Below are 57,671 nucleotides of genomic sequence, written 5' to 3'. Positions count from 1 at the left end.
GCGGTCCGACCTTCTCGACCCTCGAAGTGGAGATCTACCGGCAGACCTCCGAGATCTTCGACCTCGCCACGGCCGCCGTGCTGACGATCATCCAGTTCGCCGCGGTGGGCGCGGTCCTCGCGCTGCACGCGTGGACCGTACGGCGGCGGGAGGCGACCCTGCGGCTGGTGGACGCGTCGGTCACCGCGCGCCGGCCGCGCGGGACGGGCCAGTGGGCGCTGCTGGGCGGCGTCCTCGGCTCGATCGTCGTGCTGCTCCTGCTGCCGCTCGCGGTGCTGGTGCAGCGGTCCCTGGACGCGCCGGACTTCGGCTTCTACCGGGCGCTGACCCGGGACGACGGCGGGCTCTTCCTGGTCCCGCCGGTCGAGGCGATCGGCAACTCGCTGCGGTACGCCGCCGCCGCGACGGTCATCGCGGTGCTGATCGGCGGGCTGGCCGCGGTCGCGTTGACGCGACGGGACGCGGGTCGTTTCGTGCGGGGGTTCGACGCGCTGTTGATGCTGCCGCTCGGGGTGTCCGCGGTGACCGTCGGGTTCGGGTTCCTGATCGCGCTGGACGAGCCCCCGCTGGACCTGCGGTCCTCGTGGATCCTGGTGCCGCTGGCCCAGGCGCTGGTCGGGGTCCCGTTCGTGGTGCGGACCATGTTGCCCGTGCTGCGGGCGACGGACACACGGCTGCGGGAGGCGGCTGCCGTGCTCGGGGCCTCGCCGTGGCGGGCCTGGCGCGAGGTGGATCTGCCGATGGTGCGGCGGGCGTTGCTGATCGCCGCGGGGTTCGCCTTCGCGGTGTCGCTGGGGGAGTTCGGGGCGACGGTGTTCATCGCGCGGCCCGACAACCCGACGCTGCCGGTCGCCGTGGCCCGGCTGCTGGGCCGAGCCGGTGAGGTCAACTACGGGCAGGCGATGGCCCTTTCGACGATTCTGATGATCGTGTGCGCGGTGGCGCTGCTGGTCCTGGAACGGCTGCGCACCGACGACCGGACCGGGGAGTTCTAGATGCTGTTGAGCCTTGAGGACGCGACCGTACGGTTCGGTGGGCGGGCCGTGCTGGACGGGGTCGGTCTCGGTGTCGCCGAGCACGAGATCGTCTGTGTGCTCGGGCCCAGCGGCAGCGGCAAGTCGACGCTGCTGCGGGCGGTGGCCGGGCTGCAACTCCTGGACGGCGGCCGGGTGTCGCTCGACGGCCGCGACCAGGCGGGGGTGCCCGCGCACAAGCGGGACGTCGGTCTCATGTTCCAGGACCACCAGCTGTTCCCGCAGCGGGACGTGGGCCGCAACGTGGCGTTCGGGCTGCGGATGCACGGCGTGGCGAGGGGGCAACAGGACGAGCGGGTACGGGAGTTGCTGGAGCTGGTCGGGCTGCCGGGGGCCGGGCGGCGGGCTGTCGCCTCGCTCTCCGGAGGCGAGCAGCAGCGGGTGGCGCTGGCCCGGGCGCTCGCCCCGCGTCCCCGGCTGCTGATGCTGGACGAGCCGCTCGGCCAGCTGGACCGGTCGCTGCGGGAGCGGCTGGTCGTCGAACTGCGGGAGCTGTTCGGGCGGTTGGGGACGACCGTGCTGGCGGTGACGCATGATCAGGGAGAGGCCTTCGCGCTCGCCGACCGGGTGGTGGTGATGCGGGACGGGCGGATCGCGCAGTCCGGTACGCCGCTGGAGGTGTGGGAGCGACCGGCGGACGAGTTCGTGGCGCGGTTCCTGGGCTTCGAGAACGTGGTCGAGGCCGTGGTGGGTGGTGAGGCCGCCAACACGCCGTGGGGGAAGGTGCCGGTGCCCGCGAGTGCCTCGCAGGGGGAGCGACGGGTGCTGGTGCGGCCGGCCGGGGTGCGGCTCGTGGCCGCGGACGCGGGGCTGCGGTGTGCGGTGGCCGCGCGCACCTTCAAGGGCACGCATGTCGCCGTACGGCTGCGCCCTCAGGACGGCGGGCCCGATCTGGAGGCGGCGTGCGGGCTGCGGGGAGCGCCGGGAGTGGGGGACGTGGTGGGCGTGGAGTTCGACGTGGCCGAGGTTGTCGTGCTGGGCTGACCCTGCCCGGCGCTACGGCGTTGGGGGGCACAAGGCTGTGGCCCGCCCCGTGAAGGGCGGGCCACAGCGTGTCTGTACGACGCGGGCGACGTCAGCGGCCGCTGTTCGCCCCACGGCGACGGAAGCCGAAGAAGACGGCGCCGCCGCCGACGGCGACCAGGGCGATCGCGACACCGGCGATGATGCCGGTGTTGGAGTTCGCGCCGGTCTCGGCGAGGTTGGAGTCACCGGCCGCGGGAGACGGGGCGTTGCTCACGGTGCCCGCCGGCTCGGTGCTCTCGGCCTGCGAGGGCGTCGAGCTCGGGGTGGGGCTGTCGGTGTCCTCGGCCGGGGTCGACGCGGAGTCCGACGGTGTCTGGGTGGGCGTCTGAGTGGGCGTCTTGGTGGGCGTCGGGGTGTCCTCGGTCTTGCAGGCCGTGGCCGGGGTGGTCAGGTTGGGCTTGATGTCCTCGTCGACCTGGTTGCCGGCCTTGACGTGGATCCGGTAGACGGCGTTCGGCTGCCAGTCCTCCTCGAAGGTGATGGTGGCACCCTCGCTCTTGCCCTTGACCTCCTGCACGCCGACCTTCTTCGCGTCCGCGCCGTTCTCCTCCAGGAAGACGGAGACGACGGCCGGGACACCGGTGGGGTCCACGTCGGTGACGGTGATGACACCCTTCGTGCCGTCACATTTCGCCTCGGCGGAGAACTCGCTGATGTTGCAGGCCAGCGCGCTGCCGGCGGCACTGAGCGCCAGCGCGGCGGAGGCGGAGGCGACACCGAGGATGCGCGCGGTGCGTACGGCGGTACGACGGGATATGGACACTGCCACGTTTGTCCTTCACAGGATGCGTAAATGCGGGGGGTGGAGGGGGCGGTGAGGTGATGTCAGCATCACACCTCCACCCCCTGGAGACTCACAGGTCTATAAGCGCTGCATAAGTAGTGTCAACGCATACGGAGGATACAGGGGTTGGCTTTGCCGTCTTATTAACCGCCGAGACGTTTCAGCGCCCCCGGGGCCTCCTCGATCCGGTCAACCAGCGCGATTCGGTCTTCCATCGACCGCTCCCGCGCGAGCGCCCGCAACAGCGGCCACGTGGGAAGTCTCTCCGTCCAGTGGGCCCGGTCCACGAGCACCATCGGCGTGGGCTCGCCCCGCGACTCGTAGTAGTTGGGCGTCGCGTTGTCGAAGATCTCCTGTACGGTCCCGGCGGCGCCCGGCAGGAACACCACACCCGCGGTGGAGCGGGCCAACAGGCCGTCCTCACGGGTGGCGTTGGCGAAGTACTTGGCGATGTGCCCGGCGAAGGCGTTCGGCGGCTCGTGGCCGTAGAACCAGGTCGGGATGCCGACGGAGGGGCCGCCCTTCGGCCAGCGGCCACGCACCTCGAAGGCGGCCCTCGCCCAGTCGGTGATCGAGGGCGTGAAACCGGGCGTCTTGCCGAGCGTGCGGAGCGAGTCGGTCAGCATCTCGGCGCCGTACGGGGCGGCGTACGCGCCGAGGTTCGCCGCCTCCATCGCGCCCGGGCCGCCGCCGGTGGCGACGGTGAACCCGGCGCGGGACAGCTCCCGGCCGAGCCGTGCGGCACCGGCGTACTCCTCCGTCCCGCGCGCCATCGCGTGACCGCCCATCACACCCACCACCCGTGCCCCGCGCAGGAGTTCGTCGAGGGCGTCGGAGACGGCGTCGTCGTGGATCGCGCGCAGCATCGAGGCGAAGATGTCGCCGTCGGCCTTGGTCTGCTGGAACCAGGCGTACGCGCGGGCGTCCGGTGTGGCCTCGTAGCCGTCCGCCAGGAAGGCGAAGAGTTCGTCGGGGGAGTAGACCAGGCCCCGGTACGGGTCGAAGGGCAGGTCGGGGACGGGCGGGAAGACCATGGCCCCGTCCGCGCGGACCTTGACGGCGGCCTCCTCGCGCATCCGGCAGCCGAGGAAGACCGCGCCCGACGTGTCCGTGCCGAGGAGTTCGCGTGTACGGTCCGTCAGATCGACGGCCTGGACGCGGAATCCGGCGAGCGTGCCGCGCGCCGAGACGGTGGCGTCGAACTCTTCGAGCGTCTCTATCTCACGGTCGTTGTGGTGGGCCGCATGGGCGGGCATCGTCTGCACCCGCTCATGCTAGGGCCCAGGGCTCAGGGCGCGGCGGGGTCTCAGCCCGCGATGGCAGCAGGGTCCATCCAGACGACCTCCCAGGTGTGGCCGTCCGGGTCGTCGAAGGAACGCCCGTACATGAAGCCGTGGTCCTGCGTCTCGCCCGCCGGGGAGCCGCCCGCCGCGAGCGCCTTCTCGACGAGTTCGTCGACCTTCTCGCGGCTCTCGGCGCTCAGCGCGATCAGCACCTCGCTGGTCCTGGTCGCGTCGGCGATCTCCTTCTTGGTGAAGGTCGCGTAGAACGACTTGGTGAGCAGCATGGCGACGATGGTGTCGCTGATCACGACGGAGGCCGCGTTCTCGTCGCTGAACTGCGGGTTGATCGTGTAGCCCAGCTCGGTGAAGAACTTCTTCGAGGCGTCCAGGTCGTTCACCGGCAGGTTGACGAAGATCATCTGCTGGTAGGTCGAGGTCATCGGTCTCTCCCATCGCGTGTGTGCCGTTCGGTGGGTAGACGGCGCGTCCCACCGGAACTCATCGGCCGCCGGAGATTTTTTTCGTACGGAATCGCGTGCGGGTTCGCGTACGGGCTCAGCAGGGGGCTTCTTGTCAGTCTTCCTGCGGTTTTCGTGCCTGCTGCCGCGTCAGCGGGCCAGGGGAAGCGCCGCGAGTTCGGCCACGACCAGGGTGAGCGGGCCGAACAGGGCCAGCAGCGCGGCGGCGCGCAGGGCGGCGGCGCTGCGCAGTGTGGTGCTGGGCGCGCCGAGCCGCAGCAGGGCGGCCGTGGTGTCGGCACGGGCCTGCTTGGCCTCCACGGCGGCGGTCGCGAGGGTCGCCACGGTGCAGCCGGTCACCAGGATCAGGCCGAGGACGGTCAGCGGGCCGACGGAGGGGTCCGCCGTGTCGTACAGCGCGGTCATGGCGTACGTCCCCGACAAGACCGCGCAGACCACGCCGAGGGGGCGGCCGATGCGGGTGGCCTCCGCCATGAGGACGCGACCGGCGAGCAGGCGGAGGGCGCCCGGGCGGGCGGTCTGGAGGAGGCGGCCGCAGAGGTGGGTGAGTCCGGGGCCGGCCAGGGCCAGACCGAGGGCGGTGAGGACCCAGCCGACGAGGACACCGGCGGGTCCCGCTGTGCTGAGGCCGCCGGGCATGGTGAGGGAGGAGGTGGGGGCCGGGGCGGGGGCGGCGCGGTTGGCGTAGGCCTCCACGGCCAGGCCGGCGGCGAGGATCGCGATGCCCCAGGGGAGGCCGCGGGGGGCGACCTGGGGGGACGAGGCGAGGCTCCCACCGGGGCTGTGATCAGGGCTCAGGTCCGCGGTGTCGGTGTCCGGGGTGGCTGTGTCGGGGGTGGTGGTCACCGCGCTGCCGATGTTGGGGGTGCCGGTGTCCGGGGCGGTGGCCACCGCGCTCCGACCTCCCGTGTCGCCCGCCTCTTGAGGGCGTCGGCTGTCCGGCTCCCGGCGGGCCCCCGCTCGGGCGCCGAAACGGCCGTACGCTCCGAGGGTCGCCCGTGCCGCGTGGGTGCCGTACGTCCCGAGGCGGCCGAACGACCGGACCCCCGCGAGGGCCGCCGCCTGACGGCCCTCCCGTGGCCGCGACGTCAGGCCCACCGCCAGCGACGCGGACACCGGGACCAGGGCCAGCAAGGTCAGAGCGCCCGGGAGCGGCAAGGGCGCGCCCGCCGCCAGGAACTCCGCTGCCGCCCGGTCGAACGGCATGCCGGTCAGGTCGCCCCGGAGGTGGAGGAAGACCAGCAGGGCGAGCATGGAGCCCAGCGCGCAGGACAGGGCCGTCGTGGTGGCCGAGACGGCCATCAGGCGGACGGGGCCCAGACCGATCGCCGACAGGCCGGTGCGTGGCCTGGCGGCCGGGTCGGTGCGGGCCACGGTGACCGCGAGGTACACGGTCGTGGCCAGGGGCGTCGCGCACCAGGCCAGCCGGAGCAGTGAGCCCGCCGGGTCGTCCGGGTGGCCCATCGCGTAGCCGAGGGTGCAGAGCAGGAGGAAGCCCGTGCCGCCCGCCGCCGCCGCCACCAGGAGGCGGCGGAACTGGACGGCGGGGTGGGCGCCGCGGGTCAGACGGAGAGCGAGCACGTGGCCCGGCCTTCCGTCTCGGGGACCGGGGGCAGGTGCACGGTCTTCACGCGCCGTCCGTCCAGCAGCGGCACCGTGCGGTCGGCGAGGGCGGCCGTCTGCGGGTCGTGGGTCGCGAGTACCACGGTGATGCCGTGCGAGCGGGCCGCCGTGGTGAGGGTGCGCAGGACGTGGGTGCGGTCCACGCTGTACAGCGGGGCCGTCGGTTCGTCGGCGAACAGCACCGTGGGGGCGGGCGCGAGGGCCCGCGCGACGCACACCCGCTGGCGCTCGGACTGGCACAGTTCGTGCGGGCGCTTGCGGGTGCTGTCGCCGACGTCCAGGCGCTCCAGCCACTCCAGCGCCGCCGTCTTGGCACGGCGCCGGCTGGTGCCGCGCAGCATCAGGGGAAGGGCCGCGTTCTCCCAGACGGTGAGCTCGGGGACCAGCACCGGGGTGGGGTCGATCCAGCCGAAGCGGTCGCGCCGCAGCCGCTCGCGGGCCATCGGGCCCATGGTGTGGACGGGCGCGCTGTTGAACCAGACCTCGCCGCGCTGCGCCGGGACCAGCCCGGACAGGCATCCCAGCAGGGTCGTCTTGCCGCTGCCGCGCGGGCCGGTGACGGCGAGGATCTCGCTCTCCCGGACGCCCAGCGAGACACCGGCCAGCGCGGGGGAGCCGTCCTGGTGCGTGAAGTGCAGGGACCGTGCCCAGAGCACGTCGTTGTCCGGCGGGGCCTCCATGGGCGTACACCTCGTTCAGATCAGAAAAGCCGTGCGTGGTTCGCGAAATCCCCCGTGCGGGGGAACGAAGGCAGGGCCGATCGGTCACTCGCACGGTAGGCAGTCGCCAAGGGCTGGCCGCACAGCAAGCGGCCCCGGACGCCCGTTTCTCACTCGAACGGGCGGCACCGGGGCCGTATTTGATCTTCCTTAACGAAGATCCCTCCGGAAGATCAGAGCGAAGACCGGAGCGAAGACGGAGTGGGGATCAGAGCTTCGTCCACGCCTCCGTCAGCGTCGCACGCAGGATCTGCTCGATCTCGTCGAACGTCTCCTGGTCGGAGATCAGCGGCGGGGCGAGCTGGACGACCGGGTCGCCGCGGTCGTCGGCCCTGCAGTACAGGCCGTTGTCGAAGAGGGCCTTGGAGAGGAAGCCGTACAGGACGCGCTCGGTCTCCTCCTCGTCGAACGACTCCTTGGTGTGCTTGTCCTTCACCAGCTCGATGCCGTAGAAGAAGCCGTTGCCGCGGACGTCGCCGACGATCGGCAGGTCGTGCAGCTTCTCCAGGGTCGAGCGGAAGGCGCCCTCGTTGTCGAGGACGTGCTGGTTGAGGTTCTCGCGCTCGAACAGGTCGAGGTTGGCGATGCCCACGGCCGCGGAGACCGGGTGCCCTCCGAAGGTGTAGCCGTGCAGGAAGGTGTTGTCGCCCCGGTAGAACGGCTCGGCCAGGCGGTCGGAGATGATGCACGCGCCGATGGGGGAGTAGCCCGAGGTCATGCCCTTGGCGCAGGTGATCATGTCCGGCACGTAGTCGAACTTGTCACAGGCGAACATCGTGCCCAGGCGGCCGAAGGCGCAGATGACCTCGTCCGACACCAGCAGCACGTCGTACTTGTCGCAGATCTCGCGCACCCGCTGGAAGTAGCCGGGCGGCGGCGGGAAGCAGCCGCCGGCGTTCTGCACCGGCTCCAGGAAGACCGCCGCGACGGTGTCCGGGCCCTCCATGAGGATCTGCTGCTCGATCTGGTCGGCGGCCCAGCGGCCGAAGGCCACCGGGTCGTCGCCGAAGAGCGGGGCGCGGTAGATGTTGGTGTTCGGGACCTTGTGCGCGCCCGGGACCAGCGGCTCGAAGGGGGCCTTCAGGGCCGGCAGGCCGGTGATGGACAGGGCGCCCTGCGGGGTGCCGTGGTAGGCGACCGCGCGCGATATGACCTTGTGCTTGGTGGGCTTGCCGGTCAGCTTGAAGTACTGCTTGGCGAGCTTCCAGGCGGTCTCGACGGCCTCGCCGCCGCCGGTGGTGAAGAAGACCTTGTTGAGGTCGCCCGGCGCGTGGTCCGCCAGACGCTCCGCGAGCTCCACGGCCTTGGGGTGGGCGTACGACCAGACCGGGAAGAACGCCAGCTCCTGCGCCTGCTTGAAGGCGGCCTCGGCGAGCTCCACGCGGCCGTGTCCGGCCTGGACCACGAACAGACCCGCGAGGCCGTCGAGGTAGCGCTTGCCCTTGTCGTCGTAGATGTGGGTGCCCTCGCCCCGGACGATCGTCGGTACGGGGGAGTTCTCGTACGAGGACATGCGGGTGAAGTGCATCCACAGGTGGTCGTACGCGGTCCGGCTGAGGTCCTTGGGGCTGTCGGTGCTCACGATTATCGGGTTCCCCACATGTAGGTCTGCTTCTTGAGCTTGAGGTAGACGAAGCTCTCGGTGGAGCGCACTCCGGGGATGGCTCGCATGTGCTTGTTGATGACCTCCAGCAGGTGGTCGTCGTCCTCGCAGACGATCTCCACCATGAGGTCGAAGGAGCCCGCGGTCATCACCACGTACTCGCATTCGGACATGGCGCTGAGGGCATCGGCCACCGACTCCACGTCACCTTCGACGCGGACGCCGACCATCGCCTGGCGGCGGAAGCCCACGGTGAGCGGGTCCGTGACGGCGACGATCTGCATCACGCCCTGGTCGAGCAGCTTCTGGACGCGCTGGCGCACGGCCGCCTCGGAGAGGCCGACGGCCTTGCCGATGGCGGCGTACGGCCGGCGGCCGTCCTCCTGGAGCTGTTCGATGATGCCGAGGGAGACGGCATCGAGGTGCGGGGTGCCGCTGGTCCTCGACTCGCGGGAGGACTCACTGTTCTCCCGGTTCTCCCGCGAGTCTCTGGGGTGTGCGCTTCGACTGGCCACGAGCTCACTGTGCACGACGTCTCGACAGTTCCGCAAGGCCAATGCGATGAAATTCGTTGTTCACGCGATCGATACCTGCGGATTTCGCAGCGATGGCGCGATCGGGGGTGTTGAAAACGTGGACCTGCCGATTAGGGTGGGTGTCTCAGTGAGTGGACAGTTCAACCTTGACAGGAGGCCGGCAGTGAGCACCGAGCTGCGTCGTCTGCGCAACCACATCGACGGAGAGTTCAAGGACGCCGCCGATGGACGGACCACCGAGGTGGTCAACCCCGTGACGGGCGAGGCGTACGCGACCGCGCCGCTGTCCGGACCGGCGGACGTGGACGCCGCGATGGCGGCCGCCGCGGCGGCCTTCCCGGGCTGGCGTGACACGACCCCCGCCGAGCGCCAGAAGGCACTCCTGAAGATCGCGGACGCGTTCGAGGAGCGGGCCGAGGAACTCATCGCGGCCGAGGTGGAGAACACGGGCAAGCCGATCGGGCTGACCCGCTCCGAGGAGATCCCCCCGATGGTCGACCAGATCCGCTTCTTCGCAGGCGCGGCCCGGATGCTGGAGGGGCGCAGCGCCGGCGAGTACATGGAGGGGCTGACCTCGATCGTCCGCCGTGAGCCGGTCGGCGTCTGCGCGCAGGTCGCGCCGTGGAACTACCCGATGATGATGGCCGTGTGGAAGTTCGCGCCGGCGATCGCGGCGGGCAACACGGTCGTGCTCAAGCCCTCGGACACCACTCCGGCGTCCACGGTCCTGATCGCCGACATCATCGGCTCGATCCTGCCCAAGGGTGTCTTCAACGTCATCTGCGGCGACCGTGACACGGGCCGGCTGATGGTGGAGCACCCGACCCCGGCGATGGCCTCCATCACCGGCTCCGTGCGCGCGGGCATGTCGGTCGCCGAGTCGGCGTCCAAGGACCTCAAGCGCGTCCACCTGGAGCTGGGCGGCAAGGCGCCGGTCGTCGTCTTCGAGGACACCGACATCGCCAAGGCCGTCGAGGACATCTCCGTGGCCGGCTTCTTCAACGCCGGCCAGGACTGTACGGCCGCCACCCGCGTCCTCGTCCACGAGGGCGTGCACGACGAGTTCGTGGCCGAGCTGGCGAAGACGGCCGCGAAGACCAAGACCGGCCAGCCCGATGACGAGGACGTGCTGTTCGGTCCGCTCAACAACCCGAACCAGCTCAAGCAGGTCTCCGGCTTCATCGAGCGGCTGCCCGCGCACGCCAAGGTCGAGGCGGGCGGCCACCGGGTCGGCGACAAGGGCTACTTCTACGCCCCGACCGTCGTCTCGGGCCTCAGGCAGGACGACGAGATCATCCAGCGGGAGGTCTTCGGCCCGGTCATCACCGTCCAGTCCTTCTCCGACGAGGACCAGGCGGTGGAGTGGGCCAACGGCGTCGAGTACGCCCTCGCCTCCTCCGTGTGGACCAAGGACCACGGCCGCGCGATGCGGATGTCCAAGAAGCTCGACTTCGGCTGTGTGTGGATCAACACCCACATCCCGCTGGTCGCGGAGATGCCGCACGGCGGCTTCAAGAAGTCCGGCTACGGCAAGGACCTCTCCGGCTACGGCTTCGACGACTACACCCGGATCAAGCACGTGATGACCTCGCTGGAGGCGTAGGCGCTCCGCGGGGGCGGGGGACAACGACGGCGCGGATGTGGGCGGTTGCCCGCTCCGCGCCGGTCCTTTTGGCTCGTCGTTCGGCCCCTCGCCCCTCGCCGACCGGGCTTTGCCATCTCTTTACAACCCGCCCCGTCGCTCCCTCGTCTCTCCCGTCGATCCGCAACCCCGCTCACCGAGCCTTCGGGTGGGCGGACCGACGAGAGAGAGCGATTCATGCGCCGAACTGTCCTCAGTGTCATGGCACTTGCGTGCACCGCCGTACTCGCGGGCATCGGGCCCGCGTTCGCCGACGAGCTGAGCGCGAGCCCGGTTCCGTCCGCCGCCGCGGATGAGAGCACCGCCCCGCGCCCGGTCCCGTCCGCCCCCGCCGACGAGATCCGGGAGGCGAGCAAGGTTCCGAGCGCCGAAGAGAGCGAGATGCGTTCCAGGGACCAGGTCTCGGTCGTCCCGAGCGGGGCGCCCGACACCGGCGTCGCGCCCGGGTCGAGCCAGTCCTCGTCCACCGGCGGGCTGATCGGCGGGGGCGCCGCCGCGGTGGGCGTGCTCGGCGGCGCGGCGTTCGTCGTCGTACGGCGTCGGCGGGCGATGGGGGCATGACCTCGCTCTCCAGGCGCGCGTTCGTCACCGCGGCGGCGGCCTCACTGCTCGTGAGCTGCGGTGGCGGCGGTGGCGGGAACGGCGGCGGGGGCGAGCGGGACGGCGGGAGTGGGCAGAACGGGCAGGGTACGGCGGCCCGTTCCGGCTCCACGTCGTCGCCCTCGCGGTCCTCCACCGACCCGGTGCGGCCCCTGGGACGGTCCGTCCCGAGCGGGCTGCGCATCCCGGCCATCGGGGTCGACACCCCGGTGATGCGGTTGGGGCTGGCCCCGGACGGCACCGTGCAGGTCCCCCCGATCACGGCGCACGACCAGGCCGGTTGGTACCGGCACTCGCCGACGCCCGGCCAGGTGGGGCCGTCCGTGATCCTCGGTCATGTGACGGTCGGTTCCTACGGGGACGGGGTCTTCCACGACCTGAAGCGGCTGCGGCAGGGCGACCGGATCGAGGCGCGCCTGGAGAACGGCACGACCGCGGTGTTCGCGGTGGACTCCGTACGGACGGTCGCCAAGGCCCACTTCCCGGCGGACGAGGTCTACGGCGACGTGAACCGCCCGGAGTTGCGGCTGATCACGTGCGGCGGCGCCCGCAGCGGGGGCGGCTACCTCGACAACGTCATCGTCTTCGCCACGATGAGCTCCGCCGGCCACTGATCGGCACGCGTCGCACCCCCGCACGCCACAGGCCCTATCGCCCCACGGAGAGCACGGAGAGCGTTGAAACGGTCCCGCGAGAAGGCAGCGTCCGAGCTGTTCGCCGCCCTCTACCCGCGTCTGGCCGGCTGGTGCCGGCGGCTGGTCGACGACGACGAGACGGCCCACGAGATCGCCTCCGAGGCCTTCACCCGGCTCTGGGGTCGCTGGACCGCCGTGACGGAACCCCGCGGGTTCCTCTACGTCACGGCGGCCAACCTGGTCCGGGACCACTGGCGCAAACTGGAGCGGGAGCGCGGAGCCGTGCGCAGGGCGACCGTCGAGGCCGCCCTGCGCCCGCCGCCCCAGCAGACCGATCCTTCGGTGCGCCTGCTCGTGCAGGCGTTACCGGAACGGCTGCGGGTCCCGATCCTGCTGCACTATTACGCCGACATGCCGATCCGGCAGGTGTCCGCGCTGACCGGGCGCAAGGAAGGGACCGTCAAGGCCGACCTGCACGCGGCCCGCGAACTGCTCCGTGCCCATCTGGGGAGAAGCCTTGATCACACACCCTGACGACGGGCCCGAGTTCGAGCCCGACGACCCCCTCGCCGTCATCCTGCGCCCCTCCTCCGACTACCTCGGCCCGCCCGCCGGCCGGTACGAGACGATCCGCCGCCGGGCCGGTCGCCGCCGTCTGCTGCGCGCCGCCGCGGTCGGGGTCGGCGCGTCCTGCGCCGTCGCCGCCCTGGTCGCGCTGCCGCTGCACCTGACGGCCCATGAGGCCCCCGCGCCCCCGACGGTCCCGATGGCCCCGCCCGTGCGCAGTCCCACGACCGGGCCGCCCGCCTCGGCGACGCCCGGGCCCGAAGGTCCCCGGCCCACCCCGGAGATCAGCTCCGTCCCTTCCGATCCGGGCGGGGGGTCCGGTCGTGATCCGTCGGCATCGAGGAACGCACCCTCGAAGACAGCGACGATCGAGCCCTCGATGAGGCCCTCGATCGAGCCGCCGGTGTCGTCGGCGGTCGAGCCCTCGGCCGCCCGGTCGACGGATCGGACCGAGGAGGCGGCCACGCCCGGCCCGAGAAGGTTTTGAACACGTTCAATTAAAGGCGTACGCTGCTGCCATGAGCGACAGAGCCGCCCTTCTCCGGGGCATCCGCGCATGGCTGGCCCTCTTCGTCGTCTGCCTCGTGCTCAGCGGTGCCACCGCCTTCCCCCTGGTCCACGAACTGCGCTGGACCGAGGACCTGTTGCGGGCACTGTCGGTGCCGGAGCACGCCCCGGCACTCATGGACTGGATCGAGCACGTGCGGCGGGGACTCGACACCGCCGACGCCGAGTACCCCTTCGTTCTCTACGGCACGGACTGGCTGGCCTTCGCCCACCTCGTCATCGCGGTGGCCTTCTACGGTCCCTACCGTGACCCGGTCCGCAACATCTGGGTCGTCGAGTTCGGGATGATCGCCTGCGCCGGCATCATCCCGCTCGCCCTGATCTGCGGACCGGTCCGGGGGATCCCGTTCTGGTGGACCGTGATCGACATGGCGTTCGGCGTCTTCGGGGTGATCCCGCTGTACGTCGTACGGAAGAGGATCAAGCGCCTGGAGACGCTCACCGTCAACGCCGGTCTCGTCCCCGCTACTTGAGCGCGGCGCGCGCGATCCGCTCGGTCACCGGGTTCATGTCCTCGCTCTTCACGTCGGTTCCCCCGACGGTGACGACCAGCGTGCGCGACAGGTTCCGGGTCGCGGCGATCACCGTGCCGTAGCCGTACCGGGCGCCCGACTTGAGCCAGTAGACCCGTCCCTCGAACTCGAAGCGCTGCAGACCGGCGCTCATGTCGGCGCCCTCGATGCCCTTCGGGACCGTGAACATATCCCTCAGTTGCGGCCGCGGCACCAGGTCGCCGCGGAACAGACGGTTCAGCAGCCGCTCCAGGTCGGCGGTGGTGGAGATCATGTCCCCGGCCGCCCACCGGTCGGCCTGGTTCCACTCGGTCACATCGACGAGGTCCGTCGTGCCGTCGGCCCGCTTCACCGCCTGGTAGCCGCGGTTGTGCGGGCCGCGGATCACCGGGTCCGTGCCGGGAAAGTACGTGTCCCGCATCCCGGCGGGCAGCAGGACGCGCCGGGTGGCCTCGGACGCGTACGAGTGCCCCGTCACCTTTTCGATCAGCAGGCCGAGGACGGTGTAGTTGATGTTCAGGTAGTGCTGCTGCTTGCCGGGGTAGAACTCCGGGCCTTTGGCGACCGCAGACGCTACGACCGCCTGGGGCGTCAGGGTGTCAAGGCGGTGCGCGTACACCTCCTCGAAGGTGTTCCCGAGGCCGTCGCCGGGCTGGATGCCGCTGGTGTGGTTCAGCAGCTGCCGTACGGTGATCGGCTTGAACTCCCGGGTGAGCAGGCCCGGGAGGTAGCGCTGAATGGGCGCGTCCAGGCGGATCCTGCCCTCCGCCGCGAGTTGCAGGACGACCGCCGCCGTCACGACCTTCGTCGTCGAACCGGCCCGGAACCGGGCGTCCGGGTCCGCCGCCGTGTCGCTCTCCAGGTCGTGCGCGCCCGCGCTGGCGCGCCAGGTGCCGTCTCTGCCGCCGACCCGGACGAGGGCGAAGGTCGCGTCCTTGTCCGGAAGCCCGCCGAGTGCCGCGCGCAGGGCGACGGTGTCCAGGTAGCCGGTCGTGGTGGCGTGCACGGCGGCCGGGGCGGCCGGGGCGGTCGCGGTCGCGGCGAAGGCGGGGGCCGCCAGCGGGGTCGCGCCGAGGGCGAGGACGAGGGACGCGGCGAGGAGGGTCGTACGACGGGGGGGCGCGCATGCGGCTGCTCCAGAGGCCTGCGGGTTTGTGGTGGTGCTCATCCTCCGGGCGTACGGCGGCCACCGGATCGTCGGTGAGGAGGGCGCCCGTCCCTGATGCGACCCCGATCAAGTGCCGTACAGAACAGAGGGGTGGTCAGGGCAGCCACCTAAGGGCAGCCAAGAACTGTTATCCCGGCCGCCTTCACGCCGTCTCCGCACTGTGATGCCGGACATAGGACTTCCTCGGCCCGCCTGAGAGGGTGCGTGCCAGAAGAAAACCGACCTCAACCGTCACAGCGGTCACCGAAAGGGCATCGTGGACACGCGGCACTGGAGCTCCACCGTCGTGGCGGCGCAGGCCGGCGACCGGCAGGCGCTGGACGAGCTGGTCGCGGGCTGGCTGCCGCTGGTCTACAACATCGTCGGCCGGGCGCTGAACGGCCATGCCGACGTGGACGACGTCGTGCAGGAGACCATGCTGCGGGCCGTCGACAACCTCGGCTCGCTGCGCGACCCGGACAGCTTCCGCTCCTGGCTGGTGGCGATCGCCATGCGGCAGATCCGGGACCGGGCCCGCCGCCGGGCGCCCGCCCGGCTGGACGAGTCGGCACCGCACGAGGCCGCCGACTTCGCCGAACTCACCGTGCTGCGGCTCCAGTTGGAGGGGGAGCGGCGCGAGGTCGCGGAGGCGGCGCGCTGGCTCGACGACGAGGACCGGCAGCTGCTGTCCCTGTGGTGGCTGGAGGTCGCCGGTGAACTCACCCGGCGTGAGCTGGCGGAGGCCGCCGGTGTCAGCCGGCAGCACGCCGCCGTGCGTGTCCAGCGGATGAAGGAGCGCCTGGAGGTGTCGCGGGGCATCGTCCGGGCCCTCGACGGCGCCTGCCCGGACCTGCGCGACCTGACCGCCCGCTGGCCGGGCCGCCCCGACTCCGTCTGGCGCAAGCGGCTGGCCCGGCACATCCGCGGCTGCGGGTACTGCGGTGACGCCCGCGCGTCCGTCGTACCGGCGGAGCGCCTGCTGGTCGGGATCGCGCTGGTCCCGCTCCCGGTGGGGTTCACGCTCTCCCTCGCCTTCGGCGGCAAGACGGCCGTGGCCGCCACGGCCGCCGGTACCTCCGTCGGCTGGTCCGCCAAGGTGCTGAGCGCGCTCGCCAAGCCGGTGGTCGCCGTGACCGCGGGCGCGACCCTCGCCGCGGGCGGCGCGTACGTCGTCACCCGCCCCCCGGACCCCGCCCCGCCCCCGCGCGCCGCCGTCACCGCCCCGAGCCGGACGGCCGCCCCCGCCCCACCACCCCCGTCGGCCTCCCCGACGCCCACCGCCCCCACGCCCGCCGCCCCCACGCCCGCCGCCCCCACGCCCACGCCATCGGCGGCCAGGCCGAAGAGAGCCGACCTGTACGGCACCGTCGTCGACGCCGTCGACCGGGCACCTGACCCGGACGCCGAGCCGGCCACCCTGCCGCACCGGCCCGAGCCCGGCGTCACCAGCAGCGGCGGCGCGCACGCCACCATGAACCACCGCGGGGACAGCGTGACGCTCAGCGGGCGGGGCTATGTCCTCGTCCGCTGGCAGATCTCGCCGCAGTACCGGGCCGGTGCCCTGGTCATGCCGACCTGGACCGGGCTGCGGGGTGAGCTCTTCCATGTCGCCTCGGGTGGCGGCCGGCGCATGGACGACCCGGTCAGCGCCACCGACGCCTCCGCCACCGGCATGGGCGACTCGACCACCGGCTACGCCGTCCTGCCGTCCGGCACCCAGCAGATGTGGCAGAACGAGTACTTCTACATCCACGGCAGCGTCACCCTCACCGTGAACGAACGCGGGGCCGATTACGGCCTGAACGTCTTCCCGTCGAGCTGGGACGCGGTGGAGAAGGACGTCACGACGGGCCCCGACCAGGGCACGAAGCGCTACGGCCTGGTCCGCGACACCGGCACGGACGACACACCGGTGCCGCAGTACGTCACCCGCGCCACCCCGGCTGACCCGGCGACCGTCCCGCAACGCTCCCGCGTCTAGCTCAAGCTTCCGGGGTGCCGTCGCGCAGGGCGCACAGGATGTCGACGCGGTTGGTGGTGATCGAGTCGACGCCCATGGCGATGAGGCGGCGCATGGAGCGGCGTGTGTCGGGGGTCCAGACGGAGAGCAGACAGCCGTCGGTGTGAACGCGCTCGGCCAGGGCGCGATTTACCAGCCCGAAGCGGTAGTTGAGCCAGCGCGGGCGCACCGCGTCCAGCAAGGCGGCCCGGGGCGGGGCCAGCGTGGTCCAGGTCAGTGCGATCTCGGCGGCGGGGTCGGCGGCGCGTACGGCGAGCATGGCCCGGGCGCCCGCGCAGTAGTACACCCTCTCCCGCGCCCCGCACTCCCGCACCACGTCCACGACCCGGCGGGCCGCCCGCACGTCCGGGGTGCCCGGCAGGTCGAGCAGCACCCGGCTCCCCTCGGTCGCGGCCAGCGCCTGGGCGAGCGTCGGCACCCCGCCGTCCGTGAGCCCGCGCACCTCGTCCGCCGACAGCGACAGCAGCGGCCGTTCGTGCTCCCACAACCGCTTCAGCGTGTCGTCGTGCAGCAGGACGGGAACGCCGTCCCGGGTGAGCCGTACGTCGATCTCGACCGCGTCCGCGCCCCGCAGGAGCGCGGAACGCAGCGAGTCGACGGTGTTCTCACGGACGCGGTAGGGGTCGCCGCGATGGGCCACGGCGGTCAGCTTCTGCATGCGCCCATTGTGCTGTGGTCAGGGCGCGAGCCAACCGGTGGTGTACGTCTCGATCTCGTCCTTGATCCGGGACTTGCCCGTCTCGTCGAGGAACGAGGCGTCGACCGCGTTCTTCGCCAGCTCGGCCAGTCCCCGCTCGTCGAGGTCCAGCAGCCGGGCGGCGACGGCGTACTCGTTGTTGAGGTCGGTGCCGAACATCGGCGGGTCGTCGGAGTTGATCGTGACCAGCACGCCGGCCTTCACGAACTCCTTGATGGGGTGCTCGTCGAGCGTGGACACCGCCCGGGTGGCGATGTTGGAGGTCGGGCACACCTCCAGCGGGATCCGGTGCTCGGCGAGATGGGCGAGGAGTTTCTCGTCCCGCGCGGAACTGGTGCCGTGTCCGATGCGCTCGGCGCGCAGGTGGGTCAGCGCGTCCCACACCGTCTCCGGGCCGGTGGTCTCGCCGGCGTGCGGGACGGAGTGCAGACCGGCCGCGATCGCCCGGTCGAAGTGCGGCTTGAACTGTGGCCGGGGTACGCCGACTTCGGGCCCGCCGAGCCCGAACGACACCAAGCCCTCCGGCCGCAGACGCTCGTCGGTGGCCATCCGTACCGTCTCCTCGGCGGACAGCAGACCGGCCTCGCCCGGAATGTCGAAGCACCAGCGCAGGACCGTCCCGAACTCGGCTTCGGCCGCTTTGCGGGCGTCCTCGATCGCCTCCATGAAGGCGAGTTCGTCGATGCCGCGCCGGGTCGAGGAGAACGGCGTGATGGTCAGCTCGGCGTAGCGCACCTGCTGCCGGGCCAGGTCCCGGGCGATCTCGTACGTCAGCAGCCGTACGTCCTCCGGCGTGCGGATCAGGTCGACGACGGACAGATACACGTCGATGAAGTGCGCGAAGTCCGTGAAGGTGAAGAAGTCGACCAGGGCCTCGGGGTCGGTGGGGACCTTGGAGTCGGGGTGGCGGGCGGCCAGCGTGGAGACGATGCGCGGGGAGGCGGAACCGACGTGGTGGACGTGGAGTTCGGCCTTGGGCAGCGACGCGATGAACGCCCGCAGATCGCGTGAGGCACGGGCGTCGACGAGGTGCTCGGTCATGGGGGCCTCCCCGGGGCAGGGCGCCGGGCACCGGTCGGGGTGCGGCGCGGGTGATCGGCTGATCGAATGCGGTCACATCGTAGGCCGTGGGCGGCGGTGGACCCCGGGGCGGGCTGGGGCCGAACCGGCGGTGAGGCGCGGTGGGCGAGGCCGTAGCATGGCGGCACGATCGATTGAGGGGGACACGACGTGACGGACGCAACGCAGCCGAGCGGGGAGGCCGGAGGCGGCCGCGACCCCTGGGCGCCGCCGGAGAGCAGGCCGTCCCTGGACAAGAACCAGGCACCCGGCTCCGGTCAGGCCCCAGGCGCCGCCCAGCCGCCCGGGTCACCGCCGCCGTCCGTTCACGACCAGGCCACGGTCACCTCGATGCCCGCCGACGGGTACGCCGCACCCGGCTACACCCAGCCCGATCACACCCCGCCCGGCTACCCGCCGCCCGGCGCCGCCGCCCAGGGCGCCGGCGCACCCGGTTCCGCGCTGCCGCCCCCGCCGGTCGCACCCAACGGCCCCGCGGCTCCCGGCGGTTACGGATACCCGTCCTACCCCGCCGGCTACGGCTGGCCCGGTATGCAGGCGCCCCCGCAGAACGGCATGGGCGTCGCCGCGATGGTCCTGGGCATCCTGTCCTGCTGTCTGTTCTGCATCTACGGCGTCGTCTCGATCGTGCTCGGCATCCTCGCGGTGGTCTTCGGCATCAAGGGGAAGAAGCGGGCCGAGCGCGGCGAGGCCGACAACCACGGCCAGGCGCAGGCCGGCCTGATCACGGGCGTCATCGGCATCATCCTCGGCGTCGCGGTCATCGTCCTGATCGCCATCGGGATCACGGCCGCGATCAACATGGACGACGAGTACGGCGACTCCTACGGCGCCTTGCGGGCCGGGCCGGTGTCCGTGCTCGCGAACGACTGAGGCACCGGCCGGATCAGCCACCGGCCGGAAAAGTCACCGGCCGGATCAGTCACCGATTCAGCCACGAAGGCAGCGCCCGGAGCAACTGCCGGGCCCACCTGCCGAATTCACCGGACGAAACGGTGCGCCCCGAGGTGAGCAGGGCCATTACGATGCCCTGGCAGTCAACGAGGGGAGCAGTTCATGTCCGACGCCAATCCCGGACCCGGTGGGTTCGGGCCACCGCCGACCCAGCCGCCGCAGCCTTCGCAGCCGGGCTACGCCTATCCGCAGTCCGGGTCGGCTCCGGGGTACGGCTACCCCTCCCAGGGGCAGTCCTACGCGAGCCCGGCCCCGTCCTACCCGGCCGCCGCTCCGGTGGGCGCCTACCCGCAGATGCCCGGCTACGGCATGACACCGCAGCCGAGCAACGGCATGGGCACGACCGGTCTGGTGCTGGGCATCATCGGCGTCGTGTGCAGCCTGACGTTCTTCCTGTGGTTCTTCGGGGTCATCCTCGGGATTCTCGGGATCATCTTCGGCGCGATCGGCCGCGGCAAGGCGGGCCGCGGTGAGGCGACCAACAAGGGTGCGGCGACCGCGGGGCTCGTCTGCGGCATCGTGGCCACGGTGATCCTGCCGCTGCTGGGGCTCCTGCTCTTCGCGAGTTTCATGAGCGCCATCTGAGCCGTGGCTGGGGCGGGGCGGGCCCGGCGGCCGGTCCCGCCCCAGCCCGTCCCGGCGGCGAGGCCCGTCCGGCCCCGCCTCAGCCCGTCTCGCCGGCCAGGCCGGTCCGCAGCCGCTCCCGCGCCTCCATCAGCGCGAACCCGAGCAGGTTCGGCCCGCGCCACCGCCGCGGATCCGCGGCCGCCTCGTCGTCGGCGGCCAGGCCGATGCCCCACACCCGGTCCACCGGGCTCGCCTCCACCAGCACCCTCTCGCTGCCCGCCCCCGTGGCCAGCAGGAAGTCCCGCAACGCGGGATGCGCGGCGAACTTGTGCACGCTGCCCTCGACCACGATCCGGAACCGCTCCCGCTCCCACACCGCCTCGTCGAAGCCGCGCACCAGGCGCCCCGCCTTCTTGGCCTCGGCCGGATGCCCCGCCGCCAGCGCCCGCTCCTCGGCCCGAGCGTCGTCGAAGAGCCGTGCCTTGCACGCCATCATCCAGTGCTCGGCAGTCGCGTAGGACACGCCCGCCACCGTGAACGGCGAGGGCCACCACTGGCTCAGACAGCTCGGCCCCACACCGCCGCCGCTGGGTGGCCGGTGTCCCCAGAAGTACAGGTACTTGATCCTGGAGCCTGCCTCCACCTCCCTGACCAGCGCCTCCCGCGAATCGATCCTCCCCGTGATCCCTTTCATGCACGGAAGTCTGGCAGGCACCACTGACACCCCGCCCTGTCTTTCACCGACGGACTCGACACCTGGTCGACAGATTTCGTCGCGTAACCAAAAGGCAACAACGGAATCACTTGTTGGCTGCCCTCACCTCTGTCAGGATCGGCACTCAAATCGAGCTGGAGCTACGCCACCCGCCTCCCTGAACGCGGGGCGACGGCGGAGGAGAGCGACATGCACAATCCGGGCACTGTCACCCCGGACCGGTTCGCGGCCCGGGAGCGCTTCGCCGAGGGCGACCAGTTCATCGGGGGCCGGCTGACCACGGGGACTTCCGGCCGTACGCACGCGGTCGTCGACCCGTCGACCGGCGAGGAGGTGTACACGTACGAGCTGGCGGGCGCCGCCGACGTGGACGCGGCCGTGGCCGCCGCCCGCGCCGCCTTCCCCGGCTGGTCCTCGCTCACCCCGGGCGGGCGCTCCGACGCCCTGCACCGCTTCGCCGCGGTGCTCGCCGACCGTGCCGAGGACTTCGCCCGGGCCGAGTCCCTCCAGTGCGGCAAGCCGCTCAAGCTGACCCGTGAGTTCGACGTGCCGGGCACGATCGACAACACCGCCTTCTTCGCGGGCGCCGCCCGGCACCTCGAGGGCCAGTCCGCAGGCGAGTACTCAGGTGACCACACCTCCTACGTCCGCCGCGAGCCGATCGGTGTCGTCGGATCCATCGCGCCCTGGAACTACCCCCTCCAGATGGCCGCCTGGAAGATCCTCCCGGCGATCGCCGCGGGCAACACGATCGTGCTGAAGCCCGCCGAGCTCACCCCGCTCACCTCGCTGCTGTTCGCGCAGGCCGCCACCCACGCCGGGATCCCCGACGGTGTGATCAACATCGTCAACGGCGCCGGCCGGGAGGCCGGTGAGCACCTCGTCGGCCACCCGGACGTGGCGATGACGTCCTTCACCGGCTCCACCACCGTCGGCAAGCGCGTCGCCGAGATCGCCACCGCCACCGTCAAACGTCTCCACCTGGAGCTGGGCGGCAAGGCACCGTTCGTCGTCTTCGACGACGCCGACCTGGAGGCGGCCGTCAACGGCGCGGTCGCGGGCGCGCTCATCAACACCGGGCAGGACTGCACGGCGGCCACCCGCGCGTACGTACAGCGTCCGCTCTACCAGGCCTTCGTCGAGCGGACGGCCGCCCTCATGGAGACCGTCCGGCTCGGCGACCCGTTCGACCCCGGCACCGACCTCGGCCCGCTGATCTCGCACGTCCACCGCGACCGGGTCGCCGGGTTCGTCGACCGGGCGCGCGGTTACGCACGCGTGGTGACCGGCGGTGAGGCTCCGCGGGCGGACCTCAAGAGCGGTGCGTACTACCGCCCCACCCTGGTCGTCGACGCGGCCCAGGACAGTGAGATCGTCCAGTCCGAGATCTTCGGGCCGGTCCTGGTCGTGCTGCCCTTCGACACCGACGACGAGGGCCTTCGGCTGGCCAACGACACACCGTACGGACTCGCCGCCTCCGCCTGGAGCCGGGACGTCTACCGGGCGAACCGCGCCACCCGGGAGCTCAGGGCGGGCTGCGTGTGGATCAACGACCACATCCCGATCATCAGCGAGATGCCCCACGGCGGGTACCGGGCGTCCGGCTTCGGCAAGGACATGTCCGCGTACTCCTTCGAGGAGTACACGCAGATCAAACACGTCATGTTCGACAACACGGCGGTGCCCCGCAAGGACTGGCACCGGACCATCTTCGGGGACCGACAGCGACAGCGGGCCGACTGACCCCCGGCCGCGCAGCCGCACAAAAGGATTCTTGTCACAAGGGCATCTCCCGAAAGGGCATCACGCGCATGGAGCAGTACGAGCCCGACCGCCTGTCCCCGGCCCAGGTGGCCGCCATGCGGCGCAGCCTCAGGAACGGCAGGGCCGCCATGACCCGGCGGTCCGTGCTGCGCGCCTCCGCGGGCGGCGCGTTGGCGATCGGCGGTCTCGGCGCGCTGAGCGCCTGCGGCATCCCCGCGGCCGGTAAAACCCAGGGCGGCGTCTCCGCGGACGACCACTCGGCGAAGGAGAAGACCGTCAACTTCTCCAACTGGACCGAGTACATGGACGTGGACAAGAGCGAGAAGCACCACCCCACGCTCGACCAGTTCACCGCCCGGACCGGCATCAAGGTCAAGTACACCGAGGACATCAACGACAACAACGAGTTCTTCGGCAAGATCAAGCCGCAACTCGCCGCCGGCCAGGACACCGGCCGCGACCTCATCGTCCTCACCGACTGGCTGGCCGGACGCCTCATCCGCCTGGGCTGGGTCCAGAAACTGGACGCGTCCAACCTCCCGCACGCCTACGCCAACCTGTCGGCCCAGTTCCGCAGCCCCGACTGGGACCCGGGCCGCGCCTACTCGTACGTGTGGCAGGGCATCTCGACGGTCATCGCCTACAACAAGAAGGCGCTCGACGGCGTGGAGGTGAAGTCCCTCTCCGATCTGCTCGACAACCCGAAGCTCAAGGGCCGGGTCGGCTTCCTGTCGGAGATGCGTGACAGCGTCGGGATGACCCTGCTCGACATGGGCAAGGACCCCGCGACCTTCACGGCGGACGACTACGACGCGGTGATCGCCCGCCTCCAGAAGGCCGTCGACAAGGGCCAGATCCGCCGCTTCACCGGCAACGACTACACCTCCGACCTCACCAGCGGCGACTTCGCGGCCTGTGTCGCCTGGGCCGGTGACGTGGTCCAGCTCAAGGCGGACAGCCCGGACATCGACTTCCTGATCCCGGACAGCGGCTACATGACGTCGACCGACAACCTGCTGATCCCCAACAAGGCCCGGCACAAGACGAACGCCGAACGGCTCATCGACTACTACTACGAGCCGAAACCGGCCGCCGAGCTCGCCGCGTACATCAACTACGTGTGTCCCGTCGACGGAGTCAAGCCCGAGCTGGCGAAACTCGACCAGGACGCGGCGAACAACCCGCTGATCATCCCGGACAAGGCCATGGCCGCGAAGTCCCACGCCTTCCGCTCACTGAGCTCGAAGGAAGACACCGAGTTCGAAGAGAAGTTCGCGAAGCTGACTGGGGCGTGATCACCGTGAAGAGCACCGACAAGACCGACCACGGCGGCGACGTCCGCCTCTCGGGCATAGCCAAGACCTACGGCTCCTTCACCGCCGTACACCCACTCGACCTGACCGTCCCGCACGGCTCCTTCTTCGCCCTGCTCGGCGCCTCCGGCTGCGGCAAGACCACCACCCTGCGCATGATCGCGGGCCTGGAGGAACCTTCCGCCGGCACGGTCTTCCTCGGCGATCAGGAAGTGACCGACCTGCCGCCGTACAAGCGGCCGGTGAACACCGTCTTCCAGTCCTACGCCCTCTTCCCGCACCTCGACATCTTTGAGAACGTCGCCTTCGGCCTGCGTCGGCGCGGCATCAGGTCGGTGAAGAAGCAGGTCGAGGAGATGCTCGACCTGGTCCAGCTCGGCGAGCAGGCACGCAAGAAGCCGCACCAGCTCTCCGGCGGCCAGCAGCAGCGCGTCGCGGTGGCCCGCGCGCTGATCAACACCCCCAAGGTGCTGCTCCTCGACGAGCCCCTCGGCGCCCTGGACCTCAAGCTGCGCCGCCAGATGCAGCTGGAGCTCAAGCGCATCCAGACCGAGGTCGGCATCACCTTCATCCACGTCACCCACGACCAGGAGGAGGCCATGACCATGGCCGACACGGTCGCCGTGATGAACGCGGGCCGCGTCGAACAGCTCGGCTCGCCCACCGACCTCTACGAGAACCCGAACACCACGTTCGTCGCCAACTTCCTCGGCACCTCCAACCTGATCGAGGCCGAGGTCGACGGCAGCGGCGACGACATCGTCCTCAAGGCGGGCGGCGGCAAGCTGGTCCTGCCTCAGGCGCGCTGCAGCGCACCGACGACGACCGGCGGCAGGGTGCTGGTCGGGATCCGCCCGGAGAAGATCTCCCTCACCCACGCCGACCAGGCGGGCGAGATACCCGAGGGCCGCAACCGGATCACCGGCACGATCGCCGACTCCAGCTTCATCGGCGTGTCCACGCAGTACGTCATCGACTCGCCCGTGTGCCCCGAGTTCGAGGTGTACGCCCAGAACATCGACCGCGACGCCCGGCTGGTGCCCGGCGCCGAGGTCGTCCTGCACTGGAACCCCGCGCACACCTTCGGGCTCGACGCGGCCCAGGACATCGACGCCGGCACCGACGCGGGCGTCGACACGGCGGAAGAGGCGGCCTGATGGCGACGCTCACCGAGGCGCCTCCCCTGGCGCCCGCTCCGCAGAACAAGCCCCCGCGCAAACGCGGGCGTCTCGTGCCGTACTGGCTCCTGCTGCCCGGCATCCTGTGGCTGCTGGTCTTCTTCGCGCTGCCGATGATCTACCAGGCCTCCACGTCCGTGCAGACGGGCTCCCTGGAGGAGGGCTACAAGGTCACCTGGCACCTCGCGACCTACTGGGACGCGCTGAGCGAGTACTGGCCGCAGTTCCTGCGCTCGGTCCTGTACGCCGGAGCCGCCACGATCCTGTGTCTGGCCCTCGGCTACCCGCTGGCCTATCTGATCGCCTTCCGCGCGGGCCGCTGGCGGAACCTGATCATGATTCTGGTGATCGCGCCGTTCTTCACCAGCTTCCTGATCCGCACGCTCGCCTGGAAGACGATCCTCGCGGACGGCGGCCCGGTCGTCGGGGCGCTCAACACGCTGCACGTCCTGGACGTCACCAACTGGCTCGGCTGGACCTCCGGCGACCGCGTGCTGGCCACGCCACTCGCCGTGGTCTGCGGTCTGACGTACAACTTCCTGCCGTTCATGATCCTGCCGCTGTACAGCTCACTGGAGCGCATCGACGGGCGCCTGCACGAGGCGGCGGGCGACCTGTACGCCAGGCCGTGGACCACCTTCCGCAAGGTGACCTTCCCGCTGTCGATGCCGGGTGTCGTCTCCGGCACGCTGCTGACCTTCATTCCGGCGGCCGGTGACTACGTCAACGCCGAACTGCTGGGCTCGACCGACACCCGCATGATCGGAAACGTCATCCAGACGCAGTTCCTGCGGATCCTGGACTATCCGACGGCCGCGGCCCTCTCGTTCATCCTCATGGCCGGAATTCTTCTCATGGTCACGTTCTACATCCGCCGGTCCGGGACGGAGGACCTGGTCTAAATGCCCTTCGTCACCTGGCTCAAGCGCCATCTGGTCGTCATCGCCGGACTGGTCACCCTCGGATATCTCCTGCTGCCCAACGTCGTCGTCACGGTGTTCTCCTTCAACAAGCCGAAGGGGCGCTTCAACTACGCGTGGCAGCAGTTCTCCACGGACGCGTGGAAGGACCCGTGCGGGGTCGCCGGCATGTGCGGTTCGCTGTCGGTCAGCCTCCAGATCGCCTTCTGGGCGACCATCGGCGCCACCGTCCTGGGCACCATGATCGCCTTCGCGCTGGTCCGCTACCGGTTCCGCGCCCGGGGCACCGTCAACTCGCTGATCTTCCTGCCCATGGCCATGCCCGAGGTCGTCATGGCGGCCTCGCTGCTGACCCTGTTCCTCAACCTGGGCGCGCAACTGGGCTTCTGGACGATCCTGATCGCGCACATCATGTTCTGTCTCAGCTTCGTCGTCGTCGCCGTCAAGGCGCGCGTGATGTCGATGGACCCGCGCCTGGAGGAAGCCGCACGGGACCTGTACGCCGGTCCCGCACAGACCTTCCTGCGGGTCACCCTGCCCATCGCGGCGCCCGGGATCGCGGCGGGCGCGCTGCTGTCCTTCGCGCTGTCCTTCGACGATTTCATCATCACGAACTTCAACGCGGGCTCGACCGTCACCTTCCCCATGTTCGTCTGGGGTTCGGCACAGCGCGGAACGCCCGTCCAGATCAATGTCATCGGCACGGCCATGTTCCTCGTCGCCGTGCTGCTCGTCCTGGCCTCGATGGTCGTCGGCAATCGCCGCAACAGGCAGAAGTCATAAGACCCCGTAGGGAGTTGGAATCATGGCCGCAGGAGCCATGAGCCGTTGGACCAGGTCACTTTCCGACGCCCAGCCGGTCCCGTACTGGCTGGACGACCCCGGCAGACCGCGCCCCGAGCCCGCGCTCACCGGCGTCGAGACCTGCGACCTGCTGGTCGTCGGCGGCGGCTACAGCGGACTGTGGACCGCGCTCCTCGCCAAGGAACGCGACCCCGGAAGGGATGTCGTCCTCCTGGAAGGCCGTGAGGTGGGCTGGGCCGCCTCCGGCCGCAACGGAGGCTTCTGCGCCGCCTCCCTCACGCACGGCCTGCCCAACGGACTGGCCCGCTGGCCGGGCGAGATCCACAAGCTCCAGGAACTGGGCGCCCGCAACCTCGACGAGATCGAGGAGTCGGTCGCCCGGCACGACCTCGACTGCGACTTCGAGCGCACCGGCGAGATCGACGTGGCGACCGAGCCGTACCAGGCGCGGGAACTGCGCGACTGGTACCAGGAGATGCGGCGCGAGGGCCTCGCCGAGGGCGTGGAGTTCCTGGACGCGGAGGCGGTACGGGACCAGGTGGCCTCCCCGACCTTCCAGGCGGGCCTCCACGACCGCCGGGGCGTGGCCATGCTCCACCCGGCGAAACTCGCCTGGAACCTGAAGCGGGCGTGTGTCCGGCTCGGCGTCCGCGTCCACGAGCACACCCCCGCCCTCACCCTGAAGCCGTACGGCGCCGGGATGGCCGTACACACTCCGTACGGCCAGGTCCGCGCCCGCAAGGTCGCGCTCGGCACGAACATCTTCCCCAGCCTGGTCAGGCGCGTGCGGGCGTACACGGTCCCGGTCTACGACTACGCGCTGATGACCGAGCCGCTGACCGCCGGCCAGCTGGCCTCGATCGGCTGGAAGAACCGGCAGGGGCTGGGGGACAGCGCCAACCAGTTCCACTACTTCAGGCTGTCGGCGGACAACCGCGTCCTGTGGGGCGGCTACGACGCGATCTACCCGTACGGCGGCCGGGTGCGCGCCGAGTTCGACGACCGCCCGCAGACCTACGCCAAGCTCGCCGGGCACTTCTTCACCTGCTTCCCGCAGCTGGAGGACGTCCGCTTCACCCACGCGTGGGGCGGCGCGATCGACACCTGCTCGCGCTTCTCGGCGTTCTACGGCACGGCCCACCACGGGAAGGTGGCGTACGCGGCGGGCTACACCGGCCTCGGCGTCGGGGCCACCCGTTTCGGGGCCCAGGTGATGCTGGACCTGCTGGCGGGGGAGTCCACGGAGCGCACCTCACTCGCGATGGTCCGCAGGAAACCGCTGCCGTTCCCGCCCGAGCCCTTCGCCTGGACGGGCATCGCCCTCACCAAGTGGTCGCTGGCCCGGGCGGACGCGCGCGGCGGCCGGCGCAATCTGTGGCTGCGCACGATGGACCGCCTGGGGCTGGGCTTCGACAGCTGACCCGAAGGAAGGGGTGGGCGATCCGTTTCACTCCAACGTGGCGCCGAAACCGGCGTAATGGATACCAAGGGCCGCCCTCTCTCTCGTGACGTGAACCGCGTCCACGGAGAAAGGGAGGTCCCTCATGACTGCGGCGAAGACGGCGGTGGACTGGCTCGTATCCGCCGCACCCGACCCCGAGGTCTGTCGCTGGGAGTGGGAACGCAGTCCCCTCGGGGTCGCCCTCCTGCCCGCCGGCCGGGCCTGGGACGTGCTGATCCTGCCGGGCGAACTCGGCTGTCCCACCCTTGACGTCGTCACCCGCGTCCTCGACCGGCCGGGTCCGGTGCTCGTCGACTCCGGCGACGCCCGGACGGGCTTCCTGGTCCCGCCGGGCACCGCGGACCGCTGGCTCGGCACGGGCATCCGTACGGCGGGCGCCGGGACCTGGATCGTCGTGCCGTACCCGGGGCGCTCGACCGGCAGGGTCCGCTGGCTGGTCACCCCCGACGGCTCCGGCACCCTCACCGACCCGGCTCTCCTCGAACTGGCCATGCACGAGGCGGCGGCGGACCTGGCGAGGGTGAGGAAGGACTAAGAGATGTCCCGGACGCGGCGGTCAGTACCCCGGCCGGCGGGGGTTCTCCGCCCCAGGAACAGCCACAGCGACGCGAGCAGCACCGTGCACAGGCACCAACTGGCCACGACGTCCAGTGGCCAGTGGTAGCCGTGGCGGACCAGGCCGAAGGAGACGCCCAGGACGAGCAGCGCGCAGGCGGCGAGGAGGACGTGACGGGCGGGGCCGCGCAGCCGGGGCAGCAGGAGCAGGGTCGCGGAGCCGTAGGCGAGGGCGGCCGTGGCGGTGTGGCCGGAGGGGAAGTAGCCGGTGGCGGGGGGTACGGCAGGGGTGCCCGGACGGGCGACGAGTTCCTTCAGCGGGACGATCAGGGCCGGGGCCAGCGCCATCAGGAGGGCGGCGACGGTGACCGACAGCCACCAGCGGTCTGTACCAGCGCGGCGGGAGCGCCAGGCGACCTGGACCAGTACGACGACCAGGACCGGGACCGCTACCTGGACATTGCCCAGGTCGGCGAGGAGTTGGGAGAAGCGGTCCGGGTGGACCAGGGCACGGCTGACGCGTTCGTCCACCCGCACCAGCGGGCCGTCGACGACGACCTGCCAGGTGATCAACGCGAAGAGGAGGGCCGGAAGCCCGAGCACCCCGAGAAGGAGGAAGGAGGCCGGCCGCCCCGGAACAGGGGGGGTGGTTCCGGGGCGGCCGATCGGATCGGATGGTCGCGCGCCCCGGGGGGTTTGGGGCGAGCGACTGTCCGATCGGTGAGGAGATCCGGAGCCAGAGGCCCCGTTTGTGTGCGCGAGGGCACGACCAGGTCGAAGCTGGGGAGGCCTCAACCTGAACTCGTCCGCGGTTTCCCGCGGACGGGGTGTATCTCTCATCTGGGTAGAACCTACGGCAGGGGGTGGGCGGAAGACAGGTGGAATCGAGTCCTGTCATCTACCTCGCACACTCTCTTCACACCGTCTGCCGTTGCTGCGATCAGGTGTGCGAGGCGACCGTCAGATGCGCGCGAAGGCCTGCTCGATGATGTCCAGGCCCTCGTTCAGCAGATCCTCGCCGATGACCAGCGGCGGCAGGAAGCGCAGCACGTTGCCGTAGGTGCCACAGGTCAGGACCAGCAGGCCCTCCTGGTGGCAGGCCTTGGCCAGCGCGGCCGTCGCGGAGGGGTTCGGCTCCTTCGTCGTACGGTCCTCGACCAGCTCGATGGCGATCATCGCGCCGCGGCCGCGGATGTCGCCGATGATGTCGAACTTCTCGGCCATGGCACCCAGACGGGCCTTCATCGTCGCCTCGATCGCCTTCGCCCGGGCGTTGAGGTCGAGCTCCTTCATCGTCTCGATCGAGCCCAGCGCGCCCGCGCAGGCGACGGGGTTGCCGCCGTAGGTGCCGCCCAGGCCGCCCGCGTGCGCGGCGTCCATGATCTCGGCGCGGCCGGTCACCGCGGCCAGCGGCAGACCGCCGGCGATGCCCTTCGCCGTGGTGATCAGGTCCGGGACGATGCCCTCGTCCTCGCAGGCGAACCACTGGCCGGTGCGGCAGAACCCGGACTGGATCTCGTCGGCGACGAAGACGATGCCGTTGTCGGTGGCGAACTGCCTGAGGGCGGGCAGGAAGCCGGTCGCCGGCTCGATGAAGCCGCCCTCGCCGAGCACCGGCTCGATGATGATCGCGGCCACGTTGTCCGGGCCGACCTGCTTGGTGATCTGGTCGATGGCCTGGGCGGCGGCCTCCGGGCCCGCGTTGTCGGGGCCGGTCGGCCAGCGGTAGCCGTAGGCCATCGGCATCCGGTAGACCTCGGGCGCGAACGGGCCGAAGCCGTGCTTGTACGGCATGTTCTTCGCGGTCAGCGCCATGGTGAGGTTCGTACGGCCGTGATAGCCGTGGTCGAAGACGACGACCGCCTGGCGCTTGGTGTACGCGCGGGCGATCTTGACGGCGTTCTCGACGGCCTCCGCGCCACTGTTGAACAGGGCGCTCTTCTTGGCGTGGTCACCCGGCGTGAGCTCGGCGAGGGCCTCGGCGACCTCCACGTACCCCTCGTACGGGGTGACCATGAAACAGGTGTGCGTGAAGTCGGCGAGCTGGGCGGAGGCCCGGCGTACGACGGCTTCGGCGGAGGCGCCGACGGAGGTGACCGCGATGCCGGAGCCGAAGTCGATCAGACGGTTGCCGTCGACGTCCTCGATGATCCCGCCACCCGCGCGGGCGGTGAACACGGGCAGCACGGAGCCCACACCGGCCGCGACCGCGGCGGTACGGCGGGCCTGCAGCTCCTGCGACTTCGGGCCGGGGATGGCGGTGACGACGCGGCGCTCCTGCGGAAGTGCGGTCATGAGAGCTCCCTGAAGATCTTGCGAACCGGAGATTCCGGGATGGGCGTCTTTCGGACGCTTGAGGTCTTTTCTCGAGGTCTTTTCTCGCAGGCTAGGACGGGGGACTGGGGGTGGGCATGCTCCATGTGGGCGGTTTCGGCGATGTCCATTGTCCGCCGTGGACATAGCGAGGGACATCGCGCTGGACACAGCGCTGGACCGGGCGGTGGACACAGCGGTGGACAAGGCGGCGGAACCGCTGAGCATCGGTCACCCGGCCGGGTAACCGTGAACTCCCCTTCCGGGGGCGTTAGATTGACTCGCTGATGGTGGACGGAACGGCTGGTCAAGGGGCGAGGGCGATGGACAGCGACGGGACGCACGACGCGCGGGGTACGCATGCGAACCCGGTGCCACGTCCCGCGGGGCCACCGGAGGTGCCCGCGATGCCACCGCGGCCTCCCGCGGGGCCGGGCGTGCCGCCGATGCCGGACGGGTCGGCCTTCCTCACCTGGCTGCGCACCCCCCGCCCGGAGGCGGCGCCGGGCATGTGGCGGTTCGGGCACCGGCCCCGCCCGGAGGAGGAGCCCGAGCAGATCCCGACGCGGCAGCTGCTCAGCGGCGCGCTGATCGCGTTCCTGGTGGGCTGGCTGGTCTGGTCCCTGCTGTGGAACGGCTACCTCGGCGGCTGGTGGGTGCTGCCCCTGGAACTGTTCACCCCGGACTCCTGGCGGCACAGTGACGACCGGGTCGGCAACGCGATCCTCTGGTACGGCTACTACGTCCTGATCGCCTTCACGATCATGCTCGTCGTCGGCCGTCTCGGCCGCTGGGGCGAGATCTGGCGCCGCTTCGGCCCACCCGCCTGGAACCGTGCCGTCCCGACGTCCGAACGAGTCCCCACCCCCGAGCAGGACCCCGCCGAGTGGCCCCAGCTGCGGGCCGCCGGCGCCGCCGACGCCGCCGAACGGCTCGCCGCCGAGGCCCGCGCCGGGCTGATGCGGGATGTCGACCACGCCCGGATCACCCGCGCCTGGCAGGGCGTACGCAGCGGCCGGCACAGCCTCGCCACCTTCACCGGCGCCGTCCTCCAGGAGGGAGCCCGCGCCTGCCCGCACCCCTCCGGCGAACGTGACCTGCCGACCCGGCTGGCCCACCACGACCTGGTCACCGGCCAGGTACGTCTGGGCACCACGGCCGACGACGCCCGCAACCCGTACGCCTACCGGGGCACCGGCCTCGGCCTGGGCCCCGACCTGCTCGGCACCTCGCTGCTCGCCGTCGGACCGGCCGGCTCCGGCAAGACCGGGACCGTCGTGCGTCCGCTCGCCGAGTCCCTGTGCCTGCACGCGCTGGCCGGCCGGGCGGCCGTCGTCGTGGTCGGCGCCGCGGGCGCGGGGCTCGGCCCGGCCGACTCCTACGACGTCGTCGTACAGATCGGGAACCCGGACTCCGTGTACGACCTCGACCTGTACGGCGGGACCAGCGACCCGGACGAGGCGGCGGCCGTGCTCGCCGAGGCGCTCGTCGGAGACCTCGCCGAACCTCACCAGGGCGGCGACACCCGCCGGTCCACCACCGTCCTGGCCCAGCTCCTCGGACCGTTCCGCGCGGTCCACGGACGCTTTCCCTCCGTACCGGAGCTGCGGCAGCTCCTCGACGGCGCCGCGGCACCCCTGGCCGCGCTGCGCCAGGGGCTCCAGGACGCCGGGCAGGAGTCACTGCTGCGTGAACTGGACGCGCGGGAGCGGCAGATGAGCCACCCGGGGGACGTCGGCGGGGTCCTCGCCGACCGGGTCGCGCTGCTCGACCGGCCGGCCTTCGCCGGGTTCTTCGACACCTCCGGACAGTCCCGGCCCTTCTCGCTGAAGGCGGTGGACCACCCGGTGCGGGTGCGCGTCGACCTGCCCCAGCGCGGGCACGCCGACGCCTCGAAGATGCTGGCGCGGCTGGTCCTGGCACAGTTCACGGCGAGCGTCGCGGTACGGGAGGACCGGTCGCTGTTCGCCTGCCTGGTGCTCGACGACGCGACCGGCGTGGTGACACCCGAGGCGGTGCGGGGCATCCAGCGGCTGCGGTCCGGCAACGCCGGGGTCGTGCTGACCCTGCGCACGCTGGACGACGTGCCGAGGCCGCTGCGCGGGCCGCTGCTCGGGGCCACCGGCTGCCGGATGGCGCTGTCCGGGCTCACTCCGTGGGACGGGCAGGACTTCGCCGAGGTGTGGGGCAAGGAGTGGATCGACGCCACCGACGTCACGGACCGGCAGATCATCGCCGAGACCCCGGCCGGCAAGGCGCTCCACATGGTCCGACGGGTGATCACCGGCAAGGCGCCGACCGCGCGGGCCGTGACCGTGCGGCAGGTCGAGCGGGAGCGGTGGTCCGCGTCCGAACTGGCGCACGGGGTACCGCCGGGGCACGCCGTGCTGTCGCTGACGAATGTGAAGGGGGAGCACGCGCCGCCGCTGCTGGTCGATCTACGGGGCTGAGGTGACGCGCCGACCGTACAGTGAGGCAGAATCACCATAGGTCGTTCATACACGGCGGCCAAAAGATCACAAAGATCACAACGGTCACACATACTTGAAGGCCTCATGCCCCCGACGCTCGCCTCGCTCGTCCATCACTCCGCGCTCAAGCTCACCGTGCGCGCGGGCGGCGATCGCCTGGACGTCCCGGTCCGCTGGGCCCACGCAAGCGAACTCGCCGACCCCGTGCCCTACATGGAGGGCGGGGAACTGCTGCTGATCACCGCGCTGAAGCTGGACGCCGAGGACCCGGAGACCATGCTCGGTTACGTGCGGCGGCTGGTCGGGGCGGGCGTCGCCGGGCTCGGGTTCGCCGTCGGGGTCAACTACGAGGAGATTCCCAAGGCGCTGGTCGAGGCCGCCGAGCAGGAGGGGCTGCCGCTGCTGGAAGTGCCGCGGCGCACCCCGTTCCTCGCCATCAGCAAGGCCGTCTCGGCGGCGATCGCGGCCGACCAGTACCGGGCGGTGACCGCGGGCTTCGCCGCGCAGCGCGAACTGACCCGGCAGACCCTCAACGACGGCCCGGAGGGACTGCTCGCCGCGCTCGCCTCCCAGGTGGACGGATGGGCGGCGCTCTACGACGCCTCGGGCGCCGTCGTCGCCACCGCGCCGGAGTGGGCGGGCCGTCGCGCCGCCCGGCTGACCGCGGACGTCGAGCGGCTGCGGGAGCGGCCCGCGCCCGCCTCGTCGGTGGTGGGCGGCCCCCCGCACGAGGACCGGATCGAACTGCACTCGCTGGGCACCGGCCGTCGGCCACGGGCCGCGCTGGCCGTGGGCACCGCCGCCGCGCTCGGTACGGCCGAGCGGTACGCCCTGCACTCGGCCATCGCCCTGCTGACGCTCACCACGGAACGCTCGCGGTCCCTGCACGCGGCCGAGCAGCGGGTCGGGGCGGCGGTGCTGCGCATGCTGCTCGCCGGTGAGCCCGACCACGCGCGGGCGGTCGCCGGGGACCTGTACGGGGAGTTGCTCGACGCGCCGTTCCGGATGATCGTCGCCGAGTCGGCCTCCGCCGCGTCGGCCGCGCGGGTGCAGGCCGACAGTCACGCGCGGGTCCCGCTCACCAAGTCCACGGCGGCGACGCTGGCCGCCGCCGACGGCCAGGGCGATCCGCTGGGGTCGCTCACCGAGGTCCTGGAGTCGGCGGCCGCGCGGTCCGGGGAGACGGTGCTGGTCGTGCCCCAGGGGGACGGCGAGGGGAAGCGGCTGGTGGCGCTGGCCGCGGACCGGGGCGCGGCGGTGGCCGCGTGCGCGGAGTACGCGACGGCGCTGGAGGCCGCGCGGGAGGGCGGCGACGCGGCGGCGGAGCAGACGGCCGGCGCGGGACCCGGACCCGGTTCCGGATCCGCAGCGGGGACCGTCGGGCACGAGGACGAGCTGGTCGTCGGGATGTCGGCGCCGGCCGGGCCGATCGCGGCCGCCGCCGCGTACAAGCAGGCCGAGCAGGCGTTGTCGGTGGCTCGGCGGCGGGGGTGGGTGTGTGTCGAGCACGAGCAGATGGCGGCGGGCTCGGTGGTGCCGCTGCTCGCGGACGACGCCGTGAAGGCCTTCGCGGACGGCTTGCTGCGGGCCCTGCACGACCATGACGCCCGGGGCCGGGGCGACCTGGTGGCCTCCCTGCGGGCGTGGCTGTCGCGGCACGGCCAGTGGGACGCGGCTGCCGCGGACCTGAAGGTCCACCGGCACACCTTGCGGTACCGGATGCGGCGGGTGGAGGAGATCCTGGGACGGTCACTGGACGACCCGGACGTGCGGATGGAGCTGTGGCTGGCACTGAAGGCGACGTCGTCGGAGTAGGCGCGGGGGTGCGGGTGCCGTTGCCAGGGCTCTGCCCCGGGCCCCCGTTTCGCCCACCACGCCCACCCGTCTTGGTCGGGCAGTCAAGTGGTCCTCCAAAGCCGGGTCCGCCGGTGACGTGCGCCTCTCGACCACCGAGTCGGGTGGCGGGTGGGCATAGGCCGGGGGTCTGATGGCGGAGCCCCCAGGGACACCCGCCCCCACCCTGCCAAACCGGAGTACTACCACACGCCACCACTACACCTCGGCCAACCACAGTCCACCCGCCCCCGTCCTACCGTGGAACGCATCGCACCACCCACCCCCAACGCGGAAGGGCCGGGACTCGCACATGCCCAACGACACTGTGGTGGCCACCCACGCTTTCTGGCTCGCCGGCCGTCAGGCCACCGGCGAGGACACCTTCGCCGTCACCTCCCCGTGGGACGGCCGTCTCGTCGGCGAGGTCGCCCTGCCGACCGACGCCCAGATCGAAGAGGCCGTGGCCGCCGCGTACGCCGTCCGCGAGGACTTCGCCGCCACCCCGGCCCACGTACGCGCCGCCGCCCTCGACCACGTCAGCAGGCGGCTCGTCGAACGCACCGAGGAGATCGCCCAGCTGATCTCCGCCGAGAACGGCAAGCCGCTCAAGTGGGCGCGCGGCGAGGTCGGGCGGGCCGTCTCCGTCTTCCGCTTCGCGGCCGAGGAGGCCCGGCGCTTCAACGGCGGCGAGGCCCAGCGGCTGGACACCGACGCCGGCGGCCAGGGGCGCCTCGCCCTCACCCGCCGCTTCCCGAAGGGCGTCGTGCTCGGCATCGCGCCCTTCAACTTCCCGCTCAACCTGTGCGCCCACAAGGTCGCCCCGGCGATCGCGGCCGGCGCGCCGATCATCCTGAAGCCGGCGCCCGCCACCCCGCTCTCCGGTCTGGTCATCGGCGAGCTGCTGGCCGAGACCGACCTCCCGGCCGGCTCCTGGAGCGTCCTGCCCGTCCCGAACGACCGGATGCCGGCCCTCGTCCAGGACGAGCGGCTCCCCGTGATCTCCTTCACCGGCTCCGAGAAGGTCGGTTACGCGATCATGGACTCGGTGCCCCGCAAGCACTGCACCCTGGAACTCGGCGGCAACGGCGCCGCGGTCGTCCTCGGCGACTACGCCTCCGACGCCGACCTCGACTGGGCCGCCACCCGTATCGCCACCTTCTCCAACTACCAGGGCGGCCAGTCCTGCATCTCCGTGCAGCGGGTGATCGCGGACGCCTCCGTGTACGACCGTCTCCTGCCGCGGGTCGTCGCCGCCGTCGAGGCCCAGGTCACCGGTGACCCGAGCGACGACAAGACCGACGTCGGGCCGCTGGTCAGCGAGGACGCGGCGAAGCGGGTCGAGGCGTGGGTGCGGGAGGCCGTCGAGGCCGGGGCCCGGCTCCTGACCGGCGGCGAGCGGGACGGCGCCTCGTACGCGCCGACCGTCCTGACCGACGTACCGGCCGACACGACCATCTCCTGCGAGGAGGTCTTCGGGCCCGTCCTCACCATCCGGAAGGTGGACGGGGAGGCGGAGGCCTTCGCCGCCGTCAACGACTCCAAGTACGGCCTCCAGGCGGGTGTGTTCACCCACGACCTCCAGGCCGCCTTCCGCGCCCACCGCGCGCTGGAGGTCGGCGGTGTCGTCATCGGCGACGTGCCGTCCTACCGCGCCGACCAGATGCCGTACGGCGGCGCCAAGCAGTCCGGAGTGGGCCGCGAGGGCGTGAAGTTCGCGATGGACGACTACACCTACGAGCGGGTCCTGGTGCTGACGGGCCTCGCCCTGTGAGCCGAGCGCCCCGCTGAGACACGGGACCCCCTCGTCAGTCCCCGAAGGGGCCCGGCACCGAAGCCTTCCGGTGCCGGGCCCCTTCTCTGTGCCGGCGTCCTCCGGACCCTCAACCGGAGAAGCCGACGTGCGCGAGCCGCAGAGCGCCGCGCAGTCTGAGGTGGACGTCCCGCACGCCCTCGGCGGTCATCGCGGCGCCCAGGGTGGTGTAGTCGTAGGGGCCGCTCCCGGGCGCCTCCGCCGTGAGGACGGCCCCCGAAGGGCCGCCGTCGAGGGAGATCTCCACCGTGCCCTCGCCCGCCACGGACACGGTCACCGCTGTCGCTCCGGCGCCGAAGTCGCAGGAACGGTAGACCAGTTCACCGGTGCGGCCCGGCGCCGCCGTCACCACGTCGCCGCGCTCCTTCGTGCGGTCGACGATGTCCACGCCGCTCTGCTCGTCGAAGTCGGCCGCGTCCAGGCCCCGTTCGAGCACGGCACGCGGGGTGGCGGGCTCGCCGTCGAGACGCACCGTCGTACGCAGTCGGACGTCCTCGCTGGAAGCGCCGGCCATGAGCTCGTAGTCCCCCGGCTCCAGCCGCGGGCGGCCCTGCGCCACGTCCCAGAACTCCAGGGCGGACAGCGGGACGTCGAAGGAGAGGTCCGTCCGCTCGCCGGGTGCGAGCGTCACCCGGCGGTGCGCCACCAGCTCGCGGCGCGGGCGGGGGACGGACGGGTCCACGGCGCGGGTGTAGAGCTGGGCCACCTCGTCGGCCGTCACCTCACCGGTGTTGGTGACCGTGAAGGAGACATGCAGGGCCTCGGCGGCGACCCGCACCGCCAGATCGCCGTAGGAGAAGGACGCGTACGACAGTCCGTGGCCGAACGGGAACAGTGGCGTGCCCTCGAAGTAGAGGTACGTCTGGCGGCCGCCGATCACGTCGTAGTCGAGCAGACCGGGCAGGTCGGCGTCGTCGGCGTACCAGGTCTGCGGGAGCCGGCCCGCCGGCGAGACGTCGCCGGCCAGCACCCGGGCCAGCGCGGTGCCGGCCGCCTGACCGCCGTGCGCCGTCCACAGCACGGCGGGCAGGGCCGCGGTGTCGAGGGCGTACGGGTAGGCGGAGGTCAGCGCGAGCACGGTGTCCGGGTTTGCCGCACGGGCGGCGCGCAGCAGCCGCTCCTGCTGGGCGGGCAGCCGCAGGGTCGTGCGGTCCTCGGTCTCGCGGCCGTTGATGTGCGGGTCGTTGCCCGCGACCACCAGCACCACGTCGGCCTCCGCCGCGACCCGGGCCACCGCGTCCTCGCCGCTTTCGACGACCACGACCTCGAAGGTTTCCGGGTTCCCGTCGGCAACCCTTGCTCCGTCGGCGGCGACCGACACATGGCGACCCGTGCCGACGTGCCTGAGGAGGTGTCCGTTCCCGTGGGATTCACGCGGTTCCAGCCGGAACGTCTCCTGGACGACCCAGCCTCCCGGCTGGTCGGCGGAGGCCCGCAGCCGGCCGTCCTCGGCGACCGAGATGTAGCGGCCGTCGGGCGCGCGCAGGGTCAGCACACCCTCGCCCCAGTCGACGAGCGCGAGCTCGGTGCCGGCCGCGTCGGTGGTGAGCGCGGGCAGGTCCGTGCGGCCCGCGAGCAGCGCCGGGTCCAGGGCGCCCTGGGCGCCGCGCGCCTCGTCAAAGGCGCCCTCGGCCTCGGGCACGTGCAGAAACGTACCGGCGGAGGTCTTCAGCAGGACCCGGTCCACGCCCTCCGCGAACTGGACGCGCTCGGCGTCGAACCGCTCGTACAGGCCCGCAAGCGGGGTCGAGCGGTGGATGAGGGTGCCGCTGTACCAGTCGAGCTTGCACTCGTCGGCGAGCAGACCGACCACCGCGATCCGGGTGCCCGGGGCCAGCGGCAGCACGCCGTCGTTCTTCAGCAGCACCACCGCCTGCTCGGCGGCCTCCTGGGCGAGCGCGCGATGCTGGGGGGTGTCGAAGTCGCGGACGTCCGCGTACGGGTCGTCGTGCGGGTCGAACTCGCCGAGCCTGAAGCGGACGGAGAGCTGGCGGCGCACCGCCGCGTCGATGTCGGCCTCCGTCAACAGGCCCTGCTCCAAGGCACCTTGGATGCGCTGGACGATCTGCGAACTGTCCGTGCCGTGATCGGTGAAGCTGTCCACCCCGGCCAGCAGCGCGGCCGCGGTCGCCTCCTCGTGGGTGTCGAAGTAGTGCTCCGAGTCGACCAGGTTGGTGGGCGCGCCCGCGTCCGAGCAGACCAGCAGCTCCTCGTCGGTCCAGGTGCGCAGGTGCTCGCGCAGATGGGGCGAGACATGGTTCGGGCGGCCGTTGACCAGGTTGTACGCCGGCATCACCCCGGCCGTGGCGCCCGCCTCGACCGTCTCGCGGAACGCCCGCAGGTCGTACTCGTGCAGCACCCGCGGGCGAACCGAGCTCGACGTGGTGGCGCGGTCGGTCTCGTTGTTGTGCGCGAGCCAGTGCTTGAGGACCGGCGCGGTGCGCCAGTACGTCGGATGGTCGCCGCGCAGACCCCGCGTGTACGCGGTGGCGATGGCGGAGGTGAGTTTCGGGTCCTCCGAGTAGCCCTCCTCGTTACGGCCCCACAGCGGGTGCCGGAGCAGGTTCACCGTCGGCGCCCAGACGTTGAGACCGACCCGGTCGTCGCGGGCGCGCATCGCGCGGGTCTCCTCGGCCACGGCCTCGCCGACCCGTCGTACGAGATCGGTGTTCCAGGTCGCGCCGAGGCCCACGGCCTGCGGGAACACCGTCGCCGGGCCCATCCACGCCACGCCGTGCAGTGCCTCCTGGCCGGTGCGGAAGGCGGCGATGCCGAGCCGCTCGACGGGCGGGGCGAACTGGTGCAGGAAGCCGACCCTCTCGTCGAGGGTCAGCCGCGACAGCAGGTCGTCGATGCGCTTCGCGAACGGCAGGGCCGGATCGCGGAAAGGCGGCGTAGGCGGCGTTTGTGCGGTCACGTGGGGTTCCCCTTGCGATGGAGCGGCGGGCGCTTTCGAAGCGCTTCGATGCTCATTCGGCGCGGGGGTGGGTGTCAAGACATCCCGGGGCGGCAAGTCCGGCCTGCCACCGACATTTCAAGTCACGTAAGACCTCGGTTGTTTCCTCCACGCCAGGCAGGAATCTTGGGGACGACCCTTGTGCACCCCTGGGTGTTCACTTAATCTCGCAGCAACATCGAAGCGCTTCGACTACGTCGATCACGAGGTCTGCCCGCCGGACGGTGCGCAGCCCACCGGGGATCAGGGAACCGCTTCGGCTCAGCCAGTTCCACTCAAGACACCGCAGCCGACGGCTCCACCGCCGGGTGTCCTGGTGCGCCATGAAGGGTTGACGCAATGACGCCGAACGCCGCCTCCGAGTCCTCCGCACCCAGCCGGAGAAGCTTCCTCGCCTCCACGGCGGTCGCCGCCGCCGCGGTGGCGGGCGGGATGCCGCTGCTGTCCGCCTGCGGCGGTTCGGACGGCGGGTCGCGCGACGGCACGACCTCGGGGAGGGACGCCAAGAAGCTCCTGCCGACGTACGTGGCCAGCAACGTGGTGAAGCCTGACATCCCGTCCAAGAACGGTTCGTCGATGGGCTTCACCACCAAGCTCGACGTGGACACCCTCAAGACCTCGGTGGCGAAGAAGCTCGGCAAGGGCGGCGACGTCACCATCATGTCGCCGTTCTGGGGCTCGCCGCCGAAGCAGAACAACACCTACTACACGTCGATGAACGACCTGATCGGCGTCGACGTCAAGTGGCGGAACCAGGACGGCAACACCTACGACCAGAAGCTCGGCGCGGTCCTCGCATCGAGCGACGTACCGGACGTGGTCGTCGTCCCCAGCTGGAACATGATGGGCAAGATACCCAGCGCCATCATCGGCAAGTTCGCCGACCTGGGCCCGTACCTGTCGGGGGACAAGGTCAAGGAGTACCCCAACCTCGCGGCGATCCCGAGTGACGCCTGGCAGCGTTCCATCTTCGGCGGCAAGCTGATGGGCCTGCCCCAGCCCGCCCCGTCCGTCCCGACCATCGTGCCCCTCTACCGCCAGGACCTCTTCGACAAGGAGGGCTACGAAGTCCCCCGTTCCGCCGACGAGTTCATGGCGCTGTGCAAGGACATCACCAACGCCAGGGCCAAGCGGTGGGCCTGCGGTGACATGAAGTGGACCGCGATGAACACCTTCGGGGTGCTCGGCGGAGGGGAGAAGCCCCTGTGGTGGAACCTGGTCGACGGCAAGCTGATCAACCGCATCGAGACCCCGGAGTACCTGGAAGCCATCGAGTGGACGCGCAAGTTGTTCGCCGCCGGAGTCGTCCACCCCGACTTCAAGCTGGGCAAGAGCCAGGCCACCGACCCCGCCCCCAAGTTCGCCGCCGGCGAGTTCCTGATCTGGAACAACAACATCGTCAACTGGTACGGCCAGCAGGCCTCCCAGGCCACCCAGAACCCCGACTTCAAGATTTGGGGCATGGACCTGTGGAACCACGACGGCGGTGACCCGACGCTGTACGCCCAGAACCCGGCCGGCATCTTCGCCTTCGTCAACAAGAAGGCCTCCGAGTCCGTCATCCACGACGTCCTGGCGGTCGCCAACGTCACCGCGGCGCCGTACGGCACCAAGGAGTGGATGATGACCAACTACGGCGTCGCGGGCACCCACTACACGATCAAGGACGGCGTCCCCGTCAAGAACGACAAGGGCAACAACGAGGTTCTCAACGCCTTCGTCATGGTGGCGAGTCCCGCCGCGACCACCGCCCACCCCGACTTGCCCGACTACACCAAGGGCATGGTCGAGTGGGAGCAGCGGACGGGCGCCTTCACCAAGAAGTCGTCCTTCTGGGGCCTGCAGATCACCGAGCCCTCCCGCTGGACCAACCTCGCCAACAACTTCGAGCAGCTCGAGGACGACATCATCCGCGGGCACAAGAAGATCAGCGACATGCAGCAGGCCGTCTCCGACTGGAAGAGCAAGGGCGGCGACAAGCTGCGCGACTGGTACAAGAAGCTCCTCGACGAGAACGGCTCGGCGGCGAGCTGAGAAGGCTCTGAGGCAAGGAGAACAACCGTGTCCCACAGCACGGTGCCTCGGAGCGGTACCGAGGCCGGCACACCGGTGACCACCCCGGTGGCGTCCGACGACGCCACCGGCGCCCAGAAGGCGCAGCGCTCGGGCAAGCTGAGTCTGAGGCTCAGGTTCAGACGCGACCGGGTCCTGATCCTCATGACGCTCCCGGCCGTCCTGCTGGTCCTGGTCTTCAACTACCTGCCGATCCTCGGCAACGTCGTCGCCTTCCAGGACTACGACCCCTACATCAGCGACAACGGCATCGTCTCCATCCTGCACAGCCCCTTCGTGGGCCTGGAGAACTTCCAGCGGATCTTCGAGGACTCGGCCTTCTGGAACGCCGTGCAGAACACGCTGGTCCTGTTCTTCGTCCAGCTGGTGCTGTTCTTCCCGATCCCGGTCCTGCTCGCGCTGCTCATCAACAGCGTGATCCGGCCCCGGGTCCGGGCCGTCGCGCAGGCGGTTCTCTACCTGCCGCACTTCTTCTCCTGGGTGCTGGTCATCGCCGTCTTCCAGCAGATGTTCGGCGGCGCGGGAATGCTCTCCCAACTGCTGCGGCAGAACGGCTACGACGGCCTCGACATCATGACCAACCCGGACACCTTCGCCTTCCTGCTCACCGCGCAGAGCGTGTGGAAGGACGCCGGGTGGGGGATCATCGTCTTCCTCGCCGCGCTGGCCTCGGTGCCGACCGACCACTACGAGGCCGCCGCGATGGACGGCGCCGGACGCTGGCGCCGCATGTGGCACGTCACACTCCCCGCCCTGCGTCCGGTGATCGCCCTCCTGCTCGTGCTGCGCGTCGGCGACGCCCTGACCGTCGGCTTCGAACAGATCCTGCTGCAACGCGACGGCGTCGGAACGGGCGCGGGTGAGGTCCTCGACACCTTCGTGTGGTGGAACGGCGTACGCAACCAGGACTTCGGCTACGCGGCCGCCGCCGGCCTGATCAAGGGCGTGGTCAGCATCGGTCTGGTCCTCGCCGCGAACAAGATCGCCCATCTGATGGGCGAGCAGGGGGTGTACGAGAAGTGACGTCCGTGATGTGGGAGCCGGGCCAGGACACCGGGCCGGCCGAGCGGAAGGCGCCCCGCTGGTGGTCCGCGCCCGAACGCCCGGCCTGGGAGGAAGAACCCTCGAAGGCCGGCCTCGCGGGCAAGGGCATCGCCCTGACGATCGCCTGCCTCGCGGTCGTCTTCCCGCTGTGGATCGTGATCGTCACCAGCCTCTCCTCGCGGAAGACCATCGACGAGGCGGGCGGCCTCGTGATGGTGCCCAAGGGCATCACCTTCATCGCCTACCGGGAACTGCTCAGCGGCGGCCAGGTCACCCGCGCCACGATCGTCAGCCTCCTCGTCACCCTGTTCGGCACGCTGTTCTCGATGGCGGTGTCCGTCCTGTGCGCCTACGGCCTGTCCCGCCGCGGATCCCTCGCCCACCGCTGGATCCTGATGACGATGCTGGCGACCATGTTCTTCAGCGCCGGCCTCATCCCCACCTATCTGCTGGTGCAGTCCCTCGGCCTGACGGACAGCTATCTCGCGCTGATCCTGCCGAGCGCGCTGAGCGTCTTCAACATTTTGGTGCTGCGCAGTTTCTTCATGGGGATCTCGCAGGAACTCATCGACGCCGCGCGCATCGACGGCGCCGGGGACTTCCGGGTCCTGTGGCAGATCGTCATGCCGCTGTCCCGGGCGGTCCTCGCGGTGATCACGCTGTTCTACGCGGTCGGCTACTGGAGTGCCTGGTTCAACGCCTCGCTCTACCTGAACGACCAGGACATGATGCCGTTGCAGAACGTCATGATCCAGCTGGTGCAGAAGCAGGAGCCCCCGGTGGGACTCGGCCAGGCCATCAAGACCGGGCAGCTCTCGGGGCTGGCCATACAGATGGCGGTCATGGTGATGGCGCTGCTTCCGGTCGCCGTGCTGTCTCCCTTCGTCCAGAAGCACTTCAAGAAGGGGATGCTGACGGGCGCGGTGAAGGGGTGACTGGTTCGCCTCATCAGTGGGGTGCGTCGGCCGACTGGCGGCTGCGGGTCGTACGTGGCTTGTCGCGCCCACGCGGCGGAGCCGCATATCGATGCAGCCCCGCGCCCCTAGGTCGGCAAGCTGCGGGCAGTTGTGCCGCTGGGGCGGCACGGGTGGGCGCGGCGGCACCCCGCCAGCGCCGGCGAGCGAAACCCACCCCCCGGCCCAAAGCATCCCCGCACCCACTCATCCACCCCGAGGTACCCCCATGCACGTCACCCGCCGCACAGTCATCGCCGGCACCGCCGCTGCAGCCGCACTCGCAAGCCTCCCCGCGGTGCAGGCCCGCGCGGCCACCGTCGCCGCCCCCGCCTACCGCTGGCGCACCGCCGTCATCGGCGGCACCGGGTTCGTCACCGGCGTCCTCTTCCACCCCTCCGTACGCGGTCTCGCCTACGCCCGTACCGACATCGGCGGCGCCTACCGCTGGGACGACCGGGCCGCACGCTGGACCCCGCTGACCGATCACCTCGGCTGGGACGACTGGAACCTCCTCGGTGTCGAGGCCGTCGCCGTCGACCCCGCCCACCCCGACCGTGTCTACCTCGCCCTCGGCACCTACGCCCAGCCCTGGGCCGGCAACGGGGCGGTCCTGCGGTCCGAGGACCGGGGTGCCACCTGGGCTCGAACCGATCTCGGTGTGAAGCTCGGCGGCAACGAGGACGGCCGGGGCGCGGGGGAGCGGCTGCTCGTCGACCCGCGGGACAGCGACACCCTGTGGCTGGGCACCCGGCACGACGGGCTGCTCAAGTCCACCGACCGGGGCGCCACCTGGGCGGCCGTCGGCGGCTTCCCGGGCACGCCGAGCGCGAACGGCCAGGGCGTCACCCTGCTCGTCGCCGCCGGTCGCACCGTCTACGCCGGCTGGGGCGACTCCGACGGCTCGGCAGGCTCCCCGAACCTCTACCGGACCGCCGACGGCAGCACCTGGGAGGCCGTCCCCGGGCAGCCCTCCGGCACCGCCGCCAAGGTCCCGATCCGGGCCGCGTTCGACCGCCACACCCGCGAGCTGTACGTGACGTACGCCGACGCGCCCGGACCGAACGGCCAGTCCGACGGCAGCGTCCACAAGCTGCGCACCGCCGACGGGAAGTGGACCGAGGTCACGCCGGTGAAGCCGGGCGGGACCACGAGCGACGGCTCCGCCGACACCTTCGGCTACGGCGGGGTCGCCGTCGACGCCCGCCGCCCCGGAACGCTCGTCGTCTCCACCAACAACCGCTGGGCCGCCATCGACACCCTGTACCGGACCACGAACGGCGGCCGCACCTGGACATCCCTGAAGGACACGGCGGTCCTCGACGTCTCCGAGACGCCGTTCCTCACCTTCGGCGCCGACCAGCCCAAGTTCGGCTGGTGGATCCAGGCCGTCGCCGTGGACCCGTACGACTCGAAGCACGTCGTCTACGGCACCGGCGCCACCCTCTACGGCACCCGGGACCTCACACACTGGGCGCCGCAGATCCGTGGCCTGGAGGAGACCTCCGTACGCCGGCTGATCTCGCCCCCGACCGGGAAGGCGCACCTGCTCAGCGGCCTCGGGGACGTCGGCGTGATGTACCACGAGCGGCTCACGGCCTCGCCGTCACGGGGCATGGCGGGCAACCCCGTGTTCGGATCGGCGACGGGACTCGCCCAGGCCGCGGGCAGACCGTCGTACGTCGTCCGCACGGGCTTCGGCGACCATGGCAACGGGGCCTACTCGAACGACGGCGGCAGGTCCTGGGCGCCCTTCGCGGCCCAGCCCGCCCTCGCCAAGGACGCACCGGGGCCGATAGCCACCAACGCCGACGGCAGTGTGCTGCTGTGGACCTTCGTGCACTGGGACGGCACCAAGTACCCGGCCCAGCGCTCCACGGACAACGGAGCGACCTGGTCCGAGGTCTCCACCTGTCCCAAGGGCGCCACCCCGCTCGCAGACCCGGCCGACCCGACGCGTTTCTACGCGTACGACACCGACACCGGGACCCTGTTCGCCAGCACGGACGGCGGCCTTACCTTCACCAGGCGGGCGAGTGGACTGCCCTCGGGCGACAGCCAGTTCCAGCTGGCCGCGGCCCCGGGGCGCTCGGGCGACCTGTGGCTGAGCACCAAGGAGAACGGCCTCCACCGGTCAACCGACGGCGGAGCGACGTTCACCAGGCTCACCAGCTGCCGGGCCTCGCACACCCTCGCCTTCGGCAAGGCCGCCGACGGCGCCGACTACCCGGCGGTCTACCAGGTCGGCTCCACGGAGGCGATCACCGCCGTGTACCGCTCCGACGACTGCGCGAAGACCTGGGTGCGCGTCAACGACGACCGGCACCAGTGGGGCTGGACCGGCGCGACCATCGCCGCCGACCCGCGGCTGTACGGCCGCGTCTACGTCGCCACCAACGGCCGGGGCATCCAGTACGGAGAGCCCGTCTGATGCCGAACCTGGACGACGCGACCCACGGCCGCATCCTCTACGGCGGCGACTACAACCCCGAGCAGTGGCCCGAGGAGACCTGGCAGGAGGACGTCCGCCTCATGAAGGCGGCCGGCGTCAACTCCGTCACCCTCGGCGTCTTCTCCTGGGCGAAACTCGAACCCCGCCCCGGGGAACGGGACTTCGGCTGGCTGGACCGGCTGATGGACCTGACGCACGACCACGGCATCGGTGTCGTCCTGGCCACCCCCACCGCCTCCCCGCCGCCGTGGATGGGCCACCTGCACCCCGACACCCTGCCCGTCGACCAGGACGGCCGCACCGAGTGGTGGGGCGGACGCCAGCACTTCTCGCACTCCAGCGCCACCTACCGCCGCTACGCCGCCGCCATCACCGAGGACCTCGCCGCCCGCTACGGCGCCCACCCGGCCCTCACGATGTGGCACATCAACAACGAGTACTGCACCTACGACTGGAGCGACGAGGCCGCCACCCGCTTCCGGGGCTGGCTCCGGGACAGGTACGGCACCCTCGACGCCCTCAACGAGGCCTGGGGCACCGCGTTCTGGAGCCAGGGCTACGGCGACTGGGCCGAGATCCACACGCCCCGCCACGCCCACTACATGAAGAACCCGAGCCAGGTGCTGGACTTCAGGCGGTTCACGTCCGACATGCTCCTGGAGTGTTACGTGGCCGAGCGCGACATCGTCCGCCGGGCCACCCCGCACCTCCCGGTCACCAGCAACTTCATGCCGCTGTGGGTGGGCCAGGACGCGTGGCGCTGGGCGGAGGAGGAGGACGTCGTCTCGGTCGACCTCTATCCCGACCCGCGTGATCCGCTCGGCGCGCAGAACGGCGCCCTCATCCAGGACATGACCCGTTCGCAGGCCCACGGCCCCTGGATGCTGATGGAACAGGCCGCCGGTCCGGTCAACTGGCGGGGCGTCAACCACCCCAAGCCGCGCGGCCTCAACCGGCTCTGGTCGCTCCAGGCCGTGGCCCGGGGCGCGGACGCCGTCTGCTACTTCCAGTGGCGGCAGTCCAGGCAGGGCGCGGAGAAGTTCCACTCCGGGATGGTCAGCCACGCGGGGGAGGAGGGCCGGACCTACCAGGAGGTGAAGCGGCTCGGCGCCGACCTCGCCACGATCAGCGCACATGTGACGGGCACGCACACCCCGAACGACATCGCGGTCCTGCACGACTGGCACGCCTGGTGGGCCGCCGCTCAGGACGGCAGGCTCTCCGACCAGGTCGACCACCCCGACATCCTCAGGGCCTGGCACCGCGCCCTCTGGGAGGCCCACCTCACCACGGACTTCGCGCACCCCGAGCACGACCTGAGCGGGTACCGGCTCGTGGTCGTCCCGCAGCTGTACGCGCTCACGGACGCGGCGATCGACAACCTCCTGGCGTACGTCCGGGACGGCGGCACCCTCGTCTCCGGCTTCCTCACCGGCGTCGCCGATCAGGACGACCGGGTCCGGCCCGGCGGCATGGACGCCCGTCTGCGCGAACTGTTCGGCATCCGCACGCTGCACGAGTGGTGGCCGCTGGACGCAGGCGAACAGGTCCAGTGCGACGGCTTCCGCGGCACCCTGTGGTCGGAGGAGATCGAGACGACCGAGGACGCCGAGACGGAGGCGGCGTACCGGGAAGGCGAACTCGACCGACTGCCCGCTGTGCTCCGCAAGGGCCGCGCCTGGTACCTCTCGACGCTCCCCGAGCCGACGGCCCTGCGTGACCTGCTCGCCCGGATCGCCGGTGACGCCGGTGCCCGCCCTGCGCTCGACGCACTGCCCCCCGAGGTCGAGGCGGTCCGCCGCGGTGACCTGCTGTTCCTCCTGCACCACGGGCGCCACCCGGTGACCGTCGAGGTGCCCGGCACCCACCAGGACCTGCTGACCGGCGCGACCGTGACCGGCGAGATCACCCTCGGCCGCTATGGAGTGGCGGTGCTGAAGCCATGAGCGCGGGCCCCGTCCACGGCACCTGGGAGCCGCGCCCCGCCGCCCGCTGGGAGGACGCCTTCCTGAGCGGCAACGGCAGCCACGGCGCCCTGGTGTTCGGTGATCCGAATGACGAACGCGTCATCGTCACCCAGCACACCCTGGTCCGTCCCAACGGGGGCGAACACGCCCGCCCGCCGGAACTCGCCGCCGAACTCCCGGCGCTTCAGGACAGGTTGCTCGCCGGGGACCTGTCCGCCGCCGAGACCTTCACCGACGGCCGTGACCTCCAGTGGGTCCAGCCCTTCCACCCCGCCTTCCAGATCCGGCTACGGCGGCCCAAGCCGGCAGAGCCGGGCGCGTACCGCCGCCACCTCGACTTCACCACCGGCGAGGCGACCGCCCAGGGCGTGGACCTGAGCAGCCAGGTCTTCGTCTCCCGCGCCGACGACGTCGTCGTCCAGCGGATCGACACCCCCGACCTGGACATCTCCCTCGACCACCGGCTCCCCGGCGCCCCCCACGACCTCGCCGTCGGCCAGGGCGCCGTCCTCACCCCCGAGGGCGCCCTGCTCACCCTCCGCGCCCGCTACCCCGGCAGCGACCGCGGGTACACCGGAGTGACGCTGGTCGTGGTCTCCGGCGGCCGTACCGCCCTCACACCCCCCGGCCTGCGGATCACCGGCGCCACCTCCGTGCTGCTGCTCACCCGGGTCCTGCGCCACCCCGACCGGAGCAACGCCCCGGTCACCCCGAACGCCGACGAGACCACCCCGAACGGCCTGACCGGCCTGACCGGCCTGATCGACCCGTCCGACCCGTCCGACCCGGACCCGCTGGCCCAGGCCCGCGCCCTCGGCGACCTGCTCCCGGCCGACGAGGACCCGTACACCGGCCTCCTGGCCCGCCACGCCGCCCTCCACCGCACGGCGTACCAGCGGGTGACCCTCGACCTCGACGCGGACCCCACCGAACGTGCCCTGCCCGGCTCGGAGTTGCTCGCCCGCCCCGACAGCCCCGCCCTCCTGGAACGTCTCTTCGCCGCCGGCCGCCACCACCTGCTCTCCGCCAGCGGCATGCTCCCGCCCCGCCTGGTGGGCCTGTGGACCGGGGACTGGAACACGGCGTGGTCCGGCGCCTTCACCAACGACGCCAACCTCAACCTGCAGACCGCCTCCGCCGCGGCGGCGGCCCTCCCCGAAGTCACCGAATCCCTCGCCGATCTGATACATGGTCAGCTGAGCGACTGGCAGGAGAACGCCCGTGCCGTCTTCGGCACCCGTGGCGCGGTCGCTCCCGCGCACACCGACGGCGAGTCGGGGCTGACGTACCACTTCAGCCGCGAGTACCCGCTCCACCTGTGGACGGCCGGCGCCGACTGGCTGCTCAAGCCGCTCGTCGACCACGACGAGACCCGCGGCGAGAAAGACCCGCGCACCGCCCACGCACTCGCCGAAGTCGCCCAGTTCTACGAGGACTTCCTCACCCGCACGGACCCCGACGGGCACCTGGTGGTGGTCCCCTCCTACTCGCCGGAGAACCGGCCGGCGAACGCGAGCTGGGGCGCGGTCAACGCGGCCATGGACCTGTCCGCCGCCCGGCACGCCCTGCTCACCGCCGCCGCCTACCACCCCGACCAGCCGGAACGGGCCGACCGCTGGCGCGCGCTCGCCGACCGTCTCCCGCCCCACCGGACCAACACCGACGGCGCCCTCGCCGAGTGGGCCAGGCCCGGCCTCGACGACTCCTACGACCACCGTCATCTCAGCCACCTCTACGGCGTCTGGCCGTTGGACGAGATCACCCCGTACGACACCCCGGACCTCGCCGCGGCCGCCCACCGGGCGCTCGAACTGCGGGGCTCCGAGAACGACTCGGCACACGGCCACCTCCACCACGCCCTCGTCGCCGCCCGGTTGCGCGACGGCGAACGAGTCGCGCACGCTCTCCGTCAGGTGCTCAAGGGCGACTTCTTCCACGACTCGCTGATGAGCGCGCACTACCCGGACCGGAGCGTCTACAACGCGGACGCCGCGCACACCCTGCCCGCCGTGCTCGTCGAGATGCTCGTCCACTCGACGCCGGACCGGCTGATCCTGCTGCCCGCGCTTCCGGTGGCGTACCCGACGGGCCGGCTGCGAGGCATCCGCACCCGGTTCGGGGCCGAACTCGACCTGACCTGGAGCCCACAAGAAGCACACGCGGTGCTACGCCCCACCCGTAGCCACCGTGTCGAACTCAGGACTTCCTCCGGCGCGCGGCCGCTCGACCTCGTCGCCGGAGAAGACCACGTCATCACCCTGAGGGCGTGGTAACTCCCCCCGCGATTTCCCCCCACCCCGAAAGGGACACCCATGGCAAGAAGCACTCTGCGCAAGGTCACCATGGCCGTACTGGCCCCGGCGATGGCCATCGGCGCCACCGCCACTCTCGCCTCCGCCCCCGCCTCGGCCGCCGTCTGGAGCTCCTGCGACCAGTGGGGCAACACCAGCCTGAACGGCTACACCCTCTACAACAACATCTGGGGCTCCGGCGCCGGCAGCCAGTGCGTCTGGGCCAACTCCGGCACCAACTGGGGCGTCAACGCCAACCACCCCGACACCGGCGGCATCAAGTCCTACCCGAACGCCAAGAAGGTGATCAACAAGTCGATCACCTCGCTGGGTTCGCTCTCCAGCAACTACAACGTCACGGTCCCGTCGTCCGGCGCGTACAACACGTCGTACGACATCTGGGACACCGACTACGACTACGAGATCATGCTCTGGGTCAACAAGACCGGAGCCGTCGGTCCGCTCGGCACCTCGCAGGGCAACGTGACGCTCGGCGGCCACACCTGGACCGTCTACAAGGGCACCAACGGCGCGAACGAGGTCTTCTCGTTCGTCCGCACCTCGAACTCGACCTCCGGCACCGTGAACATCCTGCCGATCCTCAAGTGGATCAAGGACACCAAGCGCTGGTTCGGCAACGAGACCATCGGTGACGTCCAGTTCGGTTTCGAGATCACCTCGTCGTCCGGCGGCAAGGACTTCGTCGCCAACAACCTCACGGTCAGCGGCAGCTGACCGGTCGCCCGGGCCGGGGCCGGCCGTGACCTCAGGCGCGGTCGACCTCGGCCCGCAGGGTGTTGTAGTCGGCGAAGGCCGACTCGACCTCGGCCCGCGTCAGACCGTAGCGGCCCAGGTCGTAGCGGTGCGGGCGGCTGCCCCTGAGGTGGGTAGCGACCTCGGGCAGCCGCGCGGCGTCGGCGTCGGTCCAGCGGGCGCCGACAGCCTCGTAGAGCTTCGGCGCGCCGGCCGCCGGGTCGGAGCCGAGCCAGGAGTACGGCACGTCCACCAGTGCCCCGCTGGGCACGTCCGCCCTGGCCGCGAGCCCGCGCCGGACCGAGCGGCTCAGCAGGTCGAGCCAGGTGGCTCCCAGGGCGTGCGGGTCGACCCGGCGACGGGACAGGGCCATACCGCACTCGACCAGGCTGCAGAAAGAGGCGACCGCGGTCACCGGGTCGCGGTGCGTCCACACGAGGGTGGCGTCAGGGAACACGGTGAGCAGGGCGTCGAGGTTCCCGGTGTGCATGGGGGACTTCAGGATCCAGCGGCTGCGCGGCCGACCGTACTGAAGCACCTGGAGGCACTCCTTGAGGTGCCGGTAGTCGGGGACGAAGTCCCGTTCGAACTGCCGGGCGTGGTACTCCGGCAGGTGAGCCTGGGACAGCGGCACCAGGGCGTGCGGCAGGAGGAAGGTGCACTCCTCGGGGCCCTCGGCGGTCATCGGGTGGATGTCACGGAAGCGCGGGGTGAGCAGATACGTGCCGTCCAGCATCCGGCGCGCGGACGTGATCGCCTTCCGCCGCTCAGGGGGCGAGGGCTCGAGGCCGGGGGCGAGCAGTTCCCACAGCCGGGGACAGCGGTGCTCGTCGGAGAGGGACAGCACGCCGTGGGTGAGTGTGGTGGCGGTGCGCGGCAGGCCGACCACGAACACCGGCTTCTCGACGGGTTCCCGCGCGATCGCCGGGTGCTCGGCGAGCAGCCGCCGGATCCGCGCCCGGTTGGTGAGATGCCTGCGGACGTGGGACCGCGCGGACTGCCAGCCGACCGGTGACAGGCCCTCGTCGGCCGCCCACTCCCGCAACAGCAGCCTGAAGCCGTCGGTGAACCACTCGTCCCCGTCCCGTTGCCCGGCCTGGCCGGCGATCCGGTCGAAGACCCGGTCCGGGTCTCGCCGGGAGGCCAGTGCGGGCCGCAGTAACAGGTTGGCCAGGGTCAGAGGGAGGGGAGTGGAAGACACGAGGCGAGTTCCTCTTTCCGGGGGCGGGTGGCTCGGCAACAAGTGTGCTGAACAAGCAGGTTGACGAAACCACCGCCCCCCGGGAGTGCCGCTACTCCTCGACCGGAAGGCTCGCCCCGTCCCGCAGGAACAGCGGGATGCGGTCCAGCGGGGCGTCGACCGTCACGGCCGCACCGCCCTCGTAGGTGTCCCCGGTCCACGCGTCCGTCCAGGTCGCGCCGGACGGAAGGTAGGTGGCGCGGGTCGTGGCGCCCGCCGTCAGCACCGGGGCGACCAGCACGTCCGGCCCGAACAGGTAGGCGTCGTCGACCGACCAGGCCGCCGGGTCCTCGGGGAACTCCAGGAACAGCGGGCGCATGACCGGCAGGCCCTCCTCGTGGGCCTCGCGCATGACCTTCAGGACGTACGGCTTCAGACGCTCGCGCAGCCGCAGATACCGCTCCATGATCGCCCCGGCCTCCTCGCCGTACGACCACACCTCGTTGGGGCCGCCGGTCATCTCCGGGCCCAGCGGCATCGCCGGGTCGCGGAAGCCGTGCAGACGCATCAGCGGGGACAGCGCACCGAACTGGAACCAGCGGACCATCACCTCGCGGTAGGCCGGGTCGTCCGGGTCGCCGCCGTGGAAGCCACCGATGTCGGTGTTCCACCAGGGGATCCCGGACAGCGCGGTGTTGAGACCGGCCGCGATCTGACGGCGCAGGGTCGGGAAGTCGGTGCCGATGTCACCGGACCACAGGGCGGCGCCGTAGCGCTGACTGCCCGCCCACGCCGAGCGGTTGAGGGTGATCACCTCGTCCTCACCGGACGCGAGAAGGCCCTCGTGGAAGGTGCGGGCGTTGTCGGCCGGGTACAGGTTGCCGACCTCCAGGCCCGGGCCCGCCCAGTAGCGCAGGTTCTCCTGGAAACCCGGCTTCAGCTCCGGCTCGCAGGCGTCCAGCCAGAAGGCCGTGATGCCGTACCGCTCCAGGTAGTTGCGCCGCACCCGCGACCACACGAAGTCACGGGCGTCGGGGTTGGTGGCGTCGTAGAAGGCGACCTGGACGGTGGAGGCGACCTCCTTGTCCGGCCAGTCGGCGTGCGCCATCGGACCGTACTGGGTGCCGATGAAGTACCCGCGCTGATCCATGACGGGGTGGTTCTCGCTCAGCGGCGACACGGACGGCCACACGCTCACCACCAACTTGACGCCCATCTCGTCGAGTTCGCGGACCATGGCCGCGGGGTCGGGCCACTCCTTCGGGTCGAACTTCCAGTCGCCCAGGTGGGTCCAGTGGAAGAAGTCGCACACGATGGCGGCGAGGGGCAGCCCACGCCGCTTGTACTCCCGGGCCACGGCGAGGAGTTCGTCCTGGGTGCGGTAGCGCAGCTTGCACTGCCAGAAGCCCGCCGCCCACTCGGGCATCATCGGCGTGCGTCCCGTCACCGCGCTGTAGCGGCGCTGGCCGTCGGCCGGGTCGCCCGCGGTGATCCAGTAGTCGATCTGACGGGCCGAGTCCGCCACCCAGCGGGTGCCGTTGCCGGCCAGTTCCACCCGCCCGATCGCCGGGTTGTTCCACAGCAGGGTGTAGCCGCGGCTGGAGGCGAGGACCGGGATGGAGACCTCGGCGTTGCGCTGGACCAGGTCCAGGACCAGGCCCTTCTGGTCCAGCCGGCCGTGCTGGTGCTGACCGAGGCCGAACAGCTTCTCGTCGTCGTAGGCGGCGAAGCGCTGCTCCAGGCGGTGATGGCCGTTGCCGACGGCGGTGTAGAGGCGCGAGCCGGGCCACCAGAAGTGGGCACGGTCCTCGGCGAGGATCTCCGTCCCGTCGGCCGTGCGCAGGAAGCGGACCAGGCCCTCGGCGTCGACCTCGACGGTCAGTGCGCCGACGGTCAGCGAACCCACGCCGTCCTCGATCTTGACGGTGGACTCGGTGAGGGGCGGCTCGTCGAGCAGCGCGCCCGGCAGCCCCTCCAGTACCGGCCCACCGAGCCGGGCCCGGACCCGGACCGCGTCCGGGCCCCAGGGCTCGACGCGCACGGTCTCCTGGCGGCCGCTCCACTCCAGCGCGCCGTCCCGCTCCCGGAAGGTACCGACGGTGGGTGACGACTGCGCGAGGCTGACCTGGGGCTGGTCCCCGGCCAGGTGCTGGGTTTCGGCGGGCTGAGTCACTGAGTGCTCCTTGAAGGGGGGCAGAAGCAGGGCAGGCAGACAGAGGCCCCTGGCGGGGGCAGGGCGGTGCCCGGGCGGGCACGGCGGGAGTGGCGGGAGTGGCTGGGAGGACGGACGGGACGGAGCTACGGGAGAGCAGGCGCGCGGGGAGGCGTGTGGAGGAGGCGGGGTCGGAGGGGTCAGGAAAGCGTGGACGGAGCCGGTCCCGTGCTGGCCCGGACCGTCAACTCGGGCGCGATCAGCACGACTTCGTCGCTGCCGCTGCCGACGAGCTTGGCGATCAGACGCTCCACCGCGTGCCGGCCCATCTCCTGGGCGGGGATCGCGACGGACGTCAGTCGCACCGAGGCCTGCACGGCGACCTGGTCCGGGCAGATCGCGACCACCGACACGTCCTCGGGGACGGCCCGGCCCTGCTGGCGCAACAGGGCGAGCAGCGGCTCGACCGCCGACTCGTTCTGCACGACGAAGCCGGTGGTGCCCGGGCGTTCGTCGAGCACCCGGGCGAGGGTCACGGCCATCGCGTCGTACCCGCCCTCGCACGGCCGGTGCAGCAGCCGTACGCCCAACTCCTGGGCGCGGGAACGCAGTCCGTCCAGGGTGCGCTCGGCGAAGCCGGTGTGCCGTTCGTAGACGGCCGGGGCCTCGCCGATGACAGCGATGTCGCGGTGTCCGAGCTTCGCGAGGTGCTCGACGCACAGCGCCCCCGTCGCCCGGAAGTCAAGATCCACGCAGGTCAGGCCGGTGGTCTCGGCCGGCAGTCCGATGAGCACGGACGGCTGGTGGGTGCCGCGCAGCAACGGCAGCCGCTCGTCGTCGAGTTCGACGTCCATCAGGATCATCGCGTCGGCGAGCCCGCTGCCGGTGACCCGGCGTACGGCGTCGGGCCCCTCCTCGCCGGTGAGCAGCAGGATGTCGTACCCGTGGGCGCGGGCCGCGGTGGCCACCGCGATGGCGATCTCCATCATCACCGGCACGTAGATGTCGGTGCGCAGCGGGATCATCAGCGCGATGATGTTCGACTTGCTGCTGGCCAGGGCGCGGGCGCCCGCGTTCGGGTGGTAGCCCAGTTCGCGGATGCTCTGCTCGACCCGCTGCCGGGTGGTGGTGGAGATGGACCGCTTGCCACTGAGGACATAGCTCACCGTGCTCGCCGAGACTCCGGCGTGCTGGGCGACCTCGGCGAGGGTGACCATCCAGCTCTCCAAGCTTTGTGAAGCGCTTCGACAGTGCGCCATGCGAACAGGGGCGGGTGAGAGTGGTTCGACAGTAGCTTCAGCGGGGGTGGGTGTCCATAGGTTGTCGAAGCGCTTCGACTGAGACTTCCCGATGTTTCGGCACAGACGTTCCGACGCGGGGCCGGGTCGCGGTTTCCTGCGTACCACGACCGGCCGTCGCGGGCCATGGATCGGGGCGGGCGAGAGCTGGGGCCCACCGGTCCGGAGGCGCTCATGACACCCGGTAGCCTGAGCCGCTCATGACAGAGGGTGGGGAACGGTGGCGACGTTACGGGTGGCTGCGCTGGTGTGTCTGATGGGTGCCGCGGTGGCCGGTTGCGGGGACGGCTCCGGCGCCGAGGAGCGCTCCGCCCAGCAGATCCTCGACGACGCGAACGACACGATGAGTGCGCTCAAGTCGGTGACCGTCGACATGACCAGCGGCCCGCGCTTCTCCATGCGGGTGACCACCGACCTCAAGAGCAGGTGCACATCCAGGGTGACCTGGGGGAACGGCGCCCGCCTCGAACAGATCCGGATCGGCGGGACGGACTATGTCCGCCCGAATCGCGCCTACCTCGAGCGGTGGAAGGACTCGGCCGTGTCCGGACGGGACGACCAGAAGCGCTGGATCAAGGTCCCCGCCGACCGGGCCGTGCCGGGTGACGGGCTCAGTGAGTGTCCCCGTGAGTTCGCCTCGTTCGGCAAGGCGACGAAGGGCGGGTCGACCGAGGTGGACGGCCGCCCGGCGATCGCGCTGATGGTGACCGACAAGGCGGACAAGGGCGGCACCTACACCTTCCACGTCGCCACCGAGGGCAAGCCCCACATCCTCAAGGTCGTCTACAAGCGCGCCGGGGAACGCACCACCACCACGTACAGCGCCTTCGACGAGCCCCTGGGCGTGCGGGCGCCCGCGAAGGCCGACGTGCTGGACGCGACCGAAGGTGACCGCATCGGCTGAACGGACGCGCCAGGGGTGGTGGGGCCGGGGCGGATCGGGTACATACGAACGGGTAGCACCCGTCAGTAACCAAACGGCCCCAAGGTCCCGATTCGCGGCGAGGTGAGCCTCAATGTCCGCACCACCCACCCAACCCACCGTCACCGAGCGTGAAGCACGCCAGGTGGCGGAGGCCGCCCGGGAGCAGGACTGGCGTAAGCCCAGCTTCGCCAAGGAACTGTTCCTCGGCCGCTTCCGGCTCGACCTCATCCACCCCCACCCGATGCCGCCCGACGAGGCCGCCCAGCGCGGCGAGGAGTTCCTCGCCAAACTGCGCGACTTCTGCGAGACGAAGATCGACTCGGCCCGGATCGAACGCGACGCGCTGATCCCCGACGAGACGATCAACGGGCTCAAGGAGCTCGGCGCCCTCGGCATGAAGATCGACACCAA

46 protein-coding genes and 1 pseudogene (2 of these 47 cut by a window edge) are annotated in these 57,671 nt (G+C 71.2%); 30 read left to right on the top strand and 17 right to left on the bottom strand.

What is annotated here, in order from left to right:
- Together ABZ027_RS12985 and ABZ027_RS12980 are read left to right on the top strand one after the other, a co-directional pair.
- Positions 1 to 995 carry the 3' portion of an iron ABC transporter permease gene (locus tag ABZ027_RS12985; protein ID WP_356767420.1) on the top strand. The gene continues 688 nt to the left of window position 1, outside the view, so only the last 995 of its 1,683 coding nucleotides appear in the window; its start codon lies beyond the left edge, outside the window; it ends in the stop codon at positions 993 to 995.
- Positions 996 to 2,018 carry an ABC transporter ATP-binding protein gene (locus ABZ027_RS12980; RefSeq protein ID WP_356767418.1) on the top strand — a complete coding sequence of 341 codons (1,023 nt, stop codon included), beginning with the start codon at positions 996 to 998 and terminating at the stop codon, positions 2,016 to 2,018.
- Positions 2,019 to 2,109: 91 nt separating this feature from the next.
- Here the strand turns inward: ABZ027_RS12980 and ABZ027_RS12975 are convergent, their stop codons facing one another.
- From ABZ027_RS12975 to ABZ027_RS12945, 7 genes are all read right to left on the bottom strand, one after another.
- Complete coding sequence (locus tag ABZ027_RS12975; protein ID WP_356767416.1) at positions 2,110 to 2,823, bottom strand: LAETG motif-containing sortase-dependent surface protein; 714 nt, start codon at positions 2,821 to 2,823, stop codon at positions 2,110 to 2,112.
- 164 nt (positions 2,824 to 2,987) lie between these two features.
- Complete coding sequence (locus ABZ027_RS12970) at positions 2,988 to 4,109, bottom strand: Rossmann fold nucleotide-binding protein (RefSeq protein WP_356767414.1); 1,122 nt, start codon at positions 4,107 to 4,109, stop codon at positions 2,988 to 2,990.
- A 41-nt stretch (positions 4,110 to 4,150) separates the two neighbouring features.
- Positions 4,151 to 4,567 carry a VOC family protein gene (locus ABZ027_RS12965; protein WP_356767412.1) on the bottom strand — a complete coding sequence of 139 codons (417 nt, stop codon included), beginning with the start codon at positions 4,565 to 4,567 and terminating at the stop codon, positions 4,151 to 4,153.
- 168 nt (positions 4,568 to 4,735) lie between these two features.
- Positions 4,736 to 6,187, bottom strand: a complete 1,452-nt coding sequence (locus tag ABZ027_RS12960; RefSeq protein ID WP_356767410.1) for a hypothetical protein — start codon at positions 6,185 to 6,187, stop codon at positions 4,736 to 4,738.
- The gene (locus tag ABZ027_RS12955; RefSeq protein ID WP_356767408.1) at positions 6,169 to 6,909 is read right to left on the bottom strand and encodes an ATP-binding cassette domain-containing protein; all 741 of its coding nucleotides are present in this window, start codon (positions 6,907 to 6,909) and stop codon (positions 6,169 to 6,171) included. The genes ABZ027_RS12960 and ABZ027_RS12955 overlap by 19 nt, the downstream gene beginning before the upstream one ends.
- A gap of 247 nt (positions 6,910 to 7,156) precedes the next feature.
- Entirely contained in the window at positions 7,157 to 8,530 is a 1,374-nt protein-coding gene (locus ABZ027_RS12950; RefSeq protein ID WP_356767407.1) for an aspartate aminotransferase family protein, read from the bottom strand.
- Positions 8,531 to 8,532: 2 nt separating this feature from the next.
- A complete protein-coding gene (locus tag ABZ027_RS12945) occupies positions 8,533 to 9,081 on the bottom strand; it encodes an Lrp/AsnC family transcriptional regulator (protein WP_356767405.1) in 549 nt (182 codons plus the stop codon).
- A 169-nt stretch (positions 9,082 to 9,250) separates the two neighbouring features.
- Between ABZ027_RS12945 and ABZ027_RS12940 the strand changes: the two genes are divergently transcribed.
- The 6 genes from ABZ027_RS12940 (at position 9,251) to ABZ027_RS12915 (ending at position 13,571) form a co-directional block, all read left to right on the top strand.
- Positions 9,251 to 10,690 carry a gamma-aminobutyraldehyde dehydrogenase gene (locus ABZ027_RS12940; protein ID WP_356767404.1) on the top strand — a complete coding sequence of 480 codons (1,440 nt, stop codon included), beginning with the start codon at positions 9,251 to 9,253 and terminating at the stop codon, positions 10,688 to 10,690.
- Positions 10,691 to 10,906: 216 nt separating this feature from the next.
- Positions 10,907 to 11,290, top strand: a complete 384-nt coding sequence (locus tag ABZ027_RS12935) for a sortase-dependent protein (RefSeq protein ID WP_356767403.1) — start codon at positions 10,907 to 10,909, stop codon at positions 11,288 to 11,290.
- Complete coding sequence (locus ABZ027_RS12930; RefSeq protein ID WP_356767401.1) at positions 11,287 to 11,943, top strand: class F sortase; 657 nt, start codon at positions 11,287 to 11,289, stop codon at positions 11,941 to 11,943. Before ABZ027_RS12935 ends, ABZ027_RS12930 begins: the two co-directional genes overlap by 4 nt.
- 63 nt (positions 11,944 to 12,006) lie before the next feature.
- Complete coding sequence (locus tag ABZ027_RS12925; RefSeq protein ID WP_356767399.1) at positions 12,007 to 12,498, top strand: RNA polymerase sigma factor; 492 nt, start codon at positions 12,007 to 12,009, stop codon at positions 12,496 to 12,498.
- Positions 12,482 to 13,018: a hypothetical protein gene (locus ABZ027_RS12920; RefSeq protein WP_356767397.1), complete on the top strand. Its 537-nt coding sequence runs from the start codon at positions 12,482 to 12,484 to the stop codon at positions 13,016 to 13,018. The genes ABZ027_RS12925 and ABZ027_RS12920 overlap by 17 nt, the downstream gene beginning before the upstream one ends.
- Before the next feature lie 31 nt (positions 13,019 to 13,049).
- Complete coding sequence (locus ABZ027_RS12915) at positions 13,050 to 13,571, top strand: hypothetical protein (RefSeq protein ID WP_356767395.1); 522 nt, start codon at positions 13,050 to 13,052, stop codon at positions 13,569 to 13,571.
- Here ABZ027_RS12915 and ABZ027_RS12910 read toward each other — a convergent pair.
- A complete protein-coding gene (locus tag ABZ027_RS12910) occupies positions 13,564 to 14,778 on the bottom strand; it encodes a serine hydrolase domain-containing protein (RefSeq protein ID WP_356767393.1) in 1,215 nt (404 codons plus the stop codon). The two genes, ABZ027_RS12915 and ABZ027_RS12910, sit on opposite strands and share 8 nt — an antisense overlap.
- A 256-nt stretch (positions 14,779 to 15,034) precedes the next feature.
- Here ABZ027_RS12910 and ABZ027_RS12905 point away from each other — a divergent pair, with 256 nt between their 5' ends.
- On the top strand, positions 15,035 to 16,738 hold the full coding sequence (locus ABZ027_RS12905; RefSeq protein ID WP_356767391.1) for a sigma-70 family RNA polymerase sigma factor: 1,704 nt from the start codon (positions 15,035 to 15,037) through the stop codon (positions 16,736 to 16,738).
- 1 nt (position 16,739) lies between these two features.
- Here the strand turns inward: ABZ027_RS12905 and ABZ027_RS12900 are convergent, their stop codons facing one another.
- Both ABZ027_RS12900 and ABZ027_RS12895 read right to left on the bottom strand, forming a co-directional pair.
- On the bottom strand, positions 16,740 to 17,435 hold the full coding sequence (locus tag ABZ027_RS12900; RefSeq protein ID WP_356767389.1) for a glycerophosphodiester phosphodiesterase: 696 nt from the start codon (positions 17,433 to 17,435) through the stop codon (positions 16,740 to 16,742).
- Between the two features lie 18 nt (positions 17,436 to 17,453).
- Positions 17,454 to 18,591, bottom strand: a pseudogene (locus ABZ027_RS12895) (adenosine deaminase).
- Between the two features lie 113 nt (positions 18,592 to 18,704).
- Here ABZ027_RS12895 and ABZ027_RS12890 point away from each other — a divergent pair.
- A complete protein-coding gene (locus tag ABZ027_RS12890) occupies positions 18,705 to 19,427 on the top strand; it encodes a DUF4190 domain-containing protein (protein WP_356767387.1) in 723 nt (240 codons plus the stop codon).
- A 183-nt stretch (positions 19,428 to 19,610) separates the two neighbouring features.
- Positions 19,611 to 20,093, top strand: coding sequence for a DUF4190 domain-containing protein (locus ABZ027_RS12885; RefSeq protein ID WP_356767385.1), 483 nt, complete (start codon positions 19,611 to 19,613; stop codon positions 20,091 to 20,093).
- A 79-nt stretch (positions 20,094 to 20,172) separates the two neighbouring features.
- On the opposite strand, the gene ABZ027_RS12880 is transcribed toward ABZ027_RS12885, so the two are convergent.
- Positions 20,173 to 20,769: an NADAR family protein gene (locus tag ABZ027_RS12880; RefSeq protein WP_356767383.1), complete on the bottom strand. Its 597-nt coding sequence runs from the start codon at positions 20,767 to 20,769 to the stop codon at positions 20,173 to 20,175.
- 210 nt (positions 20,770 to 20,979) lie between these two features.
- On the opposite strand from ABZ027_RS12880, the gene ABZ027_RS12875 reads away from it, so the two are divergent.
- The 7 genes from ABZ027_RS12875 (at position 20,980) to ABZ027_RS12845 (ending at position 28,766) form a co-directional block, all read left to right on the top strand.
- A complete protein-coding gene (locus tag ABZ027_RS12875; RefSeq protein ID WP_356767381.1) occupies positions 20,980 to 22,533 on the top strand; it encodes a gamma-aminobutyraldehyde dehydrogenase in 1,554 nt (517 codons plus the stop codon).
- Between the two features lie 68 nt (positions 22,534 to 22,601).
- Entirely contained in the window at positions 22,602 to 23,849 is a 1,248-nt protein-coding gene (locus tag ABZ027_RS12870) for a spermidine/putrescine ABC transporter substrate-binding protein (protein ID WP_356767379.1), read from the top strand.
- The gene (locus tag ABZ027_RS12865) at positions 23,846 to 25,024 is read left to right on the top strand and encodes an ABC transporter ATP-binding protein (protein ID WP_356767377.1); all 1,179 of its coding nucleotides are present in this window, start codon (positions 23,846 to 23,848) and stop codon (positions 25,022 to 25,024) included. The genes ABZ027_RS12870 and ABZ027_RS12865 overlap by 4 nt, the downstream gene beginning before the upstream one ends.
- Entirely contained in the window at positions 25,024 to 25,947 is a 924-nt protein-coding gene (locus ABZ027_RS12860) for an ABC transporter permease (protein WP_356767375.1), read from the top strand. The genes ABZ027_RS12865 and ABZ027_RS12860 overlap by 1 nt, the downstream gene beginning before the upstream one ends.
- On the top strand, positions 25,948 to 26,748 hold the full coding sequence (locus ABZ027_RS12855) for an ABC transporter permease (RefSeq protein WP_356767373.1): 801 nt from the start codon (positions 25,948 to 25,950) through the stop codon (positions 26,746 to 26,748).
- Between the two features lie 22 nt (positions 26,749 to 26,770).
- Positions 26,771 to 28,189, top strand: a complete 1,419-nt coding sequence (locus tag ABZ027_RS12850) for an FAD-dependent oxidoreductase (protein WP_356767371.1) — start codon at positions 26,771 to 26,773, stop codon at positions 28,187 to 28,189.
- Positions 28,190 to 28,313: 124 nt separating this feature from the next.
- Positions 28,314 to 28,766, top strand: a complete 453-nt coding sequence (locus ABZ027_RS12845) for a hypothetical protein (protein WP_356767369.1) — start codon at positions 28,314 to 28,316, stop codon at positions 28,764 to 28,766.
- Here the strand turns inward: ABZ027_RS12845 and ABZ027_RS12840 are convergent.
- Together ABZ027_RS12840 and gabT are read right to left on the bottom strand one after the other, a co-directional pair.
- Entirely contained in the window at positions 28,763 to 29,626 is an 864-nt protein-coding gene (locus tag ABZ027_RS12840; protein WP_356767367.1) for a phosphatase PAP2 family protein, read from the bottom strand. The two genes, ABZ027_RS12845 and ABZ027_RS12840, sit on opposite strands and share 4 nt — an antisense overlap.
- A 120-nt stretch (positions 29,627 to 29,746) precedes the next feature.
- Complete coding sequence (gene gabT / locus ABZ027_RS12835; protein ID WP_356767365.1) at positions 29,747 to 31,081, bottom strand: 4-aminobutyrate--2-oxoglutarate transaminase; 1,335 nt, start codon at positions 31,079 to 31,081, stop codon at positions 29,747 to 29,749.
- A 341-nt stretch (positions 31,082 to 31,422) separates the two neighbouring features.
- Here gabT and ABZ027_RS12830 point away from each other — a divergent pair, with 341 nt between their 5' ends.
- The 3 genes from ABZ027_RS12830 to ABZ027_RS12820 all read left to right on the top strand — a co-directional run bounded on the left by ABZ027_RS12830 (position 31,423) and on the right by ABZ027_RS12820 (position 37,177).
- Entirely contained in the window at positions 31,423 to 33,549 is a 2,127-nt protein-coding gene (locus ABZ027_RS12830) for an ATP-binding protein (RefSeq protein WP_356767363.1), read from the top strand.
- 105 nt (positions 33,550 to 33,654) lie between these two features.
- Positions 33,655 to 35,385, top strand: a complete 1,731-nt coding sequence (locus ABZ027_RS12825) for a PucR family transcriptional regulator (protein WP_356767361.1) — start codon at positions 33,655 to 33,657, stop codon at positions 35,383 to 35,385.
- Positions 35,386 to 35,731: 346 nt separating this feature from the next.
- Positions 35,732 to 37,177 carry an aldehyde dehydrogenase family protein gene (locus ABZ027_RS12820; protein ID WP_356767553.1) on the top strand — a complete coding sequence of 482 codons (1,446 nt, stop codon included), beginning with the start codon at positions 35,732 to 35,734 and terminating at the stop codon, positions 37,175 to 37,177.
- A 109-nt stretch (positions 37,178 to 37,286) separates the two neighbouring features.
- Here ABZ027_RS12820 and ABZ027_RS12815 read toward each other — a convergent pair whose 3' ends face one another.
- The gene (locus ABZ027_RS12815; RefSeq protein ID WP_356767359.1) at positions 37,287 to 40,133 is read right to left on the bottom strand and encodes a glycoside hydrolase family 3 C-terminal domain-containing protein; all 2,847 of its coding nucleotides are present in this window, start codon (positions 40,131 to 40,133) and stop codon (positions 37,287 to 37,289) included.
- A gap of 378 nt (positions 40,134 to 40,511) precedes the next feature.
- Here ABZ027_RS12815 and ABZ027_RS12810 point away from each other — a divergent pair, with 378 nt between their 5' ends.
- From ABZ027_RS12810 to ABZ027_RS12780, 7 genes are all read left to right on the top strand, one after another.
- Entirely contained in the window at positions 40,512 to 42,206 is a 1,695-nt protein-coding gene (locus ABZ027_RS12810) for an extracellular solute-binding protein (RefSeq protein ID WP_356767357.1), read from the top strand.
- Positions 42,207 to 42,233: 27 nt separating this feature from the next.
- Positions 42,234 to 43,268, top strand: a complete 1,035-nt coding sequence (locus ABZ027_RS12805; protein ID WP_356767355.1) for an ABC transporter permease subunit — start codon at positions 42,234 to 42,236, stop codon at positions 43,266 to 43,268.
- An 8-nt stretch (positions 43,269 to 43,276) separates the two neighbouring features.
- The gene (locus tag ABZ027_RS12800) at positions 43,277 to 44,224 is read left to right on the top strand and encodes a carbohydrate ABC transporter permease (protein WP_356767551.1); all 948 of its coding nucleotides are present in this window, start codon (positions 43,277 to 43,279) and stop codon (positions 44,222 to 44,224) included.
- Between the two features lie 247 nt (positions 44,225 to 44,471).
- Entirely contained in the window at positions 44,472 to 46,673 is a 2,202-nt protein-coding gene (locus ABZ027_RS12795; RefSeq protein ID WP_356767353.1) for a 1,4-beta-glucanase, read from the top strand.
- Positions 46,673 to 48,640, top strand: a complete 1,968-nt coding sequence (locus ABZ027_RS12790) for a beta-galactosidase (protein ID WP_356767351.1) — start codon at positions 46,673 to 46,675, stop codon at positions 48,638 to 48,640. The genes ABZ027_RS12795 and ABZ027_RS12790 overlap by 1 nt, the downstream gene beginning before the upstream one ends.
- Positions 48,637 to 50,934 carry a glycoside hydrolase N-terminal domain-containing protein gene (locus ABZ027_RS12785; RefSeq protein ID WP_356767349.1) on the top strand — a complete coding sequence of 766 codons (2,298 nt, stop codon included), beginning with the start codon at positions 48,637 to 48,639 and terminating at the stop codon, positions 50,932 to 50,934. The genes ABZ027_RS12790 and ABZ027_RS12785 overlap by 4 nt, the downstream gene beginning before the upstream one ends.
- Positions 50,935 to 50,973: 39 nt before the next feature.
- Positions 50,974 to 51,687 carry a hypothetical protein gene (locus ABZ027_RS12780; RefSeq protein WP_356767347.1) on the top strand — a complete coding sequence of 238 codons (714 nt, stop codon included), beginning with the start codon at positions 50,974 to 50,976 and terminating at the stop codon, positions 51,685 to 51,687.
- A 31-nt stretch (positions 51,688 to 51,718) separates the two neighbouring features.
- Here ABZ027_RS12780 and ABZ027_RS12775 read toward each other — a convergent pair whose 3' ends face one another.
- The 3 genes from ABZ027_RS12775 to ABZ027_RS12765 all read right to left on the bottom strand — a co-directional run bounded on the left by ABZ027_RS12775 (position 51,719) and on the right by ABZ027_RS12765 (position 56,254).
- The gene (locus tag ABZ027_RS12775) at positions 51,719 to 52,906 is read right to left on the bottom strand and encodes a sulfotransferase (protein ID WP_356767345.1); all 1,188 of its coding nucleotides are present in this window, start codon (positions 52,904 to 52,906) and stop codon (positions 51,719 to 51,721) included.
- 91 nt (positions 52,907 to 52,997) lie between these two features.
- The gene (locus ABZ027_RS12770) at positions 52,998 to 55,058 is read right to left on the bottom strand and encodes a glycoside hydrolase family 31 protein (RefSeq protein WP_356767343.1); all 2,061 of its coding nucleotides are present in this window, start codon (positions 55,056 to 55,058) and stop codon (positions 52,998 to 53,000) included.
- A gap of 179 nt (positions 55,059 to 55,237) precedes the next feature.
- A complete protein-coding gene (locus ABZ027_RS12765; RefSeq protein ID WP_356767341.1) occupies positions 55,238 to 56,254 on the bottom strand; it encodes a LacI family DNA-binding transcriptional regulator in 1,017 nt (338 codons plus the stop codon).
- A gap of 301 nt (positions 56,255 to 56,555) precedes the next feature.
- Between ABZ027_RS12765 and ABZ027_RS12760 the strand changes: the two genes are divergently transcribed.
- Positions 56,556 to 57,239, top strand: a complete 684-nt coding sequence (locus ABZ027_RS12760) for a hypothetical protein (RefSeq protein WP_356767339.1) — start codon at positions 56,556 to 56,558, stop codon at positions 57,237 to 57,239.
- Between the two features lie 112 nt (positions 57,240 to 57,351).
- Positions 57,352 to 57,671, top strand: partial view of an acyl-CoA dehydrogenase family protein gene (locus tag ABZ027_RS12755; RefSeq protein WP_356767337.1) — the start only. It continues 1,612 nt past the right edge of the window; the window shows 320 of its 1,932 coding nt (coding positions 1–320); the start codon lies at positions 57,352 to 57,354; its stop codon lies off the right edge, out of view.

The organism is Streptomyces sp. NPDC006332, assembly GCF_040612855.1.
Classification (GTDB): Bacteria; Actinomycetota; Actinomycetes; order Streptomycetales; family Streptomycetaceae; genus Streptomyces.
Note: the sequence above shows the minus strand (reverse complement) of the source record. Positions and strands in the feature narration are given on the sequence as shown.

What these genes read in the sequence shown, in the direction of transcription:
- ABZ027_RS12980 (WP_356767418.1), top strand. Translation starts at nt 996, where the DNA reads ATGCTGTTGAGCCTTGAGGACGCGACCGTACGGTTCGGTGGGCGGGCC.
- ABZ027_RS12965 (WP_356767412.1), bottom strand. Translation starts at nt 4,567, where the DNA reads ATGACCTCGACCTACCAGCAGATGATCTTCGTCAACCTGCCGGTGAAC.
- ABZ027_RS12955 (WP_356767408.1), bottom strand. Translation starts at nt 6,909, where the DNA reads ATGGAGGCCCCGCCGGACAACGACGTGCTCTGGGCACGGTCCCTGCAC.
- ABZ027_RS12935 (WP_356767403.1), top strand. Translation starts at nt 10,907, where the DNA reads ATGCGCCGAACTGTCCTCAGTGTCATGGCACTTGCGTGCACCGCCGTA.
- ABZ027_RS12930 (WP_356767401.1), top strand. Translation starts at nt 11,287, where the DNA reads ATGACCTCGCTCTCCAGGCGCGCGTTCGTCACCGCGGCGGCGGCCTCA.
- ABZ027_RS12915 (WP_356767395.1), top strand. Translation starts at nt 13,050, where the DNA reads ATGAGCGACAGAGCCGCCCTTCTCCGGGGCATCCGCGCATGGCTGGCC.
- ABZ027_RS12910 (WP_356767393.1), bottom strand. Translation starts at nt 14,778, where the DNA reads ATGAGCACCACCACAAACCCGCAGGCCTCTGGAGCAGCCGCATGCGCG.
- ABZ027_RS12900 (WP_356767389.1), bottom strand. Translation starts at nt 17,435, where the DNA reads ATGCAGAAGCTGACCGCCGTGGCCCATCGCGGCGACCCCTACCGCGTC.
- ABZ027_RS12885 (WP_356767385.1), top strand. Translation starts at nt 19,611, where the DNA reads ATGTCCGACGCCAATCCCGGACCCGGTGGGTTCGGGCCACCGCCGACC.
- ABZ027_RS12880 (WP_356767383.1), bottom strand. Translation starts at nt 20,769, where the DNA reads ATGAAAGGGATCACGGGGAGGATCGATTCGCGGGAGGCGCTGGTCAGG.
- ABZ027_RS12875 (WP_356767381.1), top strand. Translation starts at nt 20,980, where the DNA reads ATGCACAATCCGGGCACTGTCACCCCGGACCGGTTCGCGGCCCGGGAG.
- ABZ027_RS12870 (WP_356767379.1), top strand. Translation starts at nt 22,602, where the DNA reads ATGGAGCAGTACGAGCCCGACCGCCTGTCCCCGGCCCAGGTGGCCGCC.
- ABZ027_RS12860 (WP_356767375.1), top strand. Translation starts at nt 25,024, where the DNA reads ATGGCGACGCTCACCGAGGCGCCTCCCCTGGCGCCCGCTCCGCAGAAC.
- ABZ027_RS12855 (WP_356767373.1), top strand. Translation starts at nt 25,948, where the DNA reads ATGCCCTTCGTCACCTGGCTCAAGCGCCATCTGGTCGTCATCGCCGGA.
- ABZ027_RS12850 (WP_356767371.1), top strand. Translation starts at nt 26,771, where the DNA reads ATGGCCGCAGGAGCCATGAGCCGTTGGACCAGGTCACTTTCCGACGCC.
- ABZ027_RS12845 (WP_356767369.1), top strand. Translation starts at nt 28,314, where the DNA reads ATGACTGCGGCGAAGACGGCGGTGGACTGGCTCGTATCCGCCGCACCC.
- ABZ027_RS12840 (WP_356767367.1), bottom strand. Translation starts at nt 29,626, where the DNA reads ATGAGAGATACACCCCGTCCGCGGGAAACCGCGGACGAGTTCAGGTTG.
- gabT (WP_356767365.1), bottom strand. Translation starts at nt 31,081, where the DNA reads ATGACCGCACTTCCGCAGGAGCGCCGCGTCGTCACCGCCATCCCCGGC.
- ABZ027_RS12830 (WP_356767363.1), top strand. Translation starts at nt 31,423, where the DNA reads ATGGACAGCGACGGGACGCACGACGCGCGGGGTACGCATGCGAACCCG.
- ABZ027_RS12825 (WP_356767361.1), top strand. Translation starts at nt 33,655, where the DNA reads ATGCCCCCGACGCTCGCCTCGCTCGTCCATCACTCCGCGCTCAAGCTC.
- ABZ027_RS12810 (WP_356767357.1), top strand. Translation starts at nt 40,512, where the DNA reads ATGACGCCGAACGCCGCCTCCGAGTCCTCCGCACCCAGCCGGAGAAGC.
- ABZ027_RS12800 (WP_356767551.1), top strand. Translation starts at nt 43,277, where the DNA reads ATGTGGGAGCCGGGCCAGGACACCGGGCCGGCCGAGCGGAAGGCGCCC.
- ABZ027_RS12795 (WP_356767353.1), top strand. Translation starts at nt 44,472, where the DNA reads ATGCACGTCACCCGCCGCACAGTCATCGCCGGCACCGCCGCTGCAGCC.
- ABZ027_RS12790 (WP_356767351.1), top strand. Translation starts at nt 46,673, where the DNA reads ATGCCGAACCTGGACGACGCGACCCACGGCCGCATCCTCTACGGCGGC.
- ABZ027_RS12785 (WP_356767349.1), top strand. Translation starts at nt 48,637, where the DNA reads ATGAGCGCGGGCCCCGTCCACGGCACCTGGGAGCCGCGCCCCGCCGCC.
- ABZ027_RS12780 (WP_356767347.1), top strand. Translation starts at nt 50,974, where the DNA reads ATGGCAAGAAGCACTCTGCGCAAGGTCACCATGGCCGTACTGGCCCCG.
- ABZ027_RS12765 (WP_356767341.1), bottom strand. Translation starts at nt 56,254, where the DNA reads ATGGTCACCCTCGCCGAGGTCGCCCAGCACGCCGGAGTCTCGGCGAGC.